Origin of the sequence: Streptomyces sp. NPDC052301, from assembly GCF_044593395.1 — a bacterium.
GTDB lineage: Bacteria > Actinomycetota > Actinomycetes > Streptomycetales > Streptomycetaceae > Streptomyces.
The window spans coordinates 174275-229419 of record NZ_JBIUBE010000012.1 but is presented as its reverse complement, the minus strand read 5'-3'; the positions used below and the strand labels follow the sequence as shown (position 1 = coordinate 229419).

General features: G+C 72.4%; 50 protein-coding genes and 7 pseudogenes (1 of these 57 cut by a window edge). 31 read left to right on the top strand and 26 right to left on the bottom strand.

Annotated features, from left to right (window positions below; genetic code table 11):
- A protein-coding gene (locus ACIHEJ_RS30180) for a DUF2993 domain-containing protein (RefSeq protein WP_400140243.1) crosses the window boundary here: on the top strand, positions 1-239 show its final stretch. Its footprint begins 475 nt before the window's first position; 239 of the gene's 714 nt are visible here — the last part of the coding sequence; its start codon lies off the left edge, out of view; it ends in the stop codon at positions 237-239.
- A 120-nt stretch (positions 240-359) separates the two neighbouring features.
- On the opposite strand, the gene ACIHEJ_RS30175 is transcribed toward ACIHEJ_RS30180, so the two are convergent.
- Positions 360-515: a DUF6131 family protein gene (locus ACIHEJ_RS30175; protein WP_400140242.1), complete on the bottom strand. Its 156-nt coding sequence runs from the start codon at positions 513-515 to the stop codon at positions 360-362.
- Positions 516-707: 192 nt separating this feature from the next.
- Here ACIHEJ_RS30175 and ACIHEJ_RS30170 point away from each other — a divergent pair, with 192 nt between their 5' ends.
- Both ACIHEJ_RS30170 and ACIHEJ_RS30165 read left to right on the top strand, forming a co-directional pair.
- Complete coding sequence (locus ACIHEJ_RS30170) at positions 708-1259, top strand: GNAT family N-acetyltransferase (protein ID WP_400140241.1); 552 nt, start codon at positions 708-710, stop codon at positions 1257-1259.
- The gene (locus ACIHEJ_RS30165) at positions 1252-1899 is read left to right on the top strand and encodes a hypothetical protein (RefSeq protein ID WP_400140240.1); all 648 of its coding nucleotides are present in this window, start codon (positions 1252-1254) and stop codon (positions 1897-1899) included. The genes ACIHEJ_RS30170 and ACIHEJ_RS30165 overlap by 8 nt, the downstream gene beginning before the upstream one ends.
- A gap of 5 nt (positions 1900-1904) precedes the next feature.
- Here ACIHEJ_RS30165 and ACIHEJ_RS30160 read toward each other — a convergent pair whose 3' ends face one another.
- Entirely contained in the window at positions 1905-2858 is a 954-nt protein-coding gene (locus tag ACIHEJ_RS30160) for a hypothetical protein (protein ID WP_400140239.1), read from the bottom strand.
- A gap of 257 nt (positions 2859-3115) precedes the next feature.
- Here ACIHEJ_RS30160 and ACIHEJ_RS30155 point away from each other — a divergent pair.
- Positions 3116-3985 (top strand): annotated as a pseudogene (locus ACIHEJ_RS30155) (MBL fold metallo-hydrolase).
- A gap of 103 nt (positions 3986-4088) precedes the next feature.
- On the opposite strand, the gene ACIHEJ_RS30150 reads toward ACIHEJ_RS30155, so the two are convergent.
- Positions 4089-5120 carry a lysostaphin resistance A-like protein gene (locus ACIHEJ_RS30150; RefSeq protein ID WP_400140238.1) on the bottom strand — a complete coding sequence of 344 codons (1032 nt, stop codon included), beginning with the start codon at positions 5118-5120 and terminating at the stop codon, positions 4089-4091.
- A 165-nt stretch (positions 5121-5285) separates the two neighbouring features.
- Between ACIHEJ_RS30150 and ACIHEJ_RS30145 the strand changes: the two genes are divergently transcribed.
- Positions 5286-7640 (top strand): sensor histidine kinase, encoded by a 2355-nt coding sequence (locus ACIHEJ_RS30145; RefSeq protein WP_400140237.1) that lies wholly within the window; start codon positions 5286-5288, stop codon positions 7638-7640.
- Complete coding sequence (locus tag ACIHEJ_RS30140) at positions 7637-8296, top strand: response regulator (protein ID WP_400140236.1); 660 nt, start codon at positions 7637-7639, stop codon at positions 8294-8296. Before ACIHEJ_RS30145 ends, ACIHEJ_RS30140 begins: the two co-directional genes overlap by 4 nt.
- Before the next feature lie 6 nt (positions 8297-8302).
- Here ACIHEJ_RS30140 and ACIHEJ_RS30135 read toward each other — a convergent pair whose 3' ends face one another.
- The 4 genes and pseudogenes from ACIHEJ_RS30135 to ACIHEJ_RS30120 all read right to left on the bottom strand — a co-directional run.
- Positions 8303-9370 carry a YihY/virulence factor BrkB family protein gene (locus tag ACIHEJ_RS30135; RefSeq protein ID WP_400140235.1) on the bottom strand — a complete coding sequence of 356 codons (1068 nt, stop codon included), beginning with the start codon at positions 9368-9370 and terminating at the stop codon, positions 8303-8305.
- Positions 9371-9414: 44 nt separating this feature from the next.
- Positions 9415-9753, bottom strand: coding sequence for a hypothetical protein (locus ACIHEJ_RS30130; RefSeq protein ID WP_400140234.1), 339 nt, complete (start codon positions 9751-9753; stop codon positions 9415-9417).
- Positions 9754-10313: 560 nt separating this feature from the next.
- Positions 10314-12827, bottom strand: a complete 2514-nt coding sequence (locus ACIHEJ_RS30125) for an ATP-dependent Clp protease ATP-binding subunit (protein ID WP_400140233.1) — start codon at positions 12825-12827, stop codon at positions 10314-10316.
- Between the two features lie 344 nt (positions 12828-13171).
- Positions 13172-13390: pseudogene (locus ACIHEJ_RS30120) on the bottom strand (SAM-dependent methyltransferase); the annotation flags it as partial.
- 68 nt (positions 13391-13458) lie between these two features.
- Here ACIHEJ_RS30120 and ACIHEJ_RS30115 point away from each other — a divergent pair.
- Positions 13459-13827, top strand: coding sequence for a thioesterase family protein (locus ACIHEJ_RS30115; RefSeq protein WP_400140232.1), 369 nt, complete (start codon positions 13459-13461; stop codon positions 13825-13827).
- A gap of 4 nt (positions 13828-13831) precedes the next feature.
- Here the strand turns inward: ACIHEJ_RS30115 and ACIHEJ_RS30110 are convergent, their stop codons facing one another.
- From ACIHEJ_RS30110 to ACIHEJ_RS30100, 3 genes are all read right to left on the bottom strand, one after another.
- On the bottom strand, positions 13832-14209 hold the full coding sequence (locus ACIHEJ_RS30110; RefSeq protein WP_400140231.1) for an NUDIX domain-containing protein: 378 nt from the start codon (positions 14207-14209) through the stop codon (positions 13832-13834).
- 146 nt (positions 14210-14355) lie between these two features.
- Positions 14356-15237: a YegS/Rv2252/BmrU family lipid kinase gene (locus tag ACIHEJ_RS30105; RefSeq protein ID WP_400140230.1), complete on the bottom strand. Its 882-nt coding sequence runs from the start codon at positions 15235-15237 to the stop codon at positions 14356-14358.
- An 81-nt stretch (positions 15238-15318) separates the two neighbouring features.
- Positions 15319-16911, bottom strand: coding sequence for an FAD-binding oxidoreductase (locus tag ACIHEJ_RS30100; protein ID WP_400140229.1), 1593 nt, complete (start codon positions 16909-16911; stop codon positions 15319-15321).
- Positions 16912-17025: 114 nt separating this feature from the next.
- Between ACIHEJ_RS30100 and ACIHEJ_RS30095 the strand changes: the two genes are divergently transcribed.
- Both ACIHEJ_RS30095 and ACIHEJ_RS30090 read left to right on the top strand, forming a co-directional pair.
- Complete coding sequence (locus ACIHEJ_RS30095) at positions 17026-17643, top strand: TetR/AcrR family transcriptional regulator (protein WP_400140228.1); 618 nt, start codon at positions 17026-17028, stop codon at positions 17641-17643.
- On the top strand, positions 17640-19211 hold the full coding sequence (locus ACIHEJ_RS30090; protein ID WP_400140227.1) for a glycerol-3-phosphate dehydrogenase/oxidase: 1572 nt from the start codon (positions 17640-17642) through the stop codon (positions 19209-19211). The genes ACIHEJ_RS30095 and ACIHEJ_RS30090 overlap by 4 nt, the downstream gene beginning before the upstream one ends.
- A 66-nt stretch (positions 19212-19277) precedes the next feature.
- Here the strand turns inward: ACIHEJ_RS30090 and ACIHEJ_RS30085 are convergent, their stop codons facing one another.
- Complete coding sequence (locus ACIHEJ_RS30085) at positions 19278-19928, bottom strand: TetR family transcriptional regulator (protein WP_400140226.1); 651 nt, start codon at positions 19926-19928, stop codon at positions 19278-19280.
- A 162-nt stretch (positions 19929-20090) separates the two neighbouring features.
- Here ACIHEJ_RS30085 and ACIHEJ_RS30080 point away from each other — a divergent pair, with 162 nt between their 5' ends.
- Positions 20091-20876 carry an SDR family NAD(P)-dependent oxidoreductase gene (locus tag ACIHEJ_RS30080; RefSeq protein WP_400140225.1) on the top strand — a complete coding sequence of 262 codons (786 nt, stop codon included), beginning with the start codon at positions 20091-20093 and terminating at the stop codon, positions 20874-20876.
- Between the two features lie 272 nt (positions 20877-21148).
- On the opposite strand, the gene ACIHEJ_RS30075 is transcribed toward ACIHEJ_RS30080, so the two are convergent.
- The 5 genes from ACIHEJ_RS30075 to ACIHEJ_RS30055 all read right to left on the bottom strand — a co-directional run bounded on the left by ACIHEJ_RS30075 (position 21149) and on the right by ACIHEJ_RS30055 (position 27106).
- On the bottom strand, positions 21149-22117 hold the full coding sequence (locus tag ACIHEJ_RS30075; RefSeq protein WP_400140224.1) for a threo-3-hydroxy-L-aspartate ammonia-lyase: 969 nt from the start codon (positions 22115-22117) through the stop codon (positions 21149-21151).
- A 38-nt stretch (positions 22118-22155) separates the two neighbouring features.
- Complete coding sequence (locus ACIHEJ_RS30070) at positions 22156-22806, bottom strand: transcriptional regulator (RefSeq protein ID WP_400140223.1); 651 nt, start codon at positions 22804-22806, stop codon at positions 22156-22158.
- 138 nt (positions 22807-22944) lie between these two features.
- Positions 22945-23931, bottom strand: coding sequence for an aldo/keto reductase (locus ACIHEJ_RS30065; protein WP_400140222.1), 987 nt, complete (start codon positions 23929-23931; stop codon positions 22945-22947).
- A 136-nt stretch (positions 23932-24067) separates the two neighbouring features.
- The gene (locus tag ACIHEJ_RS30060; RefSeq protein ID WP_400140221.1) at positions 24068-25963 is read right to left on the bottom strand and encodes an ABC transporter ATP-binding protein; all 1896 of its coding nucleotides are present in this window, start codon (positions 25961-25963) and stop codon (positions 24068-24070) included.
- Positions 25964-26398: 435 nt separating this feature from the next.
- On the bottom strand, positions 26399-27106 hold the full coding sequence (locus ACIHEJ_RS30055) for an SDR family oxidoreductase (protein WP_400140220.1): 708 nt from the start codon (positions 27104-27106) through the stop codon (positions 26399-26401).
- A gap of 114 nt (positions 27107-27220) precedes the next feature.
- Here ACIHEJ_RS30055 and ACIHEJ_RS30050 point away from each other — a divergent pair, with 114 nt between their 5' ends.
- The 4 genes from ACIHEJ_RS30050 (at position 27221) to ACIHEJ_RS30035 (ending at position 31965) form a co-directional block, all read left to right on the top strand.
- Positions 27221-28009 carry an SAM-dependent methyltransferase gene (locus ACIHEJ_RS30050; protein WP_400140219.1) on the top strand — a complete coding sequence of 263 codons (789 nt, stop codon included), beginning with the start codon at positions 27221-27223 and terminating at the stop codon, positions 28007-28009.
- A gap of 217 nt (positions 28010-28226) precedes the next feature.
- Entirely contained in the window at positions 28227-29627 is a 1401-nt protein-coding gene (locus ACIHEJ_RS30045) for a uracil-xanthine permease family protein (RefSeq protein ID WP_400140218.1), read from the top strand.
- A 158-nt stretch (positions 29628-29785) separates the two neighbouring features.
- A complete protein-coding gene (locus ACIHEJ_RS30040; RefSeq protein WP_400140217.1) occupies positions 29786-31258 on the top strand; it encodes an amidohydrolase family protein in 1473 nt (490 codons plus the stop codon).
- Positions 31255-31965: a sulfite exporter TauE/SafE family protein gene (locus ACIHEJ_RS30035; protein ID WP_400140216.1), complete on the top strand. Its 711-nt coding sequence runs from the start codon at positions 31255-31257 to the stop codon at positions 31963-31965. Before ACIHEJ_RS30040 ends, ACIHEJ_RS30035 begins: the two co-directional genes overlap by 4 nt.
- 55 nt (positions 31966-32020) lie before the next feature.
- On the opposite strand, the gene ACIHEJ_RS30030 is transcribed toward ACIHEJ_RS30035, so the two are convergent.
- A complete protein-coding gene (locus tag ACIHEJ_RS30030; RefSeq protein ID WP_400140215.1) occupies positions 32021-33127 on the bottom strand; it encodes a substrate-binding domain-containing protein in 1107 nt (368 codons plus the stop codon).
- 207 nt (positions 33128-33334) lie between these two features.
- Between ACIHEJ_RS30030 and ACIHEJ_RS30025 the strand changes: the two genes are divergently transcribed.
- Positions 33335-34813 carry a glutamate--cysteine ligase gene (locus ACIHEJ_RS30025; RefSeq protein ID WP_400140214.1) on the top strand — a complete coding sequence of 493 codons (1479 nt, stop codon included), beginning with the start codon at positions 33335-33337 and terminating at the stop codon, positions 34811-34813.
- Between the two features lie 6 nt (positions 34814-34819).
- Here ACIHEJ_RS30025 and ACIHEJ_RS30020 read toward each other — a convergent pair.
- Positions 34820-35566: pseudogene (locus tag ACIHEJ_RS30020) on the bottom strand (S41 family peptidase); the annotation flags it as partial.
- 189 nt (positions 35567-35755) lie between these two features.
- A complete protein-coding gene (locus ACIHEJ_RS30015) occupies positions 35756-36148 on the bottom strand; it encodes a winged helix-turn-helix transcriptional regulator (protein ID WP_400140213.1) in 393 nt (130 codons plus the stop codon).
- A gap of 154 nt (positions 36149-36302) precedes the next feature.
- Here ACIHEJ_RS30015 and ACIHEJ_RS30010 point away from each other — a divergent pair, with 154 nt between their 5' ends.
- Together ACIHEJ_RS30010 and ACIHEJ_RS30005 are read left to right on the top strand one after the other, a co-directional pair.
- Positions 36303-36953 carry an FMN-dependent NADH-azoreductase gene (locus tag ACIHEJ_RS30010; RefSeq protein WP_400140212.1) on the top strand — a complete coding sequence of 217 codons (651 nt, stop codon included), beginning with the start codon at positions 36303-36305 and terminating at the stop codon, positions 36951-36953.
- 144 nt (positions 36954-37097) lie between these two features.
- Positions 37098-37188, top strand: a pseudogene (locus ACIHEJ_RS30005) (thioesterase family protein); the annotation flags it as partial.
- A gap of 49 nt (positions 37189-37237) precedes the next feature.
- Here ACIHEJ_RS30005 and ACIHEJ_RS30000 read toward each other — a convergent pair.
- The 3 genes from ACIHEJ_RS30000 to ACIHEJ_RS29990 all read right to left on the bottom strand — a co-directional run bounded on the left by ACIHEJ_RS30000 (position 37238) and on the right by ACIHEJ_RS29990 (position 39859).
- Positions 37238-37822: a TerD family protein gene (locus tag ACIHEJ_RS30000; protein ID WP_400140211.1), complete on the bottom strand. Its 585-nt coding sequence runs from the start codon at positions 37820-37822 to the stop codon at positions 37238-37240.
- A 497-nt stretch (positions 37823-38319) separates the two neighbouring features.
- Positions 38320-39081, bottom strand: coding sequence for a cache domain-containing protein (locus tag ACIHEJ_RS29995; protein ID WP_400140210.1), 762 nt, complete (start codon positions 39079-39081; stop codon positions 38320-38322).
- A gap of 37 nt (positions 39082-39118) precedes the next feature.
- The gene (locus ACIHEJ_RS29990; RefSeq protein WP_400140209.1) at positions 39119-39859 is read right to left on the bottom strand and encodes a FadR/GntR family transcriptional regulator; all 741 of its coding nucleotides are present in this window, start codon (positions 39857-39859) and stop codon (positions 39119-39121) included.
- 109 nt (positions 39860-39968) lie between these two features.
- Here ACIHEJ_RS29990 and ACIHEJ_RS29985 point away from each other — a divergent pair, with 109 nt between their 5' ends.
- The 11 genes from ACIHEJ_RS29985 to ACIHEJ_RS29935 all read left to right on the top strand — a co-directional run bounded on the left by ACIHEJ_RS29985 (position 39969) and on the right by ACIHEJ_RS29935 (position 49154).
- A complete protein-coding gene (locus tag ACIHEJ_RS29985; RefSeq protein WP_400140208.1) occupies positions 39969-41000 on the top strand; it encodes an ABC transporter ATP-binding protein in 1032 nt (343 codons plus the stop codon).
- A 36-nt stretch (positions 41001-41036) separates the two neighbouring features.
- Positions 41037-42236 (top strand): ABC transporter substrate-binding protein, encoded by a 1200-nt coding sequence (locus ACIHEJ_RS29980; protein ID WP_400140207.1) that lies wholly within the window; start codon positions 41037-41039, stop codon positions 42234-42236.
- A 3-nt stretch (positions 42237-42239) separates the two neighbouring features.
- Positions 42240-43133, top strand: coding sequence for an ABC transporter permease (locus tag ACIHEJ_RS29975; protein WP_400140206.1), 894 nt, complete (start codon positions 42240-42242; stop codon positions 43131-43133).
- 21 nt (positions 43134-43154) lie between these two features.
- Positions 43155-43970, top strand: a complete 816-nt coding sequence (locus tag ACIHEJ_RS29970; RefSeq protein WP_400140269.1) for an ABC transporter permease — start codon at positions 43155-43157, stop codon at positions 43968-43970.
- 45 nt (positions 43971-44015) lie between these two features.
- Complete coding sequence (locus ACIHEJ_RS29965; RefSeq protein ID WP_400140205.1) at positions 44016-44696, top strand: maleylpyruvate isomerase N-terminal domain-containing protein; 681 nt, start codon at positions 44016-44018, stop codon at positions 44694-44696.
- 108 nt (positions 44697-44804) lie between these two features.
- Positions 44805-45086: a hypothetical protein gene (locus tag ACIHEJ_RS29960; protein WP_400140204.1), complete on the top strand. Its 282-nt coding sequence runs from the start codon at positions 44805-44807 to the stop codon at positions 45084-45086.
- 107 nt (positions 45087-45193) lie between these two features.
- A complete protein-coding gene (locus ACIHEJ_RS29955; RefSeq protein ID WP_400140203.1) occupies positions 45194-45409 on the top strand; it encodes a hypothetical protein in 216 nt (71 codons plus the stop codon).
- A 2-nt stretch (positions 45410-45411) separates the two neighbouring features.
- Complete coding sequence (locus ACIHEJ_RS29950; RefSeq protein WP_366013739.1) at positions 45412-45687, top strand: DUF4190 domain-containing protein; 276 nt, start codon at positions 45412-45414, stop codon at positions 45685-45687.
- Between the two features lie 105 nt (positions 45688-45792).
- Entirely contained in the window at positions 45793-46557 is a 765-nt protein-coding gene (locus tag ACIHEJ_RS29945) for a YqjF family protein (RefSeq protein WP_400140202.1), read from the top strand.
- Between the two features lie 44 nt (positions 46558-46601).
- The gene (locus tag ACIHEJ_RS29940; protein ID WP_400140268.1) at positions 46602-47243 is read left to right on the top strand and encodes a hypothetical protein; all 642 of its coding nucleotides are present in this window, start codon (positions 46602-46604) and stop codon (positions 47241-47243) included.
- Positions 47244-47405: 162 nt separating this feature from the next.
- Positions 47406-49154, top strand: a complete 1749-nt coding sequence (locus ACIHEJ_RS29935; protein WP_400140201.1) for a carbohydrate binding domain-containing protein — start codon at positions 47406-47408, stop codon at positions 49152-49154.
- 30 nt (positions 49155-49184) lie between these two features.
- On the opposite strand, the gene ACIHEJ_RS29930 is transcribed toward ACIHEJ_RS29935, so the two are convergent.
- Positions 49185-49604, bottom strand: coding sequence for a CBS domain-containing protein (locus ACIHEJ_RS29930; RefSeq protein ID WP_400140200.1), 420 nt, complete (start codon positions 49602-49604; stop codon positions 49185-49187).
- 197 nt (positions 49605-49801) lie between these two features.
- On the opposite strand from ACIHEJ_RS29930, the gene ACIHEJ_RS29925 reads away from it, so the two are divergent.
- The gene (locus ACIHEJ_RS29925; protein WP_400140199.1) at positions 49802-50683 is read left to right on the top strand and encodes a DMT family transporter; all 882 of its coding nucleotides are present in this window, start codon (positions 49802-49804) and stop codon (positions 50681-50683) included.
- A gap of 71 nt (positions 50684-50754) precedes the next feature.
- Here the strand turns inward: ACIHEJ_RS29925 and ACIHEJ_RS29920 are convergent, their stop codons facing one another.
- From ACIHEJ_RS29920 to ACIHEJ_RS29910, 3 genes and pseudogenes are all read right to left on the bottom strand, one after another.
- Entirely contained in the window at positions 50755-51198 is a 444-nt protein-coding gene (locus tag ACIHEJ_RS29920) for a MarR family winged helix-turn-helix transcriptional regulator (protein WP_400140198.1), read from the bottom strand.
- Positions 51199-51307: 109 nt separating this feature from the next.
- Positions 51308-51673, bottom strand: a pseudogene (locus tag ACIHEJ_RS29915) (hypothetical protein); the annotation flags it as partial.
- 99 nt (positions 51674-51772) lie between these two features.
- Positions 51773-52039, bottom strand: a pseudogene (locus ACIHEJ_RS29910) (quercetin 2,3-dioxygenase); the annotation flags it as partial.
- A gap of 429 nt (positions 52040-52468) precedes the next feature.
- On the opposite strand from ACIHEJ_RS29910, the gene ACIHEJ_RS29905 reads away from it, so the two are divergent.
- Entirely contained in the window at positions 52469-52843 is a 375-nt protein-coding gene (locus ACIHEJ_RS29905) for a trypco2 family protein (protein ID WP_400140197.1), read from the top strand.
- A gap of 516 nt (positions 52844-53359) precedes the next feature.
- Positions 53360-55145, top strand: a pseudogene (locus ACIHEJ_RS29900) (hypothetical protein); the annotation flags it as partial.

Sequence of the window (55145 nt, the reverse complement as noted above, 5' to 3'; positions counted from 1 at the left end):
CCCGTGTCGAGATCACCGGCCCGGTCGCCGGGACCCGGGTGAACGGCACGGGCACGTTCCTCGCCCAGGGCGACGAGATCTCCCTGACCGTCCCCGGAAGCCAACAGGCCGCGGCCAGCTGGCGGGTGAGCCTTCCGGAGAACGTCGGCTTCACCTCGGCCCGGTCCACGCCGGACGGCGTGGAGGTCGAGATGGTGGGGCACCTGGTCAATCTGGGAGCCTCACGCTTCGTGAGGTGAGGGGAATCGTGAGGTGAGTGGGCCCCGTGCGGGGTCCACTCGTTCGCTCCGCTCCCGTCGGCGTGCGACGGGAGCGGGGGCCGGGCGACATCGGTGCAGGCGGGCCGTACGACAGCGAGGTCACCAGTAGTGCCGACGGCCTGCGACGGCGTGTCCCATGGAACCCAGCAGCCAGAGAACGGCTCCGACCACGAGCAGGATGATGCCGATGGTCCAGAGGATGGATATGCCCGTGATGAATCCGACCACGAGCAGAATGATGCCGAGGGCGATCATGGTGTGCCTCCTGCGGATATCAATGCTCCTGTCCTCCGGGTGCCCCCAACCGCCCGGTAAGTGCATCCGCGGGGGCAAATCCTTTTCGTGACCGCTTCGGCACGCTCTGTGAGTGCCACCGGCCCGGGGACCGGAGACGCCCGAAGTGCTCTCCCCCGGTTCGGGCCCTCGTATCCGGGGCATGATCGCCCGATGAGTCGGAGCCCGGTGACACTGCGCAGGATCGCCGCGGAGGACTGGCCGGCCGTGCACGCGTGGGCGGGGCTCGCCGAGGCCTGCCGGTTCCAGCCGTGGGGACCGAACACCCGGGAGCAGACGCGGGACTTCGTCGCTACGGCGGCCAAGGCCTGGTCCGACCACCCGCGCCACCGGCACGCCTTCGCGGCCGTCCGCGGGCAGGACGTCGTGGGCATGGGCGAACTGTGGGTGCGCAGTACCCGCGACCGCCAGGGCGAGATCGCCTACGTCGTGCATCCGCGCCTCTGGGGGCAGGGCATCGCGACGTGGATCGGGCGGGAGCTTCTGGCCCGTGGATTCTGCGCGTTGGCGCTCCACCGGATCCGTGCCACCTGTGACCCGCGGAATACGGGTTCGTCACGGGTGCTGACCAAGCTGGGCATGACCTGTGAAGGGCACCTGCGTCACACCCAGTTGATCCGGGACGGCTGGCGGGACTCCCTCGTGTTCAGCATTCTCGAAGAGGAATGGCGCACCCGGTCGCGGAACGGAGAGATGGATGACTGAAGTCAGCGCACCAGTCACCGAGTTGACCTCGCAGTACGTCAGCCAGGTGGCCGACGACCTCGAGCACAACGTGAAGGAACAGCAACGCGTCACAGGCGAGATCACGGAGCTGAAGGAACAGTTGGCGACCCTGCAGCACGATCACAGCATTCTGGTGGGCATGCAGCAGGCCCTCGGAGTCGCGGCCACGGCCGGTGTCCCGGCCCCCGCCGGAGGAACCGAGCGCAGGAAGCGGGCCGCGGGAAAGCCCACGGCCGAGAAGGCGGTGAGCAAGAGGACGGGGAGCAGGAAGGCCGCGAGCAGGACGGCGGCGGACAAGACGGCGGTGAGCAGGGCAGCCGTGGGCACCACGGCTCAGCCCACCCTCATCGACCTCGTCCGCCTGCACCTGACCGGGCAGAACGAACCCCGCTCCGCCGCCGAAGTCGCCGATGCTCTCGGCCGGGCCCACCCGGACCGCGGGATCCAGGTCAAGGTCGTACGCACCACCCTGGAAAACCTGGTGGCCAGGAACAGTGCACAGCGCACCAAGCAGGGCACGTCCGTCTTCTACACGGCCTCCCCCGCCTCCGATGCCCCCGCGGCAGGCGGCGACGAGACTCGCCCCACCGCCGCCGAGGACGCGGGCGCGGACGAGTAGGGAACTCACAGGCCGGTCGCCTTCCGCTGCGCCTGTTCGAACTCGCTCAGCGGCTCACCGCCGACCTGCCAGGGCCACGCGGTGGCCACGCCGCCGATCGCCTCGAACACCGGCCGCGCCTCGCTGCGCCGGTCGGCGGCCATCAGCGCGTAGGCGAGGAGGTTGAGGTCGGCGAGCGCCTTGGCGTGACGCAGGAAGCCCGGCTGCCCCCAGGTGTGCGCCACGCGGTCGAGGGCCTGGGCCGCCATCGGCCGCGACCAGTGGTTGCGGGCCACCAGCGCCTCGAAGCCGCCGCGGCCGAGGATGGAGTGGTACTGGAAGACCTGTGCGGTGAGTTCGACGGCCGCGCACGGCGCGTTGGCGGGCATGCGCGCGCACAGCGCGTCCACGAACTCCAGGACCTGGATGCGCGAGCCCGCCTCCTCCGGGGTGAGATAGGAGAGCATGCTCAGGTAGGCCTCACGGTTCCAGCGGTCGCGGGCGAGCACCTCGTTCCAGACGCCGAACACGCGCGGCTGCTCCCAGTGGTCCAGGCGCGCCACCTCCAGCAGGGCGACCCACGGGGTGGGGTCCTCCGGCGTGAGGTCGGCCGCCTTCAGACAGCACTGGGCGGCACCGGCGGCGTCCTCCAACCGTCCCTCGGTGCGCGCCTGCGCGACCTGTGACCAGGCGTGCAACAGCAGCGCGCTCGCATTGCGCGGCTCACGCGTGGCCCAGGAGCGCGGCAGATGGGACCCGGCGAGGTACTCCGCCACGACACCGATGCGGTGCCCACGGCGGTCCCAGTCGCCCGGGTCCTGGTCCAGGAGACGGGATATCTGCGCCACGCACAGGTCGGTGGTGGCGATGGTCCCGGTCCTGGTGGTCGCCAAGAGAGTCTTCAAGAGCCGGCCCAGGTCCTGGTCGTCGAGTTCCGGGGCGACGCGTGTTCTTCTGCGGCGGCTTGAAAGAAATGGCATGGCCGGAGGCTAGAACGGATCACTCCGCAAACAAGGGCCGAGCCGAGATCGTTATGGATCTCATGTCTTACCGTCACTCCGAGTGACGCCGAGCCGGGAATGTCACAGAACACGCATCGACTCACCGGCCCCTGAGAGCAGCGCCGAGCGCGGGACACCCGATCGACACGGCCTCCGCTACGACTTCGACTGCGCATGGGATATGCCTGGAGAACGGCGACCCTGCCGGGGGCGCCCTCACGGGAGGGAGCGCTGCCATCACCGACTGGTACGTCGACGACCGCTGCACCAACTGCGACGTCGCCCGACAGTTCGCACCCGGACTGATCGGCGAGTCGCGAGGAAGGCCCCGGATCCTGCGACCGCCGAGCGACGAGGCAAAGACGCGGCGCCCACACGCCGCCGTGTTCGTCTGCCCCACCCGCTCGATCCGTCCGGTGTCCGGGCAGCCGGACCAGGCGCTGGACCCCTTCCCGATGGCCCTGGACGACGGCGTGCTGATCTGCGGACCCAACTCCCGGCACACCACGGGAGCAAACTCCTGTCTGCTGCTGCGGGCGTCCGGTACGGCGATGATGATCGACACACCGCGCTGGAGCCCCACGCTCGCCGAGCGGTACACCGCCCGGGGTCCCGTCACCGATGTACTCGTCACCCATCGCGACCATGCCGCGCACGGCCGCCGCTACGCGGACCACTTCGGCGCCCGGCTGTGGATCCACGAGGGCGACCTCGACGCGGCGCCGGACGCGGACCGGGTGATCCGGGGGCTCGAGGCCACCTAGATCGACGAGGGGGTCACCGCCCACCCGCTGCCCGGCCACACCCGGGGCAGCGTGCTCTACCTGGCGGACGACCGGTACTGCTTCAGCGGCGACAGCTTCTACCGGTCGCGCACGACCGGCGATCTGGAGGTCGCGGAGAGCGTGACCTGGTACTCCGTCGAAGAGCTGGCCGCCTCCCTGGCCCGGACGGCCGGGCGGCTGCGCTTCGAGTGGGTCCTGCCGGGTCACGGCGACCGCCGACGTCTGGCCGCCGAGGAGATGTCCCGGAGGCTGCGAGCGCTCACGGAACGCACCCGCCTGCTCAGGCCCCGGCCCGTCGACTTCACCACCGTCCGCCGGTGAGCCGGTGCCCCGACCGGCTCGCCCGGGCTGCCGGACCACGTCAGCCACAGAGTGCCGGGACGCGCCGGATCGAGCGGGGCGGCGCATCGGGGTGCCCCGGCGCTCAGCCCCGCCCGGAACCGCCCGGCCGGCCCGGCGGGAAGGGTGCGCCCTGCTCCGGCCACGGCGGGGGCACCGGAGCTCCTGGGAGCAGCCCGTACCCGGAGGGCGGCACAGCGGGCGTGGGCTGCGGCGGTGCCGGGGCCGTGCGGTCCAGGGTGCGGCGGCGCAGCAGCCACGCCACCGCCGCCGTGTACAGGGCGATGCTCACCACGTCGAGGGCGACCAGCTGCCAGGCCGCGTCGGCCGCGGTGTCGTCGGTGTCGAGCCCGCCGACGACGGCGGCCGAGATGCCGAAGGCGAACAGGTTGGTGACTGCGTGCAGGGCGACGGACGCCTCGAGGCCGCCCGTCCGCCAGGTCAGCCAGCCCCCCGCCGCGCCGAACACCACAAGGTCGGCGAAGCCCCAGGGCGTGCCCCAGCCGTGGGCGGCGGCGAACAGGACGGCCTGCGGCAGGAACGCGCACCACGGGGAGCGCAGGTAGGCGCCGAACGTCTGGGTCAGCCAGCCCCGGAAGACGTACTCCTCGGCGGCCGTCTGCAGCGGGACCAGCACGACGAGCATCGCCAGCGCCGGCCCGAAGACCGCCCACCCCGCCCAGCGGTCGCCCTGGTCGGCGCCATCGGGCAGCAGGAACCCGGCGCCGGACATCAGGGCGAAGACCGGCGCCGCCGTCAGCAGGCACAGCGCCAGCCAGCGCCATCTGAGCCGTCCGGTCACGGAGGAGACCGAGCCTGCCGGGCGGCGCCCGATCCAGCGCACGACCAGCAGGACCACGGGTATCGCCACCGCGATGAAGAGCAGGTCGAGGGCGGTGCCGGACACGGGGCCGAAGTCCACCGAGCCGTCGGGGTTCTTCGGGTATCCCCTTCGGGTGCCCAGTGCCGAGGTCACCGCGTCGAGCAGACCTGTGGCTGCCACGTACAGCACGACGAAGACCAGGGTCCCGACCAGCGGGCGCCACCATCGGTAGCGCGGCGAGAGGCGAGCCAGGCGGTGGTGAGGCAGTGGTGCGCACGGCGACGGATGTGTCATGCCGTCAGCCTGGCCGAGCCGACCGGGTCCTGACATCGTCTCGCGGCACGACCGGGACCTCTGCCCCGGGTCGGGGCGCCCCCGGCGCCTCTGTCTCTGGTTGGGGACGCACCTCGTCCTCAGGTCGGGCGCCGGCACCCGAGCCGCCCCTTACGCTCGTCGGCGATGGAGACGATACGCAACTGGTGCCTGCCGCTGCTGCTTGCGGCCACGCAAGGTGCCCTGCTGTGGTCCGGGGCGGGCTCGGACGACCCACCCGGCCTGATGGGTGCGGCCGGCGTCGTGTGCGCCCTGGCCGTGGAGACGGTCGCGCTGGGGCGGCGCAGGGACGCCCCGGTCCGGGCGTTGGCCTGGACGCTGGGCACGCTCGTCCTGGGCACGGTCGCCTGGCCGGACGGCTGGCTCGGCATCGGCCCGTCGATCGCTCTGTACTCCGTCGCCGTCCACTGCCCGGTGCCCGTGACGGTGCGGGCCGTCGCCGCCGTGGTGGGTGTCGAGTGGGTCATCGCCGCCGTACAGGAGGGGCTGCGGGTCTCGTTGCTGTCGCAGTTGGGGCTGTCGCTCGGCGTGTACGTCCTGTGCGCGGGGCTCGGTGAGGCGCGGCGTCACTGGCGCGCGGGCCGGCTGACCGCGGCCCGGCGGCTGGCCGGGGCGGAGCACGCGCGCCGGCTGGCGGGCGACCAGGAGCGCCGTCGGCTCGCCCGCGAACTGCATGATGTCAGTGCCCATCATCTCACCTCGGTCGTCGTCACCGTCGATGCCGCGCGCCGGCTCGAGGACAGCAGGCCCGACCTGGCCGCCGAGGCGCTGTCGTTCGCCGAACGGACCGGCACCGAGACCCTCACCACGCTGCAACGGCTCGTCGGTCTGCTGCGCGACGCGGACGCCGGCCTGACGGACCGGCGGCCGATGAGCGGCCGGATCGAGGAACTGGTCGCCGGATTCGGCCGGTTGGGCCCTCCGGTCGAGACGTGGATCCCCGGCGATCTGGCCGGACCGGCCGCCGAGGCCGTCCACGGCATCGTCCGTGAAGCCCTCACGAACGTCCTGCGGTACGCGCCCGGTGCCACGGCCCGCGTGGTGGTCCGGCGGGAGGACGGCCTGCTCCGGCTGACGGTGGAGAACGGCCCGTCGCGCACGGCCGCGCAGCCTGGTGCGAAGGGCCTCGGTGCGGGGCGCGGGGTGTCCGGGATGCGGGAACGCGCCGCCTCAGTCGGGGGTGAGCTGACCGCCGGTCCGACGGGCGACGGTGGCTGGCGGGTCCGCGCGACCCTGCCCGACGGCGTGGTGCAGCAGCCGCCGACGGATCAGGCGTGGCGGCGTGACGTGCTGCGGGAACAACGGTTCACGGATCCCGCGCTGGCCTTCACCGGCATGATCCTGCCGGTCTCCTTCACCCTGGCGATCATGGAGGACTGGTCGGCTCGGGCGCGGCACGCCGCGGTGCCCGGCCTGCTGGTGGTCACGGTGCTGCTGGCCCTGCACGCGCTGCCCCTGCTGTGGCGCAGGCGTGCCCCGTGGGCCGTTCTCCTCGCCGTGCTGGGCACGACGTGGCTCGGTTCGGCGGCCGTCGTCGCCGTACCGCTGCCGTCCCAGGTGGCGCAGTTCCTCACCGGCGGAGTGCTCGTGGAGACGCTCGCCGTCTACGCGGTCGCCGCCTTCGGGCAGGGGCCCGCGCGCACCTGGCCCGCGACGGCCGCGGCGGCACTCGGGGTGGGCTGTTCGGTGACGGTCATGTCGTGCGCCGACGGGTCGGTCGCGGGCGAGGCGATCGGCCGGGGCGAGAGCGTCTTCCTCGCCCTCCTGCTGTCCGTCCTGCTGGCTCCCTTGTTCGCCACCGTCTGGGGCGCCGGTCTCGTCGTACGGCGGCGCCGGCTGCGCGCGCTCGCCAACGACGACTTCGCGTTGGCCACCTCGCTGTGGCACGCGGACCGGGCCGCCGAGGCCGAACGGGTGCGGCTGGCGGGCACCTTGCGGGACGCCGTCCTGCGGCACACCGCGTCGCTCGTGGACGCGGCACGGCGGGGCGAGACGGCGGACGTGGCCGGGGCCGCCCGGGCGGCCCTCGCCGCCATGCGGGACATGCTGCACGGTCTCGGTGACGGCGAGGACTCCGTCGGCCGGCTCACCCCCTCACCGACGGCTGCCGACCTCGACGCGCTGTGCCGGGCGTGGGGCACGAACGGCCGTGAGGTGCAGTTGCGGGGCCTGCCCGAGGCGGCCCGGGACGTGCCGTCGGCGGTGCAGGTCTCGGTGTACCGGATCGTGGAGGCGGCGCTCGGCGCGGGCGACCACGGCCCGGCCCGGGTGACCCTGCGGCGGCGGCGCGCCACCCTGCTCCTGACGGTGACGGGTGTCCGGCTCGCGATCGCGGGCCCGGTCGCCGAACGCCTGCGGGTGCAGGTCGCCGCGGGCGAGGGACGGATCGTGTGCGAACCAGCCGGTAGGCTACTGGTGTCGTTGCCGGTCGGGCCCGTTCCGGCCCCGGTTCAGGAGGTTTCCCCGTCGCCGTACGCGTGATCGTCGTCGACGACCAGGCCGTGGTCCGCGCCGGGTTCGCCGCCATCGTGGACGCCGAACCCGATCTGACCGTGGTGGCCGAGGCCGGCGACGGAGCCACGGCGGTGTCGCTCGCGTCCGGTGAGGGAGCCGACGTCGTCCTGATGGACATCCGGATGCCCGGCATGGACGGGCTCACCGCGACCCGGCTGGTCACGGCTCAGGAGCGCGGACCGCGGGTGCTGGTGCTCACCACCTTCGACCTGGACGAGTACGTGTACGAGGCGCTGCGCGCCGGAGCGTCCGGGTTCCTGCTGAAGGACGCCCGGCCCGAGGAACTGCTGTCGGCCATTCGCGTGGTCGCCGCCGGCGACGGCATCCTCGCCCCCGCCGTGACCCGCCGTCTCATCGACACCTTCGCCCGGAGCGCCCCGACGCCGCCCGCGGCCGCCGGCGAACTCGGCCGGCTCACGCTGCGGGAACACGAAGTGCTGCTGAAGATCGCCTCCGGGCTGACCAACGCCGAGATCGGAGCGGAACTCGGCGTGACGACAGGGACCGTCAAGAGCCATGTCAACGCCCTGTTGTCCAAACTCGGACTGCGTGACCGGGTCCAGGCGACCATCCTCGCCTACGAGACCGGGCTGATCGAGCCCCGCCGCAGCCACCCGGCCTGACGAACGTCAGACGTCGTCCAGCCGCCGTAGGTCCTCCTCGTCCCACTTCGTGGTGTCACGCGGCCGGGTGTACGGCTCGGCCGTGGGGGGATGGCCGCCGGCGATGGCCCGCTGCCGTACGGTCTCCGCGTCGAACTCCAGGCCCAGCAGGATCGCCAGGTTGCTGATCCACAGCCAGATCAGGAAGACGATGACGCCGGCCATCGCGCCGTACGTCTTGTTGTAGGAGGCGAAGTTCGCGACGTACACCGCGAAGGCGGCCGAGGCGATCATCCAGATCAGGAGGGCGAGGACACTGCCGGGGGTGATCCACCTGAAGCCCTTGACCTTGGCGTTCGGTGTCGCCCAGTACAGGATGGCGATCATCACGGTGACCAGCAGGACCAGGACGGGCCACTTCGCGATCGACCACACCGTCAGGGCCGTGTCGCCCATGCCCAGCGCCTGCCCGGCACGGCGGGCCAGGCCCCCGGTGAAGACGACGATGAGCGCGCTGGCCACGGCGAGCACCATCAGCACGACCGTCACCCCGACCCGCACCGGCAGGATCTTCCACACCGGACGGCCCTCCGGCATGTCGTAGACGGCGTTGGCGGCGCGGATGAAGGCGGCCACGTACCCGGACGCCGACCACACGGCGAGCACGAGGCCGATCACGGCCACGACCGAGCCGGTGCCGGCGCCGTTCTGCAGCTGCTCGACCGCCCGGGTGATGATGTCGCGCGCGGGGCCGGGCGCGAGGTTCTTGAGGTTGGCCAGCACCCGGTCGGTGACCGACCTGCCCCCGATCGCCAGCAGGGAGACCAGCACCAGCAGGGCCGGGAACAGGGCCAGCACCCCGTAGTAGGTCAGCGCCGCGGCCCGGTCGGTCAGCTCGTCGTCCTGGAACTCGCGCAGGGAGCCCTTGAGCACCGCGCCCCATGCCCGCTTGGGCAGCTTCGTGGGGGTGTCGGGCGCCGCCCGCTCGACCTCCTGGTCGGGGCCGACCTCGTCCGGCGCGGGTGTCCGCGGTGCCGGGGCCGCCTCGGCGTCCTGTCGGTGGTGGTCTCGCCCTGGAAGATGCAGCTTCGCCATGCCAACCGGGTACCCTGCCGTGCCGCCTCAAGCCCCGGGTGCCCCTATGAGCTCGGACCCAGGGGCTCGACACGGCCGCTGCGACCACGGGTCTCTGTGCGGCTCCGGTGCGGCTGGCCGGCGTCCGCAGCCGGTGTGCCGGCGGCCGGGGCGTGGCCGAGGGCGCCGAGTCCCGCGGCGACCACGACGTCGTTCCCCGAGATCCACTGGGCGTCGCGGTTCGCCCTCATCGTGGCGGTCACAGAGCCGATCGCGCGCACCACCCGTGCACGCCGTTCCTCGTCGGTCCAGATCCGCGGATCGAACGCCTTCAGCAGCGTGTGCTGGGCTCCCGGGAGCCGCTCCATGGTCTCCGGCTCACGGGTGAGCCAGAAAGCACCCATGATCAGCGCACCCGCGCCGGGCCACTCCTGGATCAGCTCGACGAGCGCACCGAGCAGCGCAGCGCCGCGGCCCGACCGGCAGCCCCTCGGCCGCGGCCACGACCCCCGCGGTGTGTTCCTCGGCACGGGCGACCACGGCAGCCTGGATCCGTTCCTTCGAACCCAGCCGCTTCAGCACGGCCGCCTTCGAGTAACCGGCCGCGTCGGCTGTGGCCTGCACGGGTCCCTGGGCGACTCCGTGCCGGACGGCCCTCCTCGTCGGCCTCGCCGCCGGTGCCCTCGGCACCCGCGCCGACGACCGCAGGGGCCTGGTGCGGCGCCACACCTCACCCTCTGCACGATCGCCCGCCACGGCCGCCCCGGCGTGACGACTTCCTCCACGGCAACGTCGAAGGGGGCCCTTCCGGGCCCCCTTCGGCATCAGCACTGCGGCCGACGCCCGTGGTTCGCGGCGTGCTTGCGGCGGGACTTCTTCTTCCGGCGTCGCTTCGAGGACATGGACACCTCCTTGTCACGGCCACGATATCCGCCATGCCCGGGACGGGCATGTCTGCGCGGCGTCAGGGTGAAACGCCGGCCCGGCCGGTGTCCGCGGCGCCCTTGCGTACCGAGCAGTGCAGGGAGTCGTGCTGCACGTCGGCGACGATCGTGTCCCCGGGCTCGGCCTCGCCGCCGAGCAGGAGGGTGGCGATGCGGTTGTCGAGTTCCGCCTGGATCGTGCGGCGCAGCGGACGGGCGCCGAACTCCGGCTGGTGGCCGTGCGCGATGAGCAGCTTCTTCGCGGCCTCGGTGACCTCGAGGTGCAGCCCCTGGGCGTGCACCCGGTGCTTGCTCCGGTCGAGCAGGTGGTCCACGATCCGCCCGAGGTCGTCCTCGGTCAGAGCGTGGAAGATGATGATGTCGTCGATGCGGTTGAGGAACTCCGGCAGGAACCGGCCCCGCAGGTCGTCCATCAACTCGTCCTTCAGCTCGGACACATCGCCCTGGTGGTCGAGGATGCGGTGGGCGCCGATGTTGGACGTCATGATGACGACGCAGTGCCGGAAGTCGACCGTACGGCCCTGGGCGTCGGTCAGCCGCCCGTCGTCGAGGATCTGCAGCAGCGTGTTGAAGACGTCGGGGTGCGCCTTCTCCACCTCGTCGAACAGCACCACGCTGTACGGCTGTCGGCGCACCTTCTCGGTCAGCTGACCCGCTTCCTCGTAGCCGACGTATCCGGGAGGGGCGCCGACCAGGCGGGCGACGGTGTGCTTCTCCTGGAACTCGCTCATGTCGAAGCGGATCATGCGGTCCTCCTCGCCGAACAGCAGGGCGGCGAGGGTCTTGGCGAGTTCGGTCTTGCCGACGCCGGTGGGGCCGAGGAAGAGGAAGGACCCCACGGGCCGGTTCGGGTCACCCATCCCCGCCCGGTTGCGCCGTACGGCCTGGGAGACCGCTGTCACGGCCTCGTCCTGGCCGACGATCCTCGCGTGCATCTCCTCCTCGAGCCGGAGGAGCTTCTCCTTCTCGCTCGCGGTGAGCTGCGAGACCGGGATCCCGGTCCGGCGGGAGACGACGTCCGCGATGTCGGCGGCCGTGACCGAGACGACGCCCTCCCGGCGCTCCTCGATCCCGGCGAGTTCGCCCTCCTCCTCGGCGATCTGCCGCTTCAGCTCCGAGGCCTTCTCGAAGTCCTCGGCGGACACGGCCTGTTCGAGCTCCCGGCGCAGCTTGGCGATACGGTCCTCACGGCTGACGACCTCGGTGGAACGGCCCGCGCTGCGCAGGCGCACCCGGGCACCGGCCTGGTCCATCACGTCGATGGCCTTGTCGGGCAGGAACCGGTCGGTGATGTAGCGGTCGGACATCTCCGCGGCGGCGGCCAGCGCGGCGTCGTCGAAGCGGACCTGGTGGTGTGCCTCGTAGGAGTCGCGCAGCCCCTCGAGGATCTGCACGGTCTCCTCGACGGTGGGCTCCGGGACCAGCACCGGCTGGAACCGGCGTTCCAGGGCGGCGTCCTTCTCCACGTACTTGCGGTACTCGTCGATGGTCGTGGCGCCCACCACGTGGAGCTCACCGCGGGCGAGTGCGGGCTTGAGCATGTTGCCCGCGTCCATAGAGCCCTCGCCCGTCGCGCCGGCGCCGACCACCGTGTGCAGTTCGTCGATGAACAGGATGATGTCGCCGCCGACCGTCTGCACGTCCTCGATGACCTTCTTCAGCCGCTCCTCGAACTGGCCCCGGTACTGCGCGCCCGCCACCATCCCCGACAGGTCGAGGCTCACGACCCGCTTGTCCTTCAGCGTGTGCGGGACCTCCCCGGCAACGATGCGCTGCGCCAGCCCCTCCACGATCGCGGTCTTGCCGACGCCGGGTTCGCCGATGAGCACGGGGTTGTTCTTGGAACGCCGGGACAGGATCTCGACGGTCTGCTCGATCTCCTCGGACCGTCCCACCACCGGGTCGAGCCTGCCGGCCCTGGCCTCTTCGGTCAGGTCCCGGCCGAACTCGTCCAGCGTGGTGGACGGCTTTTTCCGCTCGGCGGACGACCCCTCGCTGCGGGCGGCCTGTTCCGCCACGCCCGCCAGTTTCTCGGTGTCCATCCCCTCGGCCCGCAGCAGCCGCGCGGCACTGTTCTCGCTGTCGCCCAGCAGTGCGCCGAGGATGTGCTCGGGACCGATGTAGGACACACCGGCCGCCTGCGACTGGGCGTAGGCGGCGCCGAGCGTGCGCTTGGCCGCGGGGGTGAGGCCCGGCTGTGCGGAGGGCTCGCGGGACTCGCGCGGCAGGACCTTGGCGATCTCCACCGCGAGCGAGTCGGGATCCACGCCCACCTGCAGCAGCAGCCTGCGCGAGGGCTCCACCTTCGTGGCCGCCCAGAGCAGGTGCTCGGTGTCGAGGTCGGAGGTGCCGTCCTCGACCGCCCGCTGTGCGGCCAGGGCGAGCAGTTGCGTCGACGATTCGGTCAGCAGCCGTCCGATGGGCACGCGCTGCACCGCGGGCGGCGACGACGCCGGTGACATCCCGAAGAACCGGTTGAACAGCTCACTGAACGGATCCGACGAACCGAACGGAGCACCGAACGACATCGACATGACAGCTCCTGGACGCGAGGGGTCAGTAATCACTGAACCCCGGCGTCCACCGCCCCGCAAACGGAGCACACGGGTGACGACAAGGGCCGTTCTCGGAGTCTCATGTCCCGGAGGCGGACGACCCCGTTGACCCGGGCCTCAATACGCTCGCGTCGGCCCGGAACGGCATGGCGGGGGACGCTCATGACGACGGACGAAATCTTGATCATCGGCAGCGGTGTCGTGGCGGCCTCGGTCGCCTTCCACCTCACCCGGCTGGGGCACGACCGGTGACCGTGCCGGACCTTCTGGGGATCGCCACCGCGCCCGCCCGCCTGGAGCGGGTCCACCGGGATGTCGAGCACTCGGAATCCCCGGGTGGCGTGCGGGTCCATGTCCGGGCGCCGGTGCCGGCCTTCGTCGGGGGCCGCGAGCCGCAGGCGGGTCCCGTCCTCGAGCACGTGCGGCGGCGTGTCGACCTGGACGTGCGTCGCCCGCCACAGGGCGGTCCGCACCGCGGTGCCGTCCGGCGTCCGGCCGGGTTCGTCTGCCCTGGCGTGCCTCTCGACGGCGCGCTGCGCCACCTGCCTGACCTGCCTGCTCGGCCCGGTCGCCCGATCGGCAGGTACACGCTGAACGATAGGGTGAGGGCATGCGCCACGAGGTGACCGAAGCCGACACCGCGGAGCGGGTGGGCAGTGGTGACGTGCCCGTGCTCGCCACCCCGCGGCTGATCGCATGGCTGGAAGCGGCGACCGTACGGGCCGCGGCCCCCTTCACCGAACCGGGCCGGACCACTGTCGGCACCGGGATCCGCGTCCAGCACCTGCAGGCCACGCGGGTGGGCGGCCAGGTGGACGTGACCGCCGGACCTCCGTCCACCGTCGCGGGCCGGCGGCTCACCTTCCCCGTGCGGGCGGTCGACGGCGCGGGCCGGCTGGTCGCGACGGGCGAGATCGACCGGGTCGTCGTCGACCGGGAGCGGTTCCTGAAGGAGACGCCCGACCCGGCGGAGGGCTGACGTCTCACACGGGCGTGTGCCCCCGCAGATACGCGAGCACCGCTTCCGGCAGTGCCGCGTCGCCGACCTCCGCCGGCGACGCCCAGCGCAGCTGATCCGGGGTGAGACGGCCACCGTCGGAGGGGGACTCGCTGAGGAGTTGGCACACCACCGCCGACGCCCCGCTCTCCCGGGCCGCACCCTGCCGCCCCAGTTCCTCGGTGCCGTCGACGAGGTATCCGGTGAGTTCGTAGACGACACGTGCCGCGGTGGCCTCCGCCGTCTCGGCCGGCTGGGGGGTCCCCGACGGCAGTGTCCAGCCGCCGTCCTGCGCCACCAGCAGCAGCCGCCCGTCGTACAGGACGACCGCCTGCACCACGCCCTCGGCAGCGTCCAGCACCATGTCCGACCGCCCCTCCCCCGGCACGCTCAGCCGGGTTCCCCTCCCTTACCCATGGCCGGGCGGTGCTGCACCTCGCGGGCCCCCGGTCACACAAACTGCCGGCGATCCGCGCCGGTTCACCACTTCTGCGCCGCACACACGCCGGGTCAGTACAGCACCGACAGGTCGCCGGGGCGGACCCGCACCGTCACCGGCAGGGTGGTCTCGACCTCGCCGTCGGCGCCGTAGGGCACGGGCCGGTCGGCCTCGATGCGCAGTTCACGGCCCCGCAGGACGCGTACTTCCGGACGGCGCACGTGCGCGCCCGTCTTCAGTTCGTTCATGAGGGCGAAGAACAGCCGGCGGGGTGCCTCGCGGATCATCACGACGTCCAGCAGCCCGTCGTCGACCCGGGCGTCCGGGGCGATGAGACGGCCCGAGCCGTAGTAGGGGGAGTTGGCCGCGACGACGGTGTAGCCGCGGTGGGTGTGTTCCTCGCCGTCGACCGTGACCCGGTAGTCGGCCGCCCGCCAGGTGGTCACGGCGCGCAGGCCGCCCGCGTAGTAGGAGGCGGCGCCGCGCAGCAGACGGGCGTGGTTGGCGTGCCGGTTGGCGAGGGCGTCGACCCCTGCGTACACACTGCCCAGGACCACGGTGCTCCGGTGGAACGCCGACTCCACCTCTATGGTGTCGACGGGTCGGGGCTCGGCGTGCAGCAGGACGCCGGCCAGCGCGGCGGGGTCGGCGGGCAGGTGCAGGGCGCGGGCGAAGTCGTTGCCGCGTCCGGCGGGCACGAGGCCGAGGACGGTTCCGGTGCCGCTGAGCGCGCCGCCGATGCCGCCGGCGATGCCGTCGCCGCCGACGGCCAGGACGATGCGGCCGCGCTCGCCGGCGGCGCGGGCGATGTCCTGGGCGTGGGCGAGGCTCTGGCTGTACTCGGTCTCCAGGCCTGCCCCGGCCTCCCGGAGCAGGCGCGCCACCTGGAGCAGCGTGGCCGCCGCGGTGGAGCCGCCCGCGGTCGGGTTGACGACGGCGGTGAACTGTCGCATCGGTGTGCCTCCGGGCAGGCGGGGTCGGCGAGGATCGGTCGGTGCTCTGGCAGGACGACCAGTCGTGGGCTGGTCGGTGCTTCAGTCGGTCGGCAGCAGGACGCCGGGGTTGAGCAGGCCCTCGGGGTCCAGGCTGCGCTTGACGGCGCGCAGGGCCGCGATGCCGAGCGGGCCGGCCTCGCGGACGTACCAGTCGCGGTGGTCGGTGCCGACCCCGTGGTGGTGGGAGATGGTACCGCCGGCCGCCAGGACCGCTTCGTTGGCCGCGTGCTTGGCGGGCTCCCAGTGGGCCACCGGGTCGTCGCCCTGGGCGCTGACGACGGTGAAGTACAGCGAGGCGCCGTTCTCGTACACGTGGGAGATGTGGCACATGACCAGCGGCGGGGTGCCTGCCCGGGTGAGGGTGTCGGTCAGCGCGGTGCGGACGGCCGAGTAGAGATCGGGGACGCGGGACCAGAAGGCCGCGGTCTCCAGGGTTTCGGCGAAGGCGCCCACGTCGAGCAGGGCGTCGCGCAGGTAGGGCGCGGAGTAACGGCCGTGCGCCCAGCGTTCGCCGGGCTCGGCGCCGACGAGGGTTCCGCCGCAGGCCGTGAGGACGGCGGCGGCCTGCTCACGGCGGTGCGCGGTGTCCTCGGCGGTGCCCTCGTAGCCGGTGATGGCCAGGCATCCGGCGGTGCTCTGCGCCAGGTCCGCCCCGATGGCGTCGGGCTGGGCGAGCCCGATCAGCGTCTCGGTCTCGTCCGACAGGCGCAGCACGGTCGGGCGGGGACCGTCCTGGGCCAGGGTGCGCAGGGCCGCCGCACCCTCCTCGAACGAGGCGAACCGCCAGCCCTCGTAGATCCGTTCCTGCGGCAGCGGGCGGATCCGTACGGCGACGGAGGTGATGACGCCGAAGGCGCCCTCCGAGCCGAGGATGAGCTGGCGCAGGTCGGGTCCGGCGGCGGAGCGGGGCGCCCGGCCCGTCTCGACGGTGCCCTCGGGAGTGGCGAGGGTCAGCCCGAGGACCATCTCGTCGAAGCGGCCGTACCCGGCGGAGGCCTGCCCGCTGGAGCGGGCCGCGGCGAAGCCACCGATGGTGGCCCACTCGAAGGACTGCGGGAAGTGGCCGAGGGTGAAGCCGTGTCCGGCGAGCAGCGCCTCGGCCTCGGGGGCGCGCAGTCCGGGCTGGAGCACGGCGATCCGCGAGACGGGGTCCAGGTCGACCAGGCGGTTCATGCGGCGCAGGTCCAGCGCGACGAACGCGGCCCGCTGCGGGGCGAGTCCGCCGACGACCGACGTGCCCCCGCCGAAGGGGACGACCGCCAGTGCGTGTGCCGCGCAGACGCGCAGGACGGCGAGGACCTCGTCGTGGGAGGCGGGCAGGACCACGGCCTGCGGGACGTCCGAGAAGTCACCGGCGCGGATGCGCAGCAGGTCGGGGGTGGACTTGCCGCGGGTGTGCCGGACGCGGCTCTCGCCGTCCGTGCGGACGTGCTCCTCGCCGCCGACGGCCTCGGCGAGGTCCTTCAGCGCGGCGGGGTCGGCCGTGGCGGCGGGCAGGCGGATGTCGTCGAGGGCGAGCGCGGGTGTGCTGCGCGGCTTGACGCCGAGCAGGTCGCGCAGCAGCCCGGTCACCGCGTCGGGCAGCGGCGCCGCCTTGGCCGGGTCGCCCCAGCCGTTCCACAGCATGTCCATTGAACGGTCGTCCTCACAGGTCGGTGTGCTCGGTTCGCGCGGTGGCCCGGCGGCCGTGCCCGGGGCGACGGTGTGCCGCTTCCGTCCGGGCCCCGGGGCGTTACACTGTGACACATGACGCCTATTCGTCACAACGGTTCGGACGGCTCGAACGGCTCGGACAGCGATCCCGTGCTCGACGCGGCGCGCGACTGCGTGCTGGCCGTCGGCGTACGCCGCACCACCCTCGCCGACGTGGCCCGCCGCGCCGGGGTCTCCCGTATGACGCTGTACCGGCGCTGGCCCGACCTGCGCACCCTGGTCGGCGATCTGATGACCCGCGAGTGGATCGACGTGGCCACCCGGGCGATCCCCGAACCCGCCCCCGGCACCGGCACGCGCACCCGGATCGTGGACGGGATGGTGACCGGCGTCGAGGCGTTCCGGGCGCACCCGCTCTTCCGCAAGATCATCGACGTGGATCCGGAACTGCTGCTGCCGTACGTGCTCGACCGGCGCGGAGCGAGCCAGGAGGCGCTGCTGGCGCTGCTCGCGGACGCGCTGCGCGAGGGCCACGCGGACGGGTCCGTACGCCTCGGGCACGCCGAACGGCAGGCCCGCGCGCTGCTGTTGACCGTGCAGTCCTTCACCCTGTCCCTGCGCACCATGACCGACGAGGACGATCCGGAGCTGGACTCCGCCGCCTTCCTCGGTGAGTTGCGCACCCTTCTGGAGAGGACCCTGACGCCATGAGCCACACCGAGGCCGTACCGGGCTCGTCCCTCAGCGCACACCGGCGCAGCCGGGAGCTGTCCGAGGCCGCCGACGGCCGGGTGGCCGACGTCCTGGTCGTCGGGCTAGGCGCCACGGGTGCCGGAGCCGCCCTGGACGCGGCGGCCCGCGGCCTGGACGTCGTCGCGGTGGACGCCCACGACCTGGCCTTCGGCACCTCCCGCTGGAGCTCCAAGCTCATCCACGGCGGCCTGCGGTACCTGGCCTCCGCGCAGTTCGACGTGGCGCACGAGAGCGCGGTCGAGCGCGGGGTGCTGATGACCCGCACCGCCCCGCACCTGGTGTCCGCCCAGCCGTTCGTGCTGCCGCTGAGCCCGCTCGTGTCCCGGTCCCAGGCCTCGCTGGCCTGGGCCGGCTTCCGGGCCGGCGACATGCTGCGGCTCGCCGCCCGTACCCCGCGGCAGGTGCTGCCCGCGCCGCGCCGGCTGACGGCGACGGAGGCGCGGCACCTGGCGCCCTCGGTGCGCACGGACGGGCTGCGGGGCGGGCTGCTGTCCTGGGACGGCAAGGTGAGCGACGACGCCCGGCTGGTGACCGCGCTGGCACGGACGGCCGCCGCGCACGGCGCCCGGGTGCTGACCCGGGTCAGGGTGCTGGAGCTGACCGGGACGGGCGCCCGGATACGGGACGAACTCACCGGCGAGGAGGGCGAGATCAGGGCGCGTGCCGTGATCAACGCGGCCGGCGTGTGGGCGGGCGAGCTCGCCGAGGGCATCCGGATCCGGCCGTCCCGCGGCACCCACCTGGTGCTGCGCTCGGAGCGGCTCGGAACCCTGCCGGCCGGCCTGCACATCCCGATCCCCGGGGAGACCAACCGTTTCGTCCTGGTCCTGCCCCAGGGCGACGGCCGGGTCTACGTCGGCCTCACCGACGAGCCGGTCGAGGGCGGGATCCCGGACGTGCCGGAGGTTCCCGAGACCGACATCGGGTTCCTGCTGGATGTGCTCGGCTCGGTCCTGGACGCACCGGTGGGCCGGGACGAGGTGGTCGGCGCGTTCGCCGGCCTGCGCCCGCTGCTCGACACCTCGGCGGGCGGCGGACCCGGCCGCACCTCCGACATCTCCCGTCGGCACGCGGTGCTGACCTCGCCCGACGGTGTCATCACGGTGGTCGGCGGCAAGCTCACCACCTACCGGCGGATGGCCGAGGACGCCGTGGACGCCGCGACCGCGGCCCGGGGCCTGCGCGCGGCTCCCTCCCCCACCGCCGCGCTGCCGCTGGTCGGCGCCGCCGCTCCCGGGCGGCTGAGCACCCTGTCCGCCCCGCGCCGCCTGGTCCGCCGCTACGGCACCGAGGCCGCGGCGATCCACGCGCTCACGGCCGAGGACCCGGCGCTCGCCGCCCCCGTCCTGGCCGGCCACCCGGTCACCCGGGCGGAGCTGCTCTGGGCGGTCCGGCACGAGGGCGCCCTCGACGAGGCGGACCTCCTGGACCGCCGCACCCGCATCGGCCTGGTCCCGCAGGACCGCACCGAGGCACTGCCCACGGCGCGGGAGATCCTGACGGAGGCGTCGGCGGGACGTCCGTGAGCCGAGGGGCTTTCGCAGCAGTGAGAGAGGACGCCGCGTCTCAGGTTCGCAGCTGCGGCGTCCGCGCTATCCCGTCCCCTCGGCGTCCGACGCCGTCAGGCCCCGGTCGCCGACGAGTTGACGCAGGCAGTCGATCGCGAGCGCGGCCGGGGAGCCCTCGCCCGTGACACCGACCTCCGTGTCCGCCCAGGTCTCCAGCGCGATCCGGATCGCGTCCGTGGCCGCCGCCGCGACCAGGCGGACCCGGAGCGCCCCGAGCCGCCCGTCCGCGAGCCGGGCGACGACCGGGACGAGCCGTTCCTCGGACTCCTGGTTCACGCGGTACCAGACCGCCCGCAGGGCGGGATCGTCGGCGGCCGCCCGCAGCAGGCCCCGGGTCCGCAGCAGCGCCCGGGCCGCCTCCTCGTCCGGCGCCGCCAAGGACTGCCGCACCGCGGATTCCAGCGCCTGAGCCAGGCCGGTGCCCGGTTCCGCCGCTTCCAGCAGTGCCCGCCAGCGGTCGGCTCCGTCGGCGAGCAGCGGGCTCACCGCGTCCTGTTTCGAGCGGAAGTAGCGGTAGAAGGTCCGCAGCGCGACCCCGGCGTCCCGGGCGATCTCCTCGGCCGTCGTCGCGTGCGGCCCCTGGGTGGCGAAGAGCTCGGCCGCGGCATGGGCGATCTCCAGCTGGGTCGCCGCCTTGCGGCGCTCGGTCAAGGAGGGAGGCGGCTTCGTGCTCACCCCAGAAAGGGTACGGGTCGGCGACGGGGATCAGCACACAATGCCGTCATGGCAAAGCGTGCCACTTAGGCGTAACGTGGCGGGCCGGAGGTGCCGGGCAGGCAGGAGAACCGGCGCCGAGAAGGTTCCGCCGAGCAGGGGCAGGGCCGGGCAGGAGAAGACATGAACCGCTACGAAGGCCGCCGCGTCCTGATCACCGGGGGCGGCTCGGGCATCGGCCAGGCCACCGTGCTGCGCGTCCTCGGCGAGGGCGGCACCGTGGTGGCCGCCGACGTGAGCGAGCGAGGCCTGAAGGACACCGTGGAGAGGGCCGGGATGCACGCGGACCGGCTCACCACGCTCGTTGTGGACATCGCCGACGAGAGCTCCGTACGCGCGGGGGTCACCGCAGCGGTGGCCGCGCTCGGCGGACTGGACGTGCTGGTCAACGCGGCCGGCATTCTGCGCTCGTCGCACACCCACGCCACGAGCCTTCAGGACTTCACCCGCATCCTCCAGGTCAACCTCGTCGGCACCTTCCTCGTCATCCGCGAGGCGATACCGGCCCTGCTGGAGGGGCGCGACGCCGCGGTCGTCAACTTCAGCTCCACCTCGGCCACGTTCGCGCACCCGTACATGGCGGCGTACGCGGCGAGCAAGGGCGGCATCCAGGCCATGACGCACGCGCTCGCCGCCGAGTACGCACGGCGCGGCATCCGCTTCACCGCCGTCCAGCCGGGCTCCATCTCCTCGGGCATGACCGACGGCAGCGGCGCCAGCGGCCGGAGCGCCGGCCCGGGGCTGCCCGCCGACGCCGACATGACCCTGTTCGCCAAGCTGGCCCCGGCGATCGGCCAGGGGTTCGCCGGGCCGGAGACGGTGGCGTCCGTGGTCGCCATGCTCGGGTCCGAGGACGGCAGGTTCATCACCGGCACCGAGGTCCGCATCGACGGCGGCACCCACTTCTGACCGCCGCTGCGGGCCCGGTGCCCGCGGGCCGCAGCAGCGGTCCGGAGCCGGCGGAACGCCGGGGACCGGGCGAGGGCCACCAGTTCGCGGTACTCCTCGCTCCACAGGTCCTCGTCCGCGTCCGGCACGAGCAGCATGCGGTCCGGGCGGAGGGCGTCGCCGGCGCCCACGGCGTGGGGTGACCATCACGATCGCGCCGGAACTCGCTCGTCATGCCCCGACCCTGGGGGACGGCCACGCCCGGCCCTCGGCCGGCCGGTGCCGAACCGCCGTCAGGTGCCGAGGAGTTCGGTGAACCTGTCGCTGTCGATGTTGCCGCCGGAGGCGATGATGCCGACGCGGGGCGGGAGCCGGTCGACGCGGCCGGCCAGGAGTGCGGCGAGGGCGGTGGCGCCACTGGGTTCGAGGACGATCTTCAGGCGTTCGAAGGCGAACCGCATGGCGTCGACGATCTCCGCGTCGCCGACCAGGGCGATTGCGTCGACGAGGCGCTGGTTGAGGGCGAAGGTGAGCTCGCCGGGGGTGGACAGCGCCTGCCCGTCGGCGATCGTGCGCGGCACGGGCAGGGTGACGCGGGTGCCGCCCTCCAGGGAGCGCTTGGTGTCGTCGCCCGCCTCGGGCTCCACGCCGACGATCCGGATGCCGGGGTGCAGCGCCTTGGCGGCGGTCGCGCTGCCGGCGATGAGCCCGCCGCCTCCGACGGGCACCACGAGCGCGTCCAGCGGACCGGTCTCCTCGAGCAGTTCGAGGGCGGCGGTGCCCTGACCGGCGATGACGTGCGGGTGGTCGTACGGCGGGATGAGGGCCAGGCCGCGGTCCTCGGCCAGGGCCTCACCGAGCGCGGTCCGGTCCTCGGTGTAGCGGTCGTAGGTGACGATCTCGGCGCCGTACCCGGCGGTGGCCTCCCGCTTGGAGCGCGGGGCGTCCTCGGGCATCAGGATGACGGCGCTGGTGCCCAGTTCACGGGCGGCCAGGGCGGTGGCCTGGGCGTGGTTGCCGGAGGAGTAGGCGGCGATGCCCTTGGCGAGTTGTTCCGGGGCGAGCCGGGCCGCGGCGTTGTACGCCCCGCGGAACTTGAAGGCGCCGACACGCTGGAAGTTCTCGCACTTGATGAACACCTGAGCGCCGACACGGGAGTTCAGGGTGCGGGAGGTCAGGACGGGGGTGCGGTGGGCGACGCCTTCGAGGCGTGCGGCGGCCGCACGGACGTCGTCGAACGTTACGGCTGGAACGGCGGCCATGGCGGTGTCCTCTCGGCCCTGCGCGGGCTCTCGGTCCTTCACTTGGCGTAGTTGTAGACGGTCGCCCGGGAGACGCCGAGCAGGTCGGCGATGGTCTGGGCGGCGTCGCGCGAGTCGAAGTAGCCGTCCTGGTACAGCTGCCGTACCAGCGCCTTCTTGTCGTCGCGGCTCAGCGACCGCGGTGTGGCGGCGCGCTGGGCGGAGAGCGCCTCCACGGCCCGGCGCAGTTCGCGCGCGTTGCGGTCCCGCAGGGTCTCCAGGGGCTGGTCGCGGTGCTCGGTCTCCGTGGCCACCAGGTTCGCCAGGGTGAGGGTGACGGGTGACAGGACGGAGACGTCGAGGTTGAGGCAGAGGGCCGCGATGTACTCGCCGGCGGCGTTCTTGATGCCGATGGAGGTGCTCTTGGCGGGGCGGCCGTCGGGGAACCGGTTGGGGTAGTTCTGGATGACGCTCGGATACGCCGGGTCTGCGATCCGGGCGAGCCCCAACTCCGTCGCGGAGTCGCCGACCTGACGGCCCGACAGGTTGTTCTCGATCGCCCGGACGGCGTGCTGCGGATCCCGCAGGTCGTGCAGCACCACCTCGCACAGCCCCGGGAACATCCGCCCCAGCGCGACAGCGATTTTCTCCGCCTCCCCGATGAGGTGCTCGTCCGCTTCCGCCGAAGCTCCGGCCGCTCCGTCGCCCACCGCGCCCCCTTGGACCAATTTTCCAACTCTGGACAGTCAGGCTAAACAGCCGACGGGCATCTGTCCAGGGTCCACCGCGTACGCGTGCGGCCCGGACCCGCGCAGACGCACCGGTCCGGGCCGCACCCCTGGGCGGTCTCAGTGGCCGCTGATGCCCCGGGGCGTGTAGGGCTCCTCGAGCTGCTGGATCTCCTCCTCGGTGAGCTTCAGGTCCAGCGCGGCGAGGGCGTCCGGGATGTGGTGCGGCTTGGTGGCGCCGACGATGGGCGCGGTGACGCCCGGCCGGGAGGCGACCCACGCGAGGGCCACCTGGGCACGCGGCACGCCCCGGCGCCCGGCGATGGCGGCCACGGCGTCGACGATGCGCTTGTCGTCGGGCTGGTAGAGGGTACGGCCGAAGGCGTCGGTCTCGCCGCGGACGCTGGTGGCGTCCCAGTCGCGGGTGAGCCGGCCGCGGGCCAGCGGGCTCCACGGGATCACGCCCACGCCCTGGTCGGCGCAGAGCGGCAGCATCTCGCGCTCCTCCTCGCGGTAGAGGAGGTTGTAGTGGTTCTGCATGCTGACGAACTTCGTCCAGCCGTTCCGCTCGGCGGTGCGCTGCAGCTTGGCGAACTGCCAGGCGTACATGGAACTGGCCCCGATGTAGCGGGCCTTGCCCGCCTTGACCACGTCGTGCAGGGCCTCCATCGTCTCCTCGACCGGGGTGTCCGGGTCGAAGCGGTGGATCTGGTAGAGGTCGACGTAGTCGGTGCCGAGCCGCCGCAGGCTGTGATCGATCTCGGTCATGACGGCCTTGCGGGACAGGCCCGACCGGTTGGGCCGGTCGCTGCGGGCCGCGCCGTCGTCCACGGCGAAGAAGACCTTCGTGGCCAGCACGATCTCCTCGCGCCGGGTCAGCTCCGTGAGCGCCCTGCCGACGATCTCCTCACTGGTGCCGGCGGAGTAGCTGTTGGCCGTGTCGAAGAAGGTGATCCCCGCCTCCACGGCCTGCCGGATCAGTGGGCGTGCGGCCTCCTCGTCCAGGGTCCAGGGGTGCGGACCCCGGTCCGGGACGCCGTAGCTCATGCAGCCCAGGGACAGACGCGACACCTCCAGGCCGCTCGTGCCCAGCTTGACGTACTCCATGGTGCATTTCCCCTCGTTGTACGGTCGCGCCACGTGTGCGGCCGTCCGGTCCGAGGACGGGCCGGGACAGGACAGCCGCCATGATCATGATCGTAACCGGGCACCGCGCCATGAAGGGCACGGTGCCCGGGCCGCCTCACCGGTCCTTGGCGAGGGCCACGAGTTCGGCGAAGAGGCCGCCGGCGTGCACGAGGTCGTCGTAGGAGCCCTGTTCGACGATGCGGCCGCCGCGCATGACGATGATCCTGTCCGCGAGGCGCGTGTTCTCCAGCTGGTGGGTGACCACGATGGTCGTGCGCCGGGCGGCGAGGCGCTTGATCTCGAGGAAGATCCGGTGCTCCCCGCGCGGATCCATCTGCGAGGTCGGCTCGTCCAGGATGAGCAGCGGGGTACGGCGGTACAGGGCGCGTGCGCAGGCCAGGCGCTGCCACTGGCCGCCGGACAGCTCCGCGCCTCCGAAGATCTCGCGTGCGAGCAGGGTGTCGAGCTGCCGGGGCAGCTTCTCCATCACCTCGCGCATGCCGACGGCGTCGACGGCCTCCCACACGGGACCGTCGTCGTAGGTACGGGGCTGGCCGAGGGTGATGTTTTCCCTGGCACGCAGGGGCCAGCAGGCGAAGTTCTGCGGGACGAGGGCGGTACGGCGCCATACGGAGTCGGGCCGGGCCCGTGCCAGGTCGACGCCGTCCCACAGGACGCGGCCCTTGTCCGCGAGGAGGATGCCGGTGATCAGCTTGGTCAGGGTGGACTTGCCCGAGCCGTTCTCGCCCACGATCGCGACGATCTCACCGCGGCGCAGGGTGAGGGAGACACCGCCGACGGCCGGCTCGTCCTTGCCGGGGTACTGGTAGACGACCTCGTCGAGCCGGATCTCGTCGACGACCTCCGGGACGGTCGACTCCCCCCGCCTCGGGGCCCGTTCGGCAGCCAGGTCGAGGAAGGACCGCATGTCGGCGAGGTACAGGGAGGTGTGGAACAGCGCGGCCCCGTTCTGCACGAACTGCGTCAGCGCGGCGAGCGTGGTCTGCACGGCGACGACGGCGGTGGCGGCGACCGGCAGGGCGACCCGCCCCGTCATGGCGAGCCAGGCGAGCGCGGTCCAGGTGACCAGCATGAACAGGCCGCCGAGCGCGGAGGTCGCGAGGACGATGCGGAGCATGCGGGGCGCGGCGGTCAGGGTGCGCCGGTCGATGCGCTCGGACAGGGCGCGGTACCAGTGGACGAGGTAGTCGGTCATCCCGTTGGCGCGGACCTCGTCGCCGTGCCGGGAGTAGGCGGCCCACCAGCGCATCATGCCGCGGACGTTGCGGTCGCCGACGTTGGCGTAGTGCGTCTCGTAGTCGACGCGGGCCGACAGGACGGCTCCCAGTCCTGCGGGCAGGACGGCGAGCAGCAGCAGGGGGAGCATCAGCCAGTGCAGGGCGGTGATGACCCCGCCGGCGGCGATCATGCGGATGAGGGCGGACAGGAACCGCTGGGCGTCCTTGACCATCGTCGTGGTACGGGTGACACCGACCTCGGCGGCCTCCTGCCGGTCGGCGAACCCGTCCTCGCCGTAGGCGGCGGCCTCCACCCGGCAGACGGCGGAGACGAGCGCCACGTCGGCCTCGGTCAGCAGCCTCGGTGTGATCCGCCCGTCGGCGTAGGAGGCGAGGGCGCTGCCGACGCGGCCGACGGCCGCCGCGACGGTCACGACGGCGAGCGCGGGCAGGGCCGCGTGCAGGCGTGCGGAGACCGTCCCGGTACCCAGGAGGTGGGTCATGGCCCGGGCGGTGAAACCGAGGAGGACGGCTGCCGCGGCGCCCGTGAGCAGCTGGCAGCCGAGGAGCAGGACGACCGCCCCGCGGTCCACGGCCCAGGCCATGCGGGTGGTCTGTCCGAGCACGGACGGCAGTCGCCCGCACATCCTGCGGAAACTGGCTTCCTCCAGCGGGTTCTTGCCGTGCTTGCCCTCGTAGCTGATCGTGGCCGGCGGAGGCGGGGGCGGGGGCGGCGTGGGGGAGTCTTCCTTCGAGGCGTCCGTCGCGGTCACCTGTGTCCCTCCTTCGGTTCGGCACCGCACCTGGGTGGTCCGGTGGTGCCCGGCTCAACGAGGGGGTGGGCGAATCGAACGCGCTCGCTTCCGGACGAAGAACGGCCCCGCGATCGCGGGGCCGTCGAACGGGCGGTCGCATGGGCACAGGGCCTCCGCGGCGGCCGGAGGTGGCCGAAACGCCGGTGCTGGGACGGGGGTGACGGATGAGGTTGCGCTGCGCCGCCGGGTGCCGTCCCGTCCCGCGCCTCCGCGTTCCACCGCCCCCACCTACCGGACGGCTTCCCCGGCGGATCGGCCCGTGGTCGGCGGATCGTGGTTCAGGCCGGCGCGGACGGCGCTCGCTCCTGACGCGTCCGAGCATGACCTCACCGTCACCTCACGCGGCGGGCCCCGGCGACCGGAGCACCGGCTCGACCGGTTGCACGTGGCAGCTCACGCCTCCGTCAGCTGCGGGTACAGCGCGGTCAGGTCCCCGGAGAGCCCCGCCTTCACCCGCCGCGACACCTCGTCCGCCAGGACCTCGTACGCCCCGGTCTCGATGCCGTCGACCGCCAGGGCGGCGACGTCCCGCGGGGCCGACTTGGCGGCGTCGACCTGGGCGGCCATGTCGGTGTCGATGTAGCCGACGTGCAGCCCGGTGACTTCGATCCCCCGCGGACGGAGCTCCAGGCGAAGGGAGTTGGTCTGCGACCACAGGGCGGCCTTGGTCGCGCTGTAGGAGCCGGCGATCCCGATCCAGGAGAGCACGGAGTGGACGTTGAGGAGGTGTCCGCCGCCGTTGCGTTCGATGACCGGCACGAAGGCCCGGGCGGTGAGCAGGGGCCCGTAGAAGTTGGTCTCGAACTCCCGGCGGATGTCGTCGAGCGGGCTGTCGAGGAAGGAGGTGGCGCCCACCAGCACCCCCGCGTTGTTGACCAGCACGGTGACGTCCTCGGCCTGCGCCGCCGCGGCCCGCACCGACTCGGGGTCGGTGACCTCCAGGGCCAGCGGCACGGCGTCGGGGTGCGTGACCGCGCGCGGGTCGCGGGCGGTGGCGTAGACCTTGGCGGCCCCCCGCTCGTACAGCTCCTCCACCAGCGCCTTGCCCAGGCCGCGGCTGCCGCCCGTGACCAGAGCGACGGAGTTCTTGATCGAAGTCATGTCCGACTCCCCATTTGAAACCGATCGGTTTCCCTCAATGTAAACCGATCGGTTTCCACGCTGCAAACAGACCTGTCCAACCGATACCGTGACGGTCGTCGAGAGGAGCGCGGCGTGACACAGGACGGCGTCCGGTCCCTGAAGATCGACACGAGCAGACCGCACCCCGCACGGATCTACGACTACCTCCTGGGCGGCACGGAGAACTACGAGGTGGACCGGCGGGCGGCCGACGAACTCGCCGCCGCGGCACCCGAGGTGCGGATCGGGGTGCGGGCGAACCGCGCCTTCCTGCACCGGGCCGTCCGGTACGTCGTCGGCCGGGGCATCCGGCAGATCCTGGACATCGGCGCGGGCCTGCCCACCTCGCCCCACGTGCACGAGGTCGCCCGGGAGGCCGCGCCGGACGTGCGCGTGGCCTACGTCGACAACGACCCGATCGTGGCCGCGCGCGGCAGCGCGCTGCTCAGCGACTCCGGTACGACCGGCATCGCCCTCGGCGACGTGCGCGACCCGCGGTCCGTCCTCGGCCACCCCGACGTCCGCGCGGTGATCGACTTCGACCGCCTGTGCCTCGTCGCCGTCCTCCACTTCGTCGCCGACGCGGAGCAGCCCGCGCGGATCGTCGCCGCCCTGCGCGACGCCCTCCCGGCCGGCAGCTGCCTGGTGCTCTCGCACGCCACGGGCGACTTCGCCGACCGCAGCGCCGCCCAGGCCGTCTACTCCCGGGCCACCGCCGGCCTGCACCTGCGCTCCCGCGCCGAGGTCGAGCGGTTCTTCGACGGGTTCGAGCCGGTCGAACCAGGCCTCGCGCAGGTCCCGTTCTGGCGCCCGGACACCCCGCCGCCGCCCCGGTCGGGTGAGATCGGCTTCTACGGAGGGGTGGCCCGCAAGACCGGCTGAAGCAGCCGCAGCGCGCGTCCGCGGCCCCGAGCGCCGACCGAGCCGGGGCGAGCGGGGCGCCGACCCTTCCCCATCCCTTGACCGTCCCCACCCCTTGACCGACCCCCCGTCAGCGCCCTCATACTGACGGCCAAATCGATTTGGCCAAATCGATTTGGCCGCCGTCCACGGCCGGATCGTCGAGGCCTGAGCCGAGCGAGCCGAACGGAGCCCGCGCGTGTCCAGTCCCGTACACCCCGTCGACGCAAGCCCCTCCCGTCCTGTCGACTCCGGCACCGTCCATCCCGTGGACGAGTCCCGCCCCCTCGGCCGGATCCTGCTCTTCGGCGTCCAGCACGTCCTCGTCATGGCGGCGACACCGATCTCCGCGATCTTCCTGATGAGCGCCACCCTCCGGCTGAGCCCCGGGACCACCGTCGACCTGCTCTCGGCGGCGCTGCTGCTGTCCGGGACCGGATCGCTGATCCAGTCACTCGGACCCTGGAAGTTCGGGCCCCGGCTGCCGTTCGTGATGCTGCCCGGCGGTGCCCCGCTGATCCTGTTCCTGTCCATCGCGCAAGCGCACGGGCTGCGCACAGCCACCGGCGCGGTGATCCTCACCGCCGTCTTCACCTTCCTGGTGCTGCCGCTGTTCGCACGGCTGCTCAGGTTCTTCCCGCCGCTGGTGATCGGCACGATGATCGTGATCGTCGGCGTCAATCTGGTCAAGGTCGGCGCGCTGCTGGTCACCGGCCCGCCCGGGACCCCTGGTTTCGGCGATCCGGCCCGGCTCGGGCTGGCGTTCGCCACCATCGGTCTGATCGTCCTCTTCACCCGGCTGCTGCGCGGGATGCTGCGGCAACTCGCCGTGCTGCTCGGCCTGGCCGCCGGTACGGCCCTCGCCTTCGCCCTCGGGCAGGTCCACCCGGGCGCGGCCCTGACGGGTCAACTGATGGGCGTGCCCCGGCCGTTGCCGTTCGGTGCCCCCGCCTTCGACCTGCTCGCCGCGCTGCCGCTGATGCTGTACAGCCTCGCGTCCATGGCGGAGGCCACCGGGCAGACCGTCATCAACGCGGAGGCGGTCGGCAAGGACATCGACGTCCGCGCGGACGTGCCCCGCACCGTGCGCGGGGACGCGCTGACCTCTCTGCTCGGCGGCTTCTTCGGGCTGCCGTTGATGGTCACCAGCGGCGAGAACATCGGCATCGTCCGGGTCACGGGCGTACGCAGCCGGTACGTCACGGCCGCCGCCGGCGCCGTCCTGGTCGTCCTCGGTTTCGTCACCCCCGTCGCCCGGGCGATCAGCGTGCTGCCGTCGGCCGTGGTCGGGGGCGCCGCGATGGTCGTCTTCGCGGTGATCACCGTGCTGGGCGTGCAGATGCTGGGCCGGGCCCGGTTGGAGGACCACACGTCCACGGTGGTCTGCGCGGTCGCGCTCGCCCTGGGCCTGCTGCCGATCCTGATCCCCGGCGTGTACGCCGGTTTCCCCTCGGGCGTGCGCATCCTGATGGAGAGCGGGGTCGCCGTGGGTGCGCTCGTCGCCGCCGTGCTCAACGTCCTCTTCCACCATCTGGGCCGCCGTGCCGACCACAGCGCCGCCGTGCCCGCCGAGGCACCGCGACCGGCCGCCGGCGCGTGACCCGCTCCCCCGCCCGCACCGGCGCGCGCAGAACCGAACGCCCCCGCCCGATCGAACGCCCTCGTCCGATCGAACGCCCGCGCAGAACCGAACGCCCGCGCAGAACCGAAGGCCCGCGCAGAACCGAAGGCCCGCGCAGAACCGAACAACGGAGAACCATGACCGACCTGACCCCCGACCGGCTCCGCCACGACACGCTGCTGCTGGTCCCCGACGTGACGCTGACCCCCGAGGGTCCGTCGGACCTGCACGCGGTGGTGGTGCGGGACGGCGTCTTCCGCGACGTCGGCCCGGTCGAGCGGATCCTCCGCGACCACCCCGGGCCGACGCCCGTGCGGCTGCCCGGACACGCGCTGATGCCCGGCTTCGTCGACTGCCACCACCATCTGACGCAGAGCTTCGGCGGTGCCCTCGCCTTCGGGGAGCCGTCGGAGATCTTCCGCCGCGTCTGGGTGCCGCTGGAGCGGGCGCTGGACGAGGAATCGGCGTACGTCGCGGCCAAGCTGGCCGCGCTGGAGTCCCTGCGGGGCGGCTTCACCACCGTCGCCGAGGCGGGGACCCGGGCCACGGTGGACGTGGACGTGGTGGCCTCGGCCACCCGGGACGCCGGGCTCCGCTGCGTGCTGGGGCTCGTCTGCAACGACGCCGCCGACGGCACCGGCGAGGACGCCGATCCGCAGACCGTGCTCGCCGCCGCCGAGAAGCATCTGGCCCGCTACGCCGGGGACGACCTGGTGCATCCCTCGCTCGCCGTGTCCGTGCCGGAGGCCGCGACCGCGTCCACCCTGGCCGCCACGGCACGGCTCGCCGCCGATGCGGGCAGCGTCGTACAGATCCACGTCAACGAACACCTCGTCGCCGTCGAGCGCTCCCTCGTCCGGCACGGGCTGCGGCCCCTGGAACATCTGCTTCGCGTGGGCGCCCTCGGCCCGCAGTTGCTGGCCGCGCACGCGACCCTGCTCACCCCTGCCGAGGTGACGCTGCTCGCCGACAGCGGCACCGCGGTGAGCTACAACCCGGTGGCCAGTGCCTGGAAGGGCAACGCGGTCGCGCCGGCCACGGCCTTCGCCGAGCGGGGCGTCCGGTTCGGGCTGGGTACCGACGGGACCCGGGGGGACGGCTTCCGGCTCGCGGATGCGGCGGAGTTCGCGCAGCGGCTCGGCTACGGCCTGGCGAGCGGCGACTCCTCGTGCGGGGCGGGCTGGACCTGGCTGGAGCGGGCCACCGCGGGCGGAGCCGACGCCGTCGGGCTCGGCCGGCTCACGGGCCGTGTCTCGGTGGGCACCGCCGCCGACTTCCTCCTGGTCGACCTCACCGGACCCGAGATGCAGCCCTCCTGGGACCTCCCCTGGGAACTGGTCCGGCGGGGCAACCGCGACCAGCTCACCGCCGTGTTCGTCGCCGGGCGGCTGCGGTTGTGGCAGGGCTGGCCCCCGGACTGGGACGGACCGGCTCTGGTCCGCCGCGCCGCCGAGCTGGGCCGGAGCGTGGTCGGACGCGCGCAGGTGACGCGGACGCATCCGACGTCGGTGACGGCTCGGGACCGGGCCAGGGCGGCGGTTCCGGCGCGGTCTCCGGCGCCGTACGCGGACACCGCCGCGGGCGGACCGACGGGCGGCGGACGGCGATGAGCGGCGGCATGCTGGCGGTGCTGGCGGTGACCGTCGCGGCGGCGGCGTTCGTGCAGGGCACCAGCGGTCTGGGGTTCGCGCTGATCGTGGCACCGGTCGCCGGGCTGCTCGATCCGGGACTGCTGCCCGTGTTCGTGCTGACCGCGATGATCCCGCTCAACCTGTACGTGGCCTGGCGGGAGCGGCGCAGCCTGGATCTGCGCGGCGCTCGATGGATCACGGTGGCGCGGCTGGCGGCGACTCCGGCGGGACTGGCACTGCTGTGGCTGATCCCCGAAGGCGATCTCGGGGCGGTCGTGGGGGCGGCGACGGTGCTGGCGGCCGTGGTGAGCCTCCTGGTGCCGTCCTTCGTGCCCGGACGCGGTGCCTATGTGGGCGCGGGCGTCGTCACCGGGCTCACCGAGACCGCGACCGGCGTGGGCGGCCCGCCCCTGGCGCTCGTCTACCAGCACCGGCCGCCGGGCGAGCTGCGTGCCACGGTCGCCGTCTGCTTCCTCGTGGGCGAAGTCGCCTCCCTGGCCCTGCTGTTCGCCACCGGGCGGGGCCGCGCCGCGGACATGGGCTGGGCGGTCCTGCTGCTTCCCGCGCTGGCGGCCGGGGCCTGGCTGAGCCGCCTGGTGCACCGGCGCGTCGACGCCAAGAGGATGCGCGCGTTCGTCCTCGTCTTCGCGCTGGTGTCGGGGGTGGTTCTGCTGGCCGGGGCCTGAGGGCCGGGGCCGGGGGGCGGAGACCCGGGGTAGCAAGCGCAACGGCGCCGCCGCATCAGCCGCCGGCCGACCCCCGCTCCGCGCCCGCCGCCGCCGCCGTCGTCGTCGTCGAATGGCGCAACGACGAGGCGCGGACGACGAGTCGGGGCTCCGCGGCAGGCATCTCGTCCCCGTTGCCCGTCGGCCCCACGGCACCGGCGCCCGGCCGTGCGCCCAGTCGGGCGAGCAACAGCTCGACCGCGTCCGCGGCGGCCCGGTCCAACCGCAGGTCGACGGCGGTGAGCGGCGGTTCGCAGGTGCGGGCGCGCAGGCCGTCGTACCGGGTGACGACCATGACGTCCTCGGGGACCCGGCGTCCCGCCTCGCGCAGCGCCCGTACGGCTCCGACGGCGAAGACGTCGACGAGCACGCACAGCGCGTCGATGCCCGGGTGCTCCGCGAGCAGCGCGGCGCAGCGGTCGTACCCCGCCCGTTCACCGCCGTCCTCCGGTGCGGTGGCGACGATCGGGGTCCAGCCGTGTGCGGTCGCGGCCCGTTCGTAGGCCGTGCGGGCGTCGACCGAGGAGTGGCGGGTGCCCGCACCGACGACCAGCGCCGGCCGCCGCGCCCCCTGGGCGCGCAGATGCTCCAGGAGCAGGTCCACGACCCGGCCGCCGTGCAGGTCGACGTAGGGGGCGTCGTCGTCGGGCGCGGTGGGACGGCCCAGCGCGACGTACGGCAGCCCGCGCTCCCGCAGCTGGGCCACGGCCGCGTCGTCCGCCTCGGGCTCCACGACGATCGCGCCGTCGATGTCGACGGAGTACAGCGCGGACCCGGACTGCACGGGAGGGATGAGCACCAGGGCGTAGTCGTGGACGAGGGCGCGCTCGGCCGCGGCGGCGGCCACCTCCATGTAGAAGCCGAGCCGCGAGGGGCCGCCGGCCACTGCGAACGGCATCGAGGATGCCAGCGCGATGGCCCTGGCCTGTCCCCGGCGCAGCCGCTGGGCTCGCAGGTTGGGGCGGTACCCCAGTTCGGCGGCGATCTTCTTGATGCGTTCCCGGGTGCGCGGATCGACCTTGCCGATGCCGTTGAGGGCATGGGACACCGTCGTCCGCGACACCGACGCCGCCGCGGCGACGTCGGCGATCGTGGGGCGGCGGGCGCCGGGGGACATGCTCATGGGCCCATCTTCGCAACCCCGGTGGCCGGCAGTCACCACCCCTCCGGGGGGCGGCGGTCCCGCGCGACCACGGCCCCGCTGCTCGACGTTCTTCGGGCGGCGGCCGCCCCTGCCTGCCGTGACGGGCGGGCATCCGCGTGGTGCGGGCCCGGTCATGGTGGGACGCTGGGTGGAGAGGTGTCCGCCGAGGGGAGCCTTGGAGGGCCGATGGGACGTGACGTCCCGGCGCTCGTCTTCACCCGCGAGGACCGCCGCCGGTACCGGATCAAGATGCACGAATGCCTCGACGCGTTGGCCCAGATGCTGCGGGACTCACGGTTCGAGTCCGAGCGGCCGCAGGTCGGCCTGGAGATCGAGCTGAACCTGGTGGACGACAACGCCGAGCCGGCGATGCGGAACAGCGATGTGCTGGAGGCGATCTCCGACCCCGCCTGGTCGACCGAGCTGGGCCGGTTCAACCTGGAGATCAACGTCCCGCCCCGGCGGCTGACGGCGGGCGGTCCGGACGCCTGGGAGTCCGAGATCCGGGCCGCGCTGAACCACGCCGACGAGCGGGCCCGCTCGGTCGGCGCCCGGCTGATCATGGTGGGAATCCTGCCGACGCTGCGGCAGAGCGACATCGAGGAGGGGGCCCTGTCGGAGAACCCCCGCTATCACCTGCTGAACGACCAGATCTTCGCGGCCCGCGGCGAGGACCTGCGCATCGAGATCGACGGCGCCGACCGGCTGCGGACGTATGCCGACACCATCACCCCGGAGGCCGCGTGCACCAGTACGCAGTTCCATCTGCAGGTGTCACCGGAGGAGTTCGCCGGCTACTGGAACGCGGCGCAGGCGATCTCGGGGGTTCAGGTCGCGCTGGCGGCGAACGCGCCGTTCCTGTTCGACAAGGAGCTGTGGCACGAGACGCGCGTCCCGTTGTTCGAACAGGCCACCGACACCCGCCCGGAGGAGATCAAGGTGCAGGGGGTACGGCCCCGGGTGTGGTTCGGCGAACGGTGGATCAACAGCGTCTTCGATCTGTTCGAGGAGAACCTGCGCTACTTCCCGGCCCTCCTGCCGCTGGTCGACGAGGAGGATCCGGTGGAGACGCTGGACCGCGGTGACATCCCGGTACTGGGCGAACTGACCCTGCACAACGGCACGATCTACCGCTGGAACCGCCCGGTGTACGCCGTCGCCCACGACGTGCCGCACATCCGGGTGGAGAACCGGGTGCTGCCCGCCGGCCCGACCGTCGCCGACACCCTCGCCAACGGCGCCTTCTACTACGGGCTCACCCGGGCCCTGGTGGAGGAGGACCGGCCGGTGTGGTCACGGATGTCCTTCTCGGCGGCCGAGGAGAACCTGCACAGCGCCGCGCGGCACGGCATCGACGCGCTGCTGTACTGGCCCGGGATGGGCGAGCTGCCGGTTCCGGAACTGGTCCTGCGGCGGCTGCTGCCGATGGCGCACCAGGGTCTGGAGCGCTCCGGCATGGACGCGGCCTGGCGGGAGCCGCTGCTCGGCATCATCGAACAGCGCTGTGTGACCGCGCGGAACGGCGCCGTGTGGCAGAAGGAGATGTTCCACCACGTCGACGCCTCCACACACGCCGGACGCCATGAGGCGCTGCGGCGGATGACGCAGCTGTACATCGACTACATGCATCTCAACGCGCCGGCCCACACCTGGCCGGTGGACTGAGCCGGTTCAGCGCCCGAGGAGGCGCAGCGCGCGGTCGAAGGCCGAGTCGCGGTTCTCGGCGAACTCCTCCTCGGTGAAGACCGGTTCGGTCAGCTGCGGCGGGATGCCCGTGCCGTCGAAGGTGCGGCCGGTGCGGGTCAGGAACTCCTCATTCGGCAGGCCGAAGAGCAGGCCGTCGGGCAGGGCTCGCACCAGCACGTCCGAGAAGACGCCCTGGGTGGGCTGCCCGATCCGCACGGTCCGCCCGGGCCGGTCCAGCAGTGCCTGGGTGAAGGTCTCGCCCGCGCTGACCGTCGAACCGCCGGTGAGGACGGCGACCGGACCGGTGCAGCGGGGCGCGTCGGCCGGGACGACGGGGACGGGTCCGGGGCGGCTGTGCCGGGTGGGATCGGCCGGGTCGTCGCGGAACCGCTTCGCGTACGCGGTGTACGGCGTGTCGGTGAGCCGCTCGGCGATCCGGATGCCGAGCGCGTCGGAGCCTCCGCCGTTCACGCGCAGGTCGATGACGAGGCCCTTGAGCCGGCGGGTCCGGCCCCGGGTGAGCACGGTGTTCAACGCCCGGTCGAGTTCGGCCTGTTCGGCGGTGAACGGCGCGTTGTCGCCGGCGTATCCGCCGAACCCGGAGATCCGCAGGTAGCCGAGGTCGCCCCACGGGTCGGCGTAGGTGATCCGGCCCGCGGCGAAGTCCCGGCGGTACGGCGCGTCCCGGAGGTCGCGGGCCACGACGAACCTCTTGGCCCTGGCGTCCAGTTCCGGGCCGGCTCTCCTCGGGTCAGCCCTTCCGTTCGCGCGCCCACACGACGTGCGCACCGTCCCACGGCACCTGTGGCAGCGGGAATCCGGTGGGCACGGCGTTCCGCCGGGCGGCTTCGGGGCCACCGGGCGATTTCTCGGTCCGGATGGTCCGGACCCACCGCACCGTGATCTCCACGGTCGCGTGTCCTACCTCGGCGCCGCAGCCGGCCGTTCGGACTCCGCGCCGGGGCACGCGGGCGCGTCCGGCAGGTGGGCCTTCGCCCACTCGGCCAGTTCCCGCAACGCCGGTTCCAGGGCGGCGCCCGCGTCCGTCAGCCGGTACGACACGCGCAGGGGCGGGCCCTCGTCGACCTCGCGGAGGACGAGCCCGGCCGCGCCGAGTTCCGCGAGCCGGTCGGACAGCATGCGCTCGCTGATGCCGGGGACGGCCCGCCGCAGGTCGGCGAAGTGCGCGGCCTGTTCCACCAGGACGGCCACGATCGGGCCGCTCCAGCGCTTTCCGAGCAGCTGGAAGACGCGGGTGATGCCGTCGTCCACCCGCTTGCACGCCTCGCTGTCATGAGTCACGTCCGCCGCCATGTGATCAGGGTACTACCTCGCCGTAGGGGGATGAAAAAAAGTAAGTCCCTGTGTTACAGATAGTCGAGTACGAAAGTTCAGCCCTAGGCGCTTCGCCACCGGCCGCACGTTTCGTTTTCCCTTTTTGCCCGCTTCTGTCCTGTCTGGAGTCATCATGGCCACCCTGCTGCACATCGACTCGTCCGTGTTCCCGTCCGAGGCGTCGGCCTCACGGGCCGTGACGGCGGCCTTCCGCGCGCACTGGCAGGAGCAGCACCCCGACGGCACGGTCGTCTACCGCGACCTGACGGCCGAGCCGGTCCCCCACATCTCCGCCGACGCGCACACCGCCGGCTTCGCCGACCCGGCGTCCCACTCGCCCGCGCAGGCCGCGGCCTTCGCCGAGCGCGTCCGGCTGATCGAGGAGCTGGAGCAGGCCGACGCGGTGCTGATCGGCGCGCCGATGTACAACTTCTCGATCCCCTCGACCCTGAAGGCGTGGCTGGACAACGTCATCCTCATCGGCCGCACCGCGGGTGAGACTCCCTCCGCCAAGGGCACCCCGGTGACGGTGGTCGCCAGCCGGGGCGGCTCGTACGCGCCGGGCACCCCGCGCGAGGGGTACGAGTACGTGCAGAACTACCTCGCGGCCGTCCTCGGCGACGCCCTCGGCCTGGACGTCGACTTCATCGTCCCGGAGCTGACCATGGCCCCGCACAACCCGGCGATGGCCGAGCTGGTCCCGCTGTACGAGGCCTCCCGCGACCGCGCCCTCGAGGAGGCCGCGGTGCAGGCCAAGCAGCTCGCCGAGCGCTTCGCGGCCTGACCGGCCCACGCGGCCCGGGCGGTGCCAGGAGCGCGGCGCCCGGGCCGCCGTCGAGGCCCGCCTCACCGGGGACCCTGCGACATTCGGCATCGGTTCGCCCCGGCCGCACCGTCGAACCGCCGGAGGCGGTCGTCCGCAGCGGCATCGGTTCGCCCCGGCCGCACCGTCGAACCGCCGGAGGCGGTCGTCCGCATCGCTGACCGCCCGGTGGTGCGGGCCCGCGCCCGGCTGCCGACCGAGGTGGCCTCTTTGCTGGGCACTCCCGCTGAACCGATGCCGGAGCACTACTTGCTGATGGCGAAACGCATCAGGGCGTGCTCGTCACCCTGCTTGATCTTCCCCGTCACGTTGATCACTTCGAGCTTCCAGCTCTCGCCCACCCGCATGGCCTTGGCCACCGCGCAGCCGTTGTCCTGGGTGAGCAGGCTGGGCCAGATGTCGGCGACCTGCTGGGAACTTCCGCCGGTGGCGTCGTACACCTTGAAACTGATGTTGCGTGCCTTCTGGAAGGAGCTGCCCCTCTTGAAGGCGGCAGCGACGAACACGATCGAGGTGATGTGGCGCGGGATGCGCGCGAATTCGACCGTCACCGTCTCGTCGTCGCCGTCCCCGCGGCCGGTCTGGTTGTCCCCGCTGTGCACGAGGGAGCCGTTGCCCATGGGGTCGAGAGAATCCAGGCCGGCCAGGCGCACCGGGTCCGAACCCTGCATGGCGACGGCGATGAGGTCCAGGTCGGTGCCGGCCTTGCGGCGGAGCACGCCCATGACTCCGCCACTGGCGCCCCCGGTGGGGTCCCAGGACACCCCGATCGACAGGTGCGTCACTCCGTCCAGATCGGCCGGGCCGTCTTCCTTGGTGAGCGTGATCATGTGTGGTTCATCCTCCTGGTGAAGGGACTGCGACACAGAGAGTGTGCCGGGGGCTTCCGGCGCCCCTCTCGACGGGTCGGGATGCCGGGGCCCGAGCTGTCGTCCACACCGGGGCGGCGCCACCGCTTGGCGTGCTCGCCGAGGAGACGGGCGAGTTCGTGGTGAACTTCGCGCCCGGACCCCGCTTTTCGCAGATCGACGCGATGGCGACCGACTTCCCGTGCGGCGAGGGCGAGTTCGACGCGGTCGACATCGAACGGAAGCCGTCGACGGTGGTGTTCGGCCGGGTGGTGCGCGCCGCCGTCCACGAGGACGTCCTGACGGCCGACGGCCCGGACATCGGCCTGCTGCGCCCGCTGTCCCGGCTCGGCGGCGACGAGTGGGGCACGGTGGGCCAGGTGCACGAGCCGGCCCGGATGCGCTACCGGGACCTCGGCCGCGACCGGGCGTCCCGCGAGCCGCGCCGGGCCGGTCCACGGACGACCGTGGCTCGGGCCTCAGGCCAGCACGAGGACGAGGGGGATGCCCCGGCACGGCACCAGGCGCAGTCCGTCGTACGTGCCGGGCCGCGCCGCGGTGAGCAGTTCGCCGAAGTCCGGGCCCCTGGTCAGGGATCCGGCCAGATGGGCGGGGTCGGCGGAGGCGGCGACCCGGCCGCGGGCGTTGACCAGATGGGCGGGGCGGGCGAGGCGGCGCAGCAGCGGCAGGACGGCCGTCTCGAAGTGCCGCAGGTACACGTCGGCGGCGGCGACCCCGGCGAACCGGCCCTGGAGGTGGACGGGTTCGGACAGGGTGAGGCTGTACTCGTCGGAGCAGAGGTAGTCGACGTACGGCCCGGCGACGGCCCGGCGCCCGGTGTCGCGGGGCAGCGCGAACCAGTCCCAGTGGGTGTAGTCGGAGTACGCCGAGTGGCCCGGATCGAGGTCGAGGAGCAGCGGACGTACGTCGCCGTCGGCGCCCGACTGCCACCACTCCAGCCAGGCCGGTACGTCGGCCAGCAGGCCCGGGGCGGCGACGAAGCCGACGCCGGAGACCAGTTCCTCGCGGGCCAGGCGCAGATGCAGTCCCGGGCGGAGGGCGGCGAGGTCGGCGCTGGCGGGCCCGCGCTCCTCGGCGGCCACCCGGTGCAACAGGGCGGAGGTGTCGGCGCGGGTCGCGGCCACGGCCTCGAAGACGGCCTCCAGCGCGCCCCCCACCTGGGCGGCCACCCAGCTCTCCGCTTCCGTGTCGAGGGTGGCGAGCCCGGGGCTGACGCCCATGGTGTCCTCCAGCGGACGGGAACCGGACGCGGCGCGGTCAGAGGGTGAGGCGTACGGCGACGAGCCGCGCCGTCGACTCCCTGACGCACCGCTCGGCCAGCGTGCCGGCCGTTTCGTGGGCCCCATCTTGCACGGCGGAGATTACGGAGCGGTGACGGTCCGCAACTTCTTCACGGAATGCGTCGTCGGCCAGGACGAGACAGAGCAGAGCGCCCACCTCGCTCTGCAGCGCGACCTGTTCGCGGGTGAGCCGGGCGGACTGGGCGGCCGCCGCGAGTTCCACGTGGAAGCGGCCGTACAGCCGGCTGCGTGCCGGCGCGTCCTCGGCGCACGCCAGCTCCTGAGCCGTTCGCCGGAGTTGACGCAGGTCCTGCGGTTCGGTGCGCTGGGCGGCGAGGCGTGCGGCGGCTCCGGACAGGGCGGCCCAGTGGTCGCCCAGGTCGCGCAGTTCCTCGGTGCTCCAGCCGCGCAGCCGGGCCCTGAGCCGGTCGTCGGCGGGGACTTCCGGCAGGGAGACGAAGCTGCCGCCGCCGCGGCCCCGGCGGGTGGTGACCAGTCCCTGTTGCCGCAGGGCCATGAGCGCCTCGCGCAGGGTGACCGTGGAGACGCCGAGCTGTCCGGCCAGCTCGGTCTCGCCCGGGAGTTGCTCGCCGTCGGCGAAGAGACCCAGTTCGATGGCGTCGCCTATGCGGCGGACGACCGTGTCCACCCGGGCCCGGTTGTCCACCGGGCTGAAGACGGCCCTGCGGGCGCCGCCCTCGGTCTGTTGTTGTCCCACGGTCACCACCTCGTGCGTTGACTCAAGCTTTACCCTAAGGGGACCTTGAGCTTTGAACTATGACTTCATATGTTTACGGCAACGTACAGCGCGCCAGAAAGGTTCCCGTATGGAGGGAATTGCGATCCGGCTGCAGGACCTGCGGAAGTCGTTCGGCGAGACGACCGCTGTGGCCGGGGTCGACCTGGAGATCCGGGACGGGGAGTTCTTCTCGATGCTCGGCCCGTCCGGCTCGGGGAAGACGACGGTCCTCCGGCTCGTCGCCGGGTTCGAGACCCCCGACGCGGGCCGGATCGAGCTCGCCGGGCAGGAAGTCACCGGCCTCGCTCCGTTCGAGCGGGACGTGCACACGGTCTTCCAGGACTACGCCCTGTTCCCGCACATGACGGTCGAGCAGAACGTCGCCTACGGACTGAAGATCCGCAAGGTGCAGAGGGCCGAACGCCTCGTCCGCGCCCGCAAGGCCCTCGCCGAGGTCCGGCTGGAGGGCTACGGCCAACGCCGTCCGGCCCAGCTGTCCGGCGGTCAGCGCCAGCGGGTCGCGCTCGCCCGGGCGCTCGTCGGCCGGCCCCGGGTGCTGCTGCTCGACGAACCGCTCGGCGCCCTCGACCTGAAACTGCGCGAGCAGATGCAGGTCGAACTCAAGGCGATCCAGCGGGAGGTCGGCATCACCTTCGTCTTCGTCACCCACGACCAGGAGGAGGCCCTGACGATGAGCGACCGCATCGCCGTCTTCGACCAGGGCCGCATCGCCCAGGTCGGCACGCCCGCCGAGATCTACGAGCGCCCGGCGACCCCGTTCGTCGCCTCCTTTGTCGGCACCTCCAACCTGCTGGACGGAGAGACGGCCCACCGGATCGTCGGCACGCCGGGCACGTACAACATACGGCCGGAGAAGATCCGCGTCCTGAAGGAGTCCGCCGAGGCGGACGAGCCGGGACACGCCACCGCCACCGGCACGGTCGCCGAGGTGGTCTACCTCGGCGGCGCCACCCGGTTCCTGGTCGATCTCGACGGCGGGGGCCGGCTCACCGCGCTGCAGCAGAACCTGGAGACGTCCTCCGAGGACGTCGCCGCCTACCGCGGCACCCGGGTCCGCCTCCAGTGGCACCGCCGGCACGCGGTCCGGCTGCCCTCCTGACCTCTCCCCCCACCTCTCACGTCTCTGGAGAACGTCGTGCGTCTCACCCGTACCCTGCGCGCCACGTCCTGTGCCGCGGCCCTGCTGCTCGCCGCCGCCTGCGGCTCCTCCTCCGGCTCCGGCGGCTCGTCCGCCACCGGCCTCAACCCGCCCGACCTCAAGGCCCCGACGAAGCTCGGGAAGACGGAGGGCCAGGTCGACCTGGTCGCCTGGGCGGGCTATGTCGAGGACGGCTCCAACGACCCCAAGGCCGACTGGGTCAGCGGCTTCGAGCGGCAGACCGGGTGCCAGGTCCACTCCAAGGTCGCCGCCAGCTCGGACGAGATGGTCAAGCTGATGAAGACCGGCGAGTACGACGCCGTCTCCGCATCCGGCGACGCCTCCCTGCGCCTGATCGCCTCCGGCGACGCCGCCCCGGTCAACACGGCGCTGGTGCCCAACTACAAGGACGTCTTCGCCGGGTTGAAGAACGGCGCCTGGAACTCGGTGCGGGGCCGGATGTACGGCATCCCGCACGGCCGGGGCGCCAACCTGCTGATGTACAACACCGAGAAGGTCTCGCCCGCGCCCACCTCCTGGTCGGCGGTCTTCGACGACGCGGCGGCCCACAAGGGCCATGTCACCGCCTACGACTCCCCGATCTACATCGCCGACGCGGCCCTCTACCTCAAGGCCACCAAGCCGGAACTGAAGATCAAGGACCCGTACGCGCTCGACCAGAAGCAGTTCGACGCGGCCGTGTCCCTGCTGAAGCGGCAGAACACGAACGTGGGCGAGTACTGGAGCGACTACCTCAAGGAGGTCTCCGCCTTCAAGAGCGGCGACTCCGTGGTCGGCACCACCTGGCAGGTCATCGCCAACCTCGCCGCCTCCGAGGGGGCCAAGGTCAGGGCGCTGGTCCCCAAGGAGGGTTCGACCGGCTGGTCCGACACCTGGATGGTCTCCGCCAAGGCCAAGCACCCCAACTGCGCCTACAAGTGGCTGAACTGGATCGTCTCGCCCAAGGTCAACGCCCAGGTCGCGGAGTACTTCGGCGAGGCACCGGCCAACGCCAGGGCGTGCGCCGAGACCAGCGACAAGAACTTCTGCACGGTCTACCACGCGGCCGACGAGAACTACTGGAAGCGGATCGCCTTCTGGAACACGCCCATCGAGCAGTGCCTCGACGGCCGCAAGGACGTGAAGTGCGTGCCGTACGCGAAGTGGGTGCAGGCCTGGACCGAGATCAAGGGCTGAACCGTGACGACCGACGTGACGACCGCCGCCGGCCGGGGAACCGTCCGGCGGCTCGCCGGAATCCTGCACCGCAGGCCCCGGCTGCGGCTGACCCTGCTGCTCACCGCCCCGCTGCTGTGGCTCGCCGTGCTCTACCTCGGCTCGCTGGCGGTGCTGTTCGTCTCCGCGTTCTGGACGACGGACTCCTTCACCTCCCAGGTGGTGAAGGTCTGGTCGACCGACAACTTCCACGAGCTGTTCACGACCCCGGTCTTCCGCCAGGTGATCCTGCGCAGCATCGGCGTGGCGCTCGCGGTGACCGCGCTGTGCGCGGTGATCGCCTTCCCCGTCGCCTTCTACACCGCGCGAGTGGCGGCCCCGCGCCGGCGGCCCCTGCTGGTCGTGGCGATCCTCACCCCGCTGTGGGCGAGTTACCTCGTCAAGGTGTACGCGTGGCGGCTCATCCTGTCCCAGGGCGGGCTCGCCGACTGGATGCTCGCGCCGTTCGGGCTGCACGGCCCCGGGTTCGGCCTGCCGGCCACCGTCCTGACGCTGACGTACCTGTGGCTGCCGTACATGATCCTGCCGATCCACACGGCCCTCGAACAGCTCCCGGCGAGCCTGCTCGACGCCTCGGCCGATCTCGGGGCGCGGGCCGGGCGGACCTTCCGCTCGGTGGTCCTGCCGATGGTGCTGCCCTCGGTCGCCGCCGGCTCGGTGTTCACCTTCTCGCTCAGCCTGGGTGACTACATCACCGTGCAGATCGTCGGCGGCAAGACGCAGCTGATCGGCAACCTCGTGTACTCCAACATCGAACTGAACCTGCCGATGGCCGCCGCGCTCGGCACCGTCCCCGTGGCCGTGATCGTCCTGTACCTGCTGGCGGTCCGCCGTACGGGCGCCCTCAACAGCCTGTAGGACCCGGAGGAAATGAGCGCCATGCATCTCAGCCGCACCGCGCGGATCGCCCTGCGCACCGGCGCCGGGCTCGGTTTCGCGGTGATCTACGTCCCGCTCCTGCTCGTCCTCGTCAACTCCTTCAGTCCGGACCGCAGCGCGAGCTGGCCGCCGCCGGGACTCACCCTGCGCTGGTGGTCGGCGGCCGTGCACAACTCCGGTGCGCGGCAGGCGCTGTGGGTCTCGGTGAAGGCGGGGCTGGGGGCGACGGCGATCGCGCTGGTCCTCGGCACGCTCATCGCGTTCGCCGTGGCCCGGCACCGCTTCTTCGGCCGCGGCACGGTGTCGTTCGTCGTGGTGCTGCCGATCGCGCTGCCCGGCATCGTCACCGGCATCGCCCTCAACTCGGCCTTCAGCACGGTCCTGGAGCCGCTCGGCGTGGGCCTCGGGCTGTTCACGGTGATCGTCGGGCATGCCACGTTCTGCATCGTGGTGGTCTTCAACAACGTGGTGGCCCGGCTGCGCCGCACGGCGGCCTCGTACGAGGAGGCGGCCATGGATCTCGGGGCGACCACCTTCCGCGCCTTCGCGGACGTCATCTTCCCGTTGGTCCGCTCCGCGCTGCTGGCCGGGGCGCTGCTCGCCTTCGCGCTGTCCTTCGACGAGATCGTGGTCACCACGTTCACCGCGGGGCCGGGTATCGAGACCCTCCCCATCTGGATCTTCGACAACATGACCCGCCCCCAGCAGGCGCCGGTGGTCAACGTCGTGGCCGCCGTGCTCGTCCTGCTGTCGGTGGTCCCGATCTACGTCGCCCAGCGCCTGTCCGCCGACACGGCGACCTCGAGCCGGGTGTGACACCCTGTGGGGCGACGAACGGGAGCGCTGGAGCACGGGGGACGCATGAACACGGAGGATGCCACCGGTCCGGAGCGGGCGGTGCGCGCGGCGTACGAGGCGGCCTCGGCGGCCGTCGCGGGACTGGGCGAGGAGGAGTCGTGGCTGCCGACCGGCTGCACCGGCTGGGCGGTCCGCGACCTCGTCTTCCACTGCCTGGGGGACGCCCAGCGCGCACTGGTGGCCCTGCACACGCCGGCGCGTGCGCCCGTGGACCGGGACGCGGTGACGTACTGGCGGGACTGGCGCCCCGACTCCGCCGGTGCGGCGAACGGCCGGCACCGGACGCGGATCGGCGCGAGCATGTTCCTCGACTTCCGTCAGCTGCGGGGCCTGTACCTGGAGACGCTGGCGGCCACCGTGCGGGCGGCGGAGGCGGCTGACCCCGACCGACCCGTCGCCACGCAGGGGCACGTGCTGACGGCCGGGGACCTGCTCACCACCCTCGCCGTGGAGGCGACCGTCCACCACCTCGACCTGACCGTCCGGCTCCCGGACGCACCGGGACCGGCGCCCGCGGGGCTGGCCGCGGTGCGTGCCACCCTGGACGGTCTGCTCGGCCGACCCGGGCTCCCGGGGTGGAGCGACACGCACTACGCGCGCGTGGGCACCGGACGGGCCGCGCTCGGCGACGCGGAGCGTGCCGCCCTGGGTGCGGCGGCGGACCGCTTCCCGCTGTTCGGCTGAGGTCCGCTGCCGCCGGGTCCTGGCGCCGCACGCCCAACCGGGCACACACCGCGGCGACACCTGCGCGGTGCGGGGCGTGCCGGTCCGCTTGATGGAAACCTGCGCCCCATGAACAACCCTCCCAGCATCAACAGTTACGTCGACCGGGTCACCGCCGGGCCCGGCGGAGCGATGACCGACGAGGTCGGCGTCATCACCGGCGATCTCACCGTCGCGACCATCCTCCGGTCCGACGGCCACAGCGTGCGTGTCGCGATCCAGTACTCGGGCAGCGACGTCTGGTACACCCTCGCCGGCAGCCCCGCCCCGGTGCCCACCGGCCAACTCGCCGCCTACCACCGGGATCTGCTGGGCCGTATCCGCCGTGGCGGAGGGACGCGCGCCACCTGAGGCCGAAAGTCGGCGGCGGCTGCGTGAGACGGCGACTCACGGGTAACCCGCGATGTCATGAACGCGTTGACGCAACGGCCGCACCGGCCGCCGAAGAAACGAACGCCGTGGCAGCCGCCGTCCATCACCGCAGTCGCGCCCCCGGGGAGGCAGTCGTGCTCTTCCTGGTCGTAGCCCTGCTCCTGCTCGGCATCGTCGTGGGAGCGGCCTCCTATCTCCCCTGGCCCGTCACGCTGCTGCTGGGCGCGCTCATCGCCGTCTGGCTCCTCGTCTTCGCGGGGCGCGAGCGGCGGCGGCGCCGCAACCGGACGAGGAGGGCCTGACCATGCGGCTGACCGCTCCGCCCTCGGCCCGCACCGGCCGCCGGGACACCGAAGGCATGGCCGTCGCCTCCTTCGTCCTCGGACTGGTCGGGCTGCTCGTCCTCAACCTCGTCCTCGGCCCCATCGCCATCGCGCTGGCCGTCATCGCGCTGCGCCGCGACACGCCACGCCGGTTCCGGGCCCTGCTCGGGCTCGGGCTGGGCATCGCCGACCTGGTGGTGCTCGCGCTCCTCGCCGCCTCCCACTCGGGGGCTTCCTGGTCCGTCTGGGGCGGCTAGCACGGTGACCGCGCGGGTCCGCCGGGTGACCGGGGGCGTCCCGTGTGCGCAGCCGCAGCGGCCGGCCCCGGGTTTCGGCCCGGTCCGCCGGGGGAGTCGGTGCCCGTGGTCTCCTACGGACCGGAGCGGCGCGTGCACGTCCCCGCGCTGCGTGCCGGCTGGCTGACCCAGGCCTTCGTGCACTGGGCCTACCCTCCGGACCAGGTGCAGCGCCTGCTGCCGGAGGGGCTGGTCGTGGACACGTTCGACGGGTCGGCGTGGGTGAGTCTCACGCCGTTCGTCATGGCCGGCGTGCGTCCGCCGGGGTTCCCGGCCGCGCTGCCCGCCTTCGCCGAGACCAATCTGCGGACCTACGTGCGCGACCGGGAGGGGCAGGACGGGCTGTGGTTCCTCTCCGCCGAGGTGGCCTGTCCCGTCATGCTCGCCGCCCGCGCGGTCGGCGTGCCGTACCACATGGGCCGTCTGGGGCTGGCCCGGCGGTCCGGCGCCCTCGCCTACGCCGGTTCCCGGTGGGGCGGTGACCCGTCGTACCGGGTGGTCGTCCGCCCCGGTGAGCCGGTGCGGCCCTCCCGCCGCGACGTGTGGCTGACCTCACGGTGGCGGGCCTTCACGCGTCGGTTCGGCGCTCTCTGGGAGACGACCGTCGAACACGAGCCCTGGCCGCTGCGCGAGGCCGGCATCGAGGCCCTGTCGGAGACCCTCACCCGGGCGGTGGGGCTGCCCCCGCCCGTCAGGGAGCCGCTGGCGCACTTCTCGGACGGGGTGCGCAAGGTACGCCTCGGTCTCTCCCACCCCGTACGCCCGCCTCGCGGTCGGGGTGGCGGGGACGCTCCGTCGGCGTCGCACCGGGGAGCGGGCGGCACGGAGTGAAACCGCTGGCCGTGGCCCTCGCGACGGCGTCCGGTGCGGCCGTCATGCCGTCGGCCGCGCAGGGTTCCACCCGGTTGCGGTTCGACGGGTGGATCGCCGGGGTCGGGACGACGTCCGGGACCCGTCTGGTGCTCGGCCACTGGCCCCGCTCGCCGTTCGGGCCGTTCAGCGACGTGATGCTCGAGCGGGCCGACGGGCACCGTCTGCTGCTGGCGCCCACCCGGCGCACGGCCGAGTTCGTCGCGGGCACCTATGCCTTCGACGAGGTGCGGGTCGTCCCCGTACGGGTCCATGTCGGCGGGAACCGCTGGACCGTCGACGCGGCCCCGGTGCTCGGTCTGAGCCTCACCGTCGGCCGGCGCGGCCCGCTGGGGCTCCTGCTGCGGGCGGTGCCCGGTGCGCTGGCCGCCCGGACCTTCTGGACCGCGCTGGCGGATCCGGTCGCCCGGGTGCTGCTGGGCGTGCGGACCCGGGGCACGGCCGGGGGCGGCCGGCGCGAGTGGTACGCCGCGCGCGACCTGCATCGGATCACGGCGGCGACCGCCGTGCACGAGGGCCGCGACCTCGGCCTGCTGACCGAGGTGGAACCGCCGGTACGGTTCGGTTTCGGCTCGACGCCCCGCAGGCCGTGCCTCGTACGCGTCACGACGACGGTGAGCCTTCCTGACCGTCCGTCAATCCCTTAGCGGACGCCATGCGTTGTTCCCCATGAACACGCAAAGGGCCACTCCCGCACCTTGACCGGCTTATGGTCCAGACCAATCATGGCCTAGACCAATAGCCCCGGCCGGGCTGCACCGTGCGACACCCCGCTCGATCGCCTGTCGTCCGCTTTCCGGGAGTACCCGATGACCCGTCCGAGATCCGTACGCGCGCTGCTGTCCGGCGTGGCCACCCTGGCTGCGTCCGCCGGGCTCGCCCTCGGGACCGGGGGCACCGCGCACGCGGCCACCCCGCTGCCCGCGCACGTCTTCGCGCCCTACTTCGAGTCCTACAACGGCGACAGCCCCGCCGCCCTCGCCCAGTCCTCCGGCGCCACATACCTCACCATGGCCTTCCTCCAGGCCGACAAGAAGGGCTCCTGCACCCCGTACTGGAACGGGGACGGCACGAAGCCCGTGGACAGCTCCGTCTTCGGCGGCGACTTCGCCACCATCCGCTCCCGCGGCGGCGACGTCATCCCCTCGCTCGGCGGATACGCCGCCGACAACGGCGGCACCGAGATCGCCGACAGCTGCACGGACGTGGACTCCGTCGCCGCCGCCTACGAGAAGATCATCACCACCTACGACGTCTCGCGGCTGGACATGGACGTCGAGGACAACTCGCTCACGAACACCGCCGGTATCGACCGCCGCAACCAGGCCATCAAGAAGGTGCAGGACTGGGCCGCCGCCAACGGTCGCGCCGTGCAGTTCTCCTACACCCTGCCCACCACCACGACCGGCCTCGCCGACAGCGGGCTCGCCGTGCTGCGCAGCGCCAAGAACGCGGGCGCCAAGGTGGACGTCGTCAACCTGATGACGTTCGACTACTACGACGGCGCCACCCACCACATGGCCACCGACACCGAGACCGCCGCGAGCGGACTGCACGACCAACTCGCCGGTCTCCACCCGAACCTGTCGGACACCCAGCTGTGGAACATGGTCGGCGTCACCGAGATGCCCGGCGTGGACGACTACGGCCCCGCGGAGACCTTCACCACCGCCGACGCGAGCACCGTGTACGACTGGGCGGTCGCCAAGGGCATCAACACACTCTCCTTCTGGGCCCTGCAGCGGGACAACGGCGGCTGCCCCGGCTCCGGCGCCTCCGACACCTGCTCCGGCATCGCCCAGGACACCTGGTACTTCACGCACACCTTCGCGCCCTTCACCGGCGGTACGACGACCCCGCCGGCCAATGACTTCTCCCTCACCCTCTCCCCCGCCACCGCCTCGGTCGACCCGGGCGGCACCGCGGCAGCGACCGTGAGGACGGCGGTGACCTCGGGCGGCGCGCAGACCGTCGGCCTCACGGTGAGCGGCGCGCCGAGCGGGGCGACCGCCTCCCTGAGCCCGTCGTCGGTCACCGCGGGCGGCACCTCCACGCTCACCGTGAAGACCGGCGCCTCCACCGCACCCGGCACCTACACCCTGACCGTCACCGGCACCGCGGGCTCGACCCGGCACAGCTCCACGCTCACCCTGACGGTCAAGGGAGCCGGCGGCACGGCCGTCCTCGGCAACGGCGACTTCGAGAGCGGCTCGCTCACTCCCTGGACCTGCGACAGCGGGGCCGCGGTGGTCTCCTCGCCCGTGCACGGCGGCTCCCACGCGCTGAAGACCGCGCCGTCCGCCTCGCAGACCGGCCAGTGCGCGCAGACCCTCACCCTGAAGCCCAACGCCTCCTACACGCTGAGCGGCTGGGTGCAGGGCCCGTACGCCTACCTCGGGGTCAGCGGCGGCGCGACCGCCAGCACCTGGGCGTCCTCCTCGTCGTGGACGAAGCTGACGGTGCCGTTCACCACCGGCTCCTCCGGCACGGTCACGGTGTACGTCCACGGCTGGTACGGGCAGGGTGCCGTCGTCGCGGACGACCTGGCCCTCTCCTGATCCGTCCCCGCGGCCGGCCCCGCCCGCAGGTCACCGGCTGGGGCCGGCCGCGCTGATCAGCCCCAGCGTGGACTCGGGGTCGTACTCCACCGCCACGTCCCCCAGGGCGATGATCCCGACCACGCGCCCGTCCTCGACGACCGGCAGCCGGCGCAGCGCCTTGCCCCGCATCAGCTGCACGGCCCGGTCCACGTCGTCGTCCGGTGCCACGGTGACCAGCTCGCCGCTGCACGCCTCCGCCACCGTGCGCCGGGCGACGTCCCCGCCCTCGGCCAGGATCCGCACGGTCAGGTCCCGGTCGGTGACCAGCCCCCGCAGCCGGTGGCCCGCGCAGACCAGGACCGCGCCGATGTCCTCGTCACGCATCCGGGCGGCCACCTCGCAGACCGGGGTCTGAGGTTCCACCGCCACCGGGTTGCAGGTCATGATCTCGCGGACCGCCTGCGCCATGCGCTCCTCCTCGCCCCTGCGTCGACCGCCTCGTCGGGCAGGTACCCCGGAAACGGCCGCTTCCTCCCCGTCGGCGCGATCAGTGTCCGAGCCGTGATCCCGCCCCCCGGCCACATCCGGCACTCCCGTCCCACCTTCCGTAGGCTGAGAAGTCCCGGAGCTCCTCCGGGAGGTCTCCCCGCAGGCAGGAGACGGTCGTGATCGAACTGGCCGCGGTGTTCGCCGTCGCGGGAGCGGCGAGCAACGCCGTGGGTACCGCCTTCCAGCGCAAGGTCGCGTCGACCTCGCAGCGGCGCGGGATCCGGCTGGTCGTGGAGCTGGCCCGGCAGCCGTTCTGGCTGATCGGCATGGCCGGGGTGATCTGTGCCGCGCTGTTCCAGAGCCTGGCACTGGTCAACGGCCCGCTCTCCCTGGTCCAGCCGCTGTTCATCCTGGAGCTGCCCTTCGCGCTGCTCGTCGCCGCCCCTCTGATGCACCGGCGGCTGCCGCACTCGGGCTGGTGGGGTGTCGGCGGATGCGTCGTGGGCCTCGCCGTCCTGCTGGTCGCGGCGGCCCCGCACGGCGCGGTCGACCAGGCCCCGCTCGTGCGCTGGATCCCGGCCCTGTGCCTGTGCGTCGGCGCGATGGCCGGGGCCGTTGTGCTGGCCGGCCGGGGACGCCCGCCGGCCCGGCGCGCCGCACTGCTGGCGGCCGCCTCCGCGATCGGCAACGCCCTCACCGCCGCCCTGCTGAAGTCGGCGACGGGCACCTTCGCCGACCACGGCTTCACCGCGTTCCTGCGGTCCTGGCAGACGTACGGCTTCGCACTGGCCGGCACGGCCGCGGTGATCCTGCTGGAGAACGCGCTCCAGGCCGGTCCCCTGGCCGCCGCGCAGCCCGCGCTGACCATCGGCGACGCGGTGGTGAGCCTGACCCTCGGCATCACCCTGTTCGACGAGCGGATCCGCACCGGCTGGTGGCTGGTACCGGAGGCGTGCGGTGCCCTGCTGATCGTCGTCGGTGTGCTGGTCCTCAGCCGGGCCGTCCAGCGCATCGTCGTGCTGCCGGTCCGGGCCGAGCAGCGCGACCTGGCGACGTGAGACGGTTCAGGGTCGGCGACCCGGCGACAGGGCACGGGTCAGGGGGCGGCGACCCGGCGACAGGGCACGGGTCAGGGGGCGGCGACCAGCGGCGGCTCACCCCGGTCGGCCGTCAGCGCCGCCCACAGGGCACGCACCGGCGCCGGACCGAGACGGTCCGCCAGCACCGACTCGATCACCCCGCTCGTGGCGCGCGCCCGCTCGTGCACCCGCTGTCCCTCGGCGGTCGTCCGGATCAGGCGGCGGCGCGCGGACTCGGGGCCGGCAGCCTGCTCCAGCAGCCCCATGCCGATCAGTCCGTGCACCGCCTGATGAGCCGTCTGCCGGGTGACGCCCCTCCTTCGGGCCAGTTCGGAGACGGTGGTGCCCTCGGCGTCGAGCAGTGCGAAGACGGAGGCCTGCGCCGTGGTCACCGGCTGCTCGCCCGCGGCCTCCATGCTGGCGAACAGGGCGTCCTCGACCCAGCGGCGGGCCTCGGACAGAAGCTGGGGCAGGTCGGCGGCGCGATGACTCATGGCTCCTCGGAGGGTCGGGTACCCGCGGATTATCCTCCGGGTGCCGCCCTGCGGCGGATGCGGCCGCCGCACCCGTCTCAGGCGCAGCGGCGGGCGACGAACGCGGCCGTCAGGGCGAACCACCGCTCGACCTCGTCGTCCGTGAGCCCGACCCACAGACGGTTGCCGCCGGCACCGGCACGTGTTCCACCGCGACGCCCGCCGCGGGCAGGGCCCTGGCCGGCCGTTCGACCTGTGCACAGGGCACGACGGCGTCCCGGGTGCCGTGCAGGACGAGGAAAGGCGGTGCGTCCGGCGTCATCCGCAGGGCGGGGCTGGCGCCCCGGGCCGGGACCGGTGCCTCGGCGGGCGCGGCGCCGAGGAGGAGCGCCTCGACCGAGGCCGGGTCGTACGGGTCGAAACGGCCCGGCGGCAGGTCCTCGGCGAGGCGGGTGAGATCGGTGGGTGCGTACCAGACGGCACATCCACGCACGGTCGCGGTCGCGCCCTGCCGGCCGGTCGTTGACCCGCAGGACCGCGTACAGGACGCCGACCGGCACGCCCGCGAGCAGCGTCTCGACGCTGGGCACGGCGGTCAGCTCCCGGTGCGCCACTGGTGGCCGGGCAGGAAGCGGACGTCGTACTCCTGCGGCACGGTCGCGAACTTCTCCGGTGCGGGCACGAACGGCTGTGCGGGCAGGCCGAGTTCCTCGACCGGTGTGCCCAGGTTCTCGAAGAACCGCTCGAAGGTGCCGCCCGGTCCGGCCGCGACTCCGACGACCTGCGAGTGGTGGCGCTCCATGCGGTAGGCGTGGACGCAGTTCTTCGGGACGAAGCCGAAGTCGCCCGGGATCAGCAGCTTTACAGCGGGCCCAGTCCACCCTCTACGACCTGCAGCTTTCCATGTACCGCCTACTATCGGGGGGCGCCTGGGGGAAGCAGAGCCACGGCGACGGGTCTGCGCAGACAGCTGCAGGCGGATGGGCACCGCTTTAGGAGTTCGATCTAGCCTCGGCCCAGTCGCGCCTCGCCTCGTGTGCCGGTGGCACGCGCCGTCGTGACGCCGATCTCCTGCGGCCGTCCCGTGCTCCTGCGATCGTGCCTACGTCGCTGGAAACCAAGCTGCGACCTGCACCGAAGGTGCTCGAGCCGTCACCAGTCGGGGAGCCATGGCGATCGTCGGAAAAACTCCCCAGGTAGCTTCTGTTGGTCGATACTGGGGTGAGGGGCCGGAGTACTGGCAACCATCGCTGTCGATGAAACGTTCGAGCTGAGATTGGGTGCAAACGGCGTGGTGAGCGAAATTGGACTGGGTGAAGCCATCAGGGCGCTCCGCGAGGAGTTGACCGAGGCCAAGGGGGAGGGGGAGGGTTCATGGATGCGGTTCCAGGTCAGTCCGGTGAACCTGGAGCTTCAACTGGTCGTGACGAAGGATGTAAACGGCAAGATTGGGTGGAAGGTAGTGGAGGCTGGGGCTTCCATCGATTCGGTGAGAACACAGAAGGTCAATTTGACGTTGTCTCCGCAATGGTGGAATCCGTCTGAGGGGGAGTATTCAGCGGATTGGCTGGTGTCGGGTGTCGTGCCAGCGTCGACCGCCTCTCAGGCGGGTTCGGCTCACCAGGGTGTACCCGATGCGGATTCCGACCCTGAGGATGAGAACTAAGCCTCGGCACGCAACGGGGGTGAAGATGTGGCCTTCAAGCGGGTGCCCTTAGAGCGGGTCGTTGCTGTGATCGCCCAATTGCCTGACGGCAGACGCCGATGGGGGTCTGGGTTCCTCATCACAGCGACCAAAGTACTGACAGCCTGGCACTGTACTGCCGAGGATCCAACCACGAGGCTCCGGGTGCCGCTAATGGTGCGGCGCTGGGTGGATAATGAATGGCAGGCTGCACTTGTCACGGACTACGTAGCATCCCGCAGCCACGCGAAAGCACACGGAGCCTGGGGTCTGGACGTAGCGCTTCTTAACCTGTGTGAGCCGCCATGGGCGGGCGTTAGCTGGACACCCCCACCGTTTGCACGTGTCGATCGCAGCCAGTCGGGTGAGCTTGTGGACTGCGTCGCAATGGGATACCCGATGTACGCACTAGAACCGGATGGGTTTGTCGTAGCGGCCGAGTTCCACGGCTTCATCCGCCAGACCGAAGGAGCAGGAGCGGCAGCAAACCATCTTGTGGTGCGTGACGAAAAGCTCGGGGAGATGCAACCAGCGCCACAAGGGCCTCCCCGGCAGATTGTGGAAGGGTCGCCGTGGGGCGGACTATCCGGGGCACTCGTCTTCCACGAGGGGCACGCGCTCGGTCACGTCGTCCAGCACCGTCCGCACCTGGGCAACAACCCGCTCATCGTGGTCCCCATCGACAGGATCGCCCGCTCAACCGCTCGACGCGCCCGCCAGATCGCGAGCGCACTCGGCCTGCCCGGAGTGGATGCGCTACCAGTGGCCGCCGGAGCGGTACAAGAATTGACCGGCCTGGTAGACCAGCTCAGCGCAGACAACGACCTGCCGATTGTCGCTGACCTAACGCCCTACCAACTGGGTGCTGATCCAACAGAGTACGGAGACCGTCACCGACACGGTCACAAGGACCCTTACCTACCGCGCACCGCTCATGACGTCGACAACCGTGTTCGCGAGGCCCTCGGCGTTCCCGGCCGCATGGTGATTTTGGTCGGGCCATCGAAGGCAGGCAAGACCCGCACCGCGTTCGAAGGCCTCCGTGCAGTGTGGCCACATACCCGCCTCGCAAAGCCGGACCCCGCTCGATTCGCGGACCTGATAGCACATCCCCGGATCATAGGCAGCAGCTGGCCACTGGTCGTGTGGCTCGACGATCTTCAGCGCTACCTCGTCGGCGACAAGGCATTGACGCCAGCCCGGCTTGAGGCCCTGACTTCCAGACCAGGGGACACGATCGTGCTCGCAACGCTCCGCCAGGAAGAGCGAGCGCGCTTGAACGAGCACGTCGATCTGGCTCCCGGTACTCGCCAGCTACTCGATGACGCTGCGCCTACCACCATCACGCTGGAGCCCACGAGCGCGGACCTTGACGAGCAGACCGCCGCGCGCGCCATCTACCCCGCCCTGGATCTCACGAAGTACGGGCTTGCCGAGCAGCTGGCCGGCGCACCGGCACTGCTTCGCCAGTACACGGACGCTCCTCCGCTGCTACGCGCCGTGCTTCAGACAGCGATTGACTGGCAGCGCATCACCCTCGAACAGCCCATTGAGGAAGCCCTCCTCAGGGATCTTGCCAAAGAGCGCCTATTGAGCATCGCCGCGTACCTCAATCCCAGCAACACGGAAATTTCCTCCGTCATCGAGCAGGCACGGACCCCGCCCACAGACTCCGACGGGCGCACGACGGGACAGCTCGCCGCGCTCGCCGTCCACAGACTGGACGACAGCACGTGGCACTACACCGCCTACCCCTACCTGGTTGCGCACGACGACGGGCAGGGCGGAGGCGGCCGTCCGATCCCCGACGCATTCTGGACGCGTAGCCTCGCCGACGCCGACGAGCCCACCGCCAACCTGATAGGCACCTCCGCCTACTACCGCGGAAAGCCCGACATCGCCCGCAAGGCTCTTACAATTGCTGCCGTCGCCGGGAACGCACATGCCATGCGCAACCTCGGCTGGCTGTACGTGAACGAGACGTCGCCGCCAGATCTCGAGGCTGGCCAGCGTTGGTACAAACGTGCCGCTTACCTCGGTAACGCCTCAGCCATGCGCAGCCTCGGTCTTCTGTTCGCCGACCGGCTTGATCCGCCGGACCTGGACGCAGCACAGGAGTGGTACCGCAAGGCCATCGAGGCCGGCAACACCGACGCGATGCGCGACCTCGGAATTCTGCTCGCCGACCGGCTTGATCCGCCGGACCTGGACGCAGCACAGGAGTGGTTTTGCAAGGCCATCGAGGCCGGCAACACCGAATGCATGCGCGACCTCGGCATTCTGC

What these genes read in the sequence shown, in the direction of transcription:
- ACIHEJ_RS30175 (WP_400140242.1), bottom strand. Translation starts at nt 515, where the DNA reads ATGATCGCCCTCGGCATCATTCTGCTCGTGGTCGGATTCATCACGGGC.
- ACIHEJ_RS30170 (WP_400140241.1), top strand. Translation starts at nt 708, where the DNA reads ATGAGTCGGAGCCCGGTGACACTGCGCAGGATCGCCGCGGAGGACTGG.
- ACIHEJ_RS30165 (WP_400140240.1), top strand. Translation starts at nt 1,252, where the DNA reads ATGACTGAAGTCAGCGCACCAGTCACCGAGTTGACCTCGCAGTACGTC.
- ACIHEJ_RS30160 (WP_400140239.1), bottom strand. Translation starts at nt 2,858, where the DNA reads ATGCCATTTCTTTCAAGCCGCCGCAGAAGAACACGCGTCGCCCCGGAA.
- ACIHEJ_RS30150 (WP_400140238.1), bottom strand. Translation starts at nt 5,120, where the DNA reads ATGACACATCCGTCGCCGTGCGCACCACTGCCTCACCACCGCCTGGCT.
- ACIHEJ_RS30145 (WP_400140237.1), top strand. Translation starts at nt 5,286, where the DNA reads ATGGAGACGATACGCAACTGGTGCCTGCCGCTGCTGCTTGCGGCCACG.
- ACIHEJ_RS30135 (WP_400140235.1), bottom strand. Translation starts at nt 9,370, where the DNA reads ATGGCGAAGCTGCATCTTCCAGGGCGAGACCACCACCGACAGGACGCC.
- ACIHEJ_RS30130 (WP_400140234.1), bottom strand. Translation starts at nt 9,753, where the DNA reads ATGGGTGCTTTCTGGCTCACCCGTGAGCCGGAGACCATGGAGCGGCTC.
- ACIHEJ_RS30125 (WP_400140233.1), bottom strand. Translation starts at nt 12,827, where the DNA reads ATGTCGATGTCGTTCGGTGCTCCGTTCGGTTCGTCGGATCCGTTCAGT.
- ACIHEJ_RS30115 (WP_400140232.1), top strand. Translation starts at nt 13,459, where the DNA reads ATGCGCCACGAGGTGACCGAAGCCGACACCGCGGAGCGGGTGGGCAGT.
- ACIHEJ_RS30110 (WP_400140231.1), bottom strand. Translation starts at nt 14,209, where the DNA reads ATGGTGCTGGACGCTGCCGAGGGCGTGGTGCAGGCGGTCGTCCTGTAC.
- ACIHEJ_RS30105 (WP_400140230.1), bottom strand. Translation starts at nt 15,237, where the DNA reads ATGCGACAGTTCACCGCCGTCGTCAACCCGACCGCGGGCGGCTCCACC.
- ACIHEJ_RS30100 (WP_400140229.1), bottom strand. Translation starts at nt 16,911, where the DNA reads ATGGACATGCTGTGGAACGGCTGGGGCGACCCGGCCAAGGCGGCGCCG.
- ACIHEJ_RS30095 (WP_400140228.1), top strand. Translation starts at nt 17,026, where the DNA reads ATGACGCCTATTCGTCACAACGGTTCGGACGGCTCGAACGGCTCGGAC.
- ACIHEJ_RS30090 (WP_400140227.1), top strand. Translation starts at nt 17,640, where the DNA reads ATGAGCCACACCGAGGCCGTACCGGGCTCGTCCCTCAGCGCACACCGG.
- ACIHEJ_RS30080 (WP_400140225.1), top strand. Translation starts at nt 20,091, where the DNA reads ATGAACCGCTACGAAGGCCGCCGCGTCCTGATCACCGGGGGCGGCTCG.
- ACIHEJ_RS30075 (WP_400140224.1), bottom strand. Translation starts at nt 22,117, where the DNA reads ATGGCCGCCGTTCCAGCCGTAACGTTCGACGACGTCCGTGCGGCCGCC.
- ACIHEJ_RS30065 (WP_400140222.1), bottom strand. Translation starts at nt 23,931, where the DNA reads ATGGAGTACGTCAAGCTGGGCACGAGCGGCCTGGAGGTGTCGCGTCTG.
- ACIHEJ_RS30055 (WP_400140220.1), bottom strand. Translation starts at nt 27,106, where the DNA reads ATGACTTCGATCAAGAACTCCGTCGCTCTGGTCACGGGCGGCAGCCGC.
- ACIHEJ_RS30040 (WP_400140217.1), top strand. Translation starts at nt 29,786, where the DNA reads ATGACCGACCTGACCCCCGACCGGCTCCGCCACGACACGCTGCTGCTG.
- ACIHEJ_RS30035 (WP_400140216.1), top strand. Translation starts at nt 31,255, where the DNA reads ATGAGCGGCGGCATGCTGGCGGTGCTGGCGGTGACCGTCGCGGCGGCG.
- ACIHEJ_RS30030 (WP_400140215.1), bottom strand. Translation starts at nt 33,127, where the DNA reads ATGAGCATGTCCCCCGGCGCCCGCCGCCCCACGATCGCCGACGTCGCC.
- ACIHEJ_RS30025 (WP_400140214.1), top strand. Translation starts at nt 33,335, where the DNA reads ATGGGACGTGACGTCCCGGCGCTCGTCTTCACCCGCGAGGACCGCCGC.
- ACIHEJ_RS30015 (WP_400140213.1), bottom strand. Translation starts at nt 36,148, where the DNA reads ATGGCGGCGGACGTGACTCATGACAGCGAGGCGTGCAAGCGGGTGGAC.
- ACIHEJ_RS30010 (WP_400140212.1), top strand. Translation starts at nt 36,303, where the DNA reads ATGGCCACCCTGCTGCACATCGACTCGTCCGTGTTCCCGTCCGAGGCG.
- ACIHEJ_RS30000 (WP_400140211.1), bottom strand. Translation starts at nt 37,822, where the DNA reads ATGATCACGCTCACCAAGGAAGACGGCCCGGCCGATCTGGACGGAGTG.
- ACIHEJ_RS29995 (WP_400140210.1), bottom strand. Translation starts at nt 39,081, where the DNA reads ATGGGCGTCAGCCCCGGGCTCGCCACCCTCGACACGGAAGCGGAGAGC.
- ACIHEJ_RS29985 (WP_400140208.1), top strand. Translation starts at nt 39,969, where the DNA reads ATGGAGGGAATTGCGATCCGGCTGCAGGACCTGCGGAAGTCGTTCGGC.
- ACIHEJ_RS29970 (WP_400140269.1), top strand. Translation starts at nt 43,155, where the DNA reads ATGCATCTCAGCCGCACCGCGCGGATCGCCCTGCGCACCGGCGCCGGG.
- ACIHEJ_RS29965 (WP_400140205.1), top strand. Translation starts at nt 44,016, where the DNA reads ATGAACACGGAGGATGCCACCGGTCCGGAGCGGGCGGTGCGCGCGGCG.
- ACIHEJ_RS29960 (WP_400140204.1), top strand. Translation starts at nt 44,805, where the DNA reads ATGAACAACCCTCCCAGCATCAACAGTTACGTCGACCGGGTCACCGCC.
- ACIHEJ_RS29950 (WP_366013739.1), top strand. Translation starts at nt 45,412, where the DNA reads ATGCGGCTGACCGCTCCGCCCTCGGCCCGCACCGGCCGCCGGGACACC.
- ACIHEJ_RS29940 (WP_400140268.1), top strand. Translation starts at nt 46,602, where the DNA reads ATGCCGTCGGCCGCGCAGGGTTCCACCCGGTTGCGGTTCGACGGGTGG.
- ACIHEJ_RS29935 (WP_400140201.1), top strand. Translation starts at nt 47,406, where the DNA reads ATGACCCGTCCGAGATCCGTACGCGCGCTGCTGTCCGGCGTGGCCACC.
- ACIHEJ_RS29930 (WP_400140200.1), bottom strand. Translation starts at nt 49,604, where the DNA reads ATGGCGCAGGCGGTCCGCGAGATCATGACCTGCAACCCGGTGGCGGTG.
- ACIHEJ_RS29920 (WP_400140198.1), bottom strand. Translation starts at nt 51,198, where the DNA reads ATGAGTCATCGCGCCGCCGACCTGCCCCAGCTTCTGTCCGAGGCCCGC.